This is a genomic window from Pararhodobacter sp. (assembly GCF_034676545.1).
Classification (GTDB): Bacteria; Pseudomonadota; Alphaproteobacteria; order Rhodobacterales; family Rhodobacteraceae; genus Pararhodobacter.
Genome location: NZ_JAUCBZ010000010.1, coordinates 1 through 55,304 on the forward strand (window position 1 = coordinate 1; position 55,304 = coordinate 55,304).

The 55,304-nt window shown below is 59.8% G+C and carries 59 protein-coding genes, 3 pseudogenes and 1 riboswitch (1 of these 63 running past the window's edge); of the genes and pseudogenes, 21 read left to right on the forward strand and 41 right to left on the reverse strand.

Annotated elements, in window-relative coordinates:
• Positions 1-978: 978 nt before the first annotated feature.
• Positions 979-1,899, reverse strand: coding sequence for an MBL fold metallo-hydrolase (locus VDQ28_RS01355; protein ID WP_323012449.1), 921 nt, complete (start codon positions 1,897-1,899; stop codon positions 979-981).
• Positions 1,900-1,962: 63 nt separating this feature from the next.
• Between VDQ28_RS01355 and VDQ28_RS01360 the strand changes: the two genes are divergently transcribed.
• The 9 genes from VDQ28_RS01360 to VDQ28_RS01400 all read left to right on the forward strand — a co-directional run bounded on the left by VDQ28_RS01360 (position 1,963) and on the right by VDQ28_RS01400 (position 8,580).
• A complete protein-coding gene (locus VDQ28_RS01360; protein ID WP_323012448.1) occupies positions 1,963-2,277 on the forward strand; it encodes a metalloregulator ArsR/SmtB family transcription factor in 315 nt (104 codons plus the stop codon).
• Between the two features lie 4 nt (positions 2,278-2,281).
• A complete protein-coding gene (locus VDQ28_RS01365) occupies positions 2,282-2,797 on the forward strand; it encodes a rhodanese family protein (RefSeq protein ID WP_323012447.1) in 516 nt (171 codons plus the stop codon).
• A 159-nt stretch (positions 2,798-2,956) separates the two neighbouring features.
• Positions 2,957-3,172 (forward strand): hypothetical protein, encoded by a 216-nt coding sequence (locus VDQ28_RS01370; protein ID WP_323012446.1) that lies wholly within the window; start codon positions 2,957-2,959, stop codon positions 3,170-3,172.
• Between the two features lie 142 nt (positions 3,173-3,314).
• The gene (locus VDQ28_RS01375) at positions 3,315-4,322 is read left to right on the forward strand and encodes a YncE family protein (RefSeq protein ID WP_323012445.1); all 1,008 of its coding nucleotides are present in this window, start codon (positions 3,315-3,317) and stop codon (positions 4,320-4,322) included.
• Between the two features lie 66 nt (positions 4,323-4,388).
• Positions 4,389-4,697, forward strand: coding sequence for a high-potential iron-sulfur protein (locus VDQ28_RS01380; RefSeq protein ID WP_323012444.1), 309 nt, complete (start codon positions 4,389-4,391; stop codon positions 4,695-4,697).
• Between the two features lie 52 nt (positions 4,698-4,749).
• The gene (locus VDQ28_RS01385) at positions 4,750-5,421 is read left to right on the forward strand and encodes a heavy metal response regulator transcription factor (RefSeq protein ID WP_323012443.1); all 672 of its coding nucleotides are present in this window, start codon (positions 4,750-4,752) and stop codon (positions 5,419-5,421) included.
• Complete coding sequence (locus VDQ28_RS01390) at positions 5,418-7,004, forward strand: heavy metal sensor histidine kinase (RefSeq protein ID WP_323012442.1); 1,587 nt, start codon at positions 5,418-5,420, stop codon at positions 7,002-7,004. Before VDQ28_RS01385 ends, VDQ28_RS01390 begins: the two co-directional genes overlap by 4 nt.
• On the forward strand, positions 6,923-7,885 hold the full coding sequence (gene msrP, locus VDQ28_RS01395; RefSeq protein WP_323012441.1) for a protein-methionine-sulfoxide reductase catalytic subunit MsrP: 963 nt from the start codon (positions 6,923-6,925) through the stop codon (positions 7,883-7,885). The genes VDQ28_RS01390 and msrP overlap by 82 nt, the downstream gene beginning before the upstream one ends.
• Positions 7,886-7,893: 8 nt before the next feature.
• Positions 7,894-8,580, forward strand: a complete 687-nt coding sequence (locus tag VDQ28_RS01400; protein WP_323012440.1) for a protein-methionine-sulfoxide reductase heme-binding subunit MsrQ — start codon at positions 7,894-7,896, stop codon at positions 8,578-8,580.
• Positions 8,581-8,871: 291 nt separating this feature from the next.
• Here VDQ28_RS01400 and VDQ28_RS01405 read toward each other — a convergent pair whose 3' ends face one another.
• The 22 genes from VDQ28_RS01405 to kdpF all read right to left on the reverse strand — a co-directional run bounded on the left by VDQ28_RS01405 (position 8,872) and on the right by kdpF (position 32,138).
• Positions 8,872-9,696 (reverse strand): Abi family protein, encoded by an 825-nt coding sequence (locus VDQ28_RS01405; RefSeq protein ID WP_323034342.1) that lies wholly within the window; start codon positions 9,694-9,696, stop codon positions 8,872-8,874.
• Between the two features lie 240 nt (positions 9,697-9,936).
• A complete protein-coding gene (locus VDQ28_RS01410; protein WP_323012438.1) occupies positions 9,937-10,197 on the reverse strand; it encodes a DUF2274 domain-containing protein in 261 nt (86 codons plus the stop codon).
• Complete coding sequence (locus VDQ28_RS01415; RefSeq protein ID WP_323012437.1) at positions 10,194-11,504, reverse strand: TrbI/VirB10 family protein; 1,311 nt, start codon at positions 11,502-11,504, stop codon at positions 10,194-10,196. The genes VDQ28_RS01410 and VDQ28_RS01415 overlap by 4 nt, the downstream gene beginning before the upstream one ends.
• A gap of 2 nt (positions 11,505-11,506) precedes the next feature.
• Positions 11,507-12,499, reverse strand: coding sequence for a P-type conjugative transfer protein TrbG (trbG, locus tag VDQ28_RS01420; RefSeq protein ID WP_323012436.1), 993 nt, complete (start codon positions 12,497-12,499; stop codon positions 11,507-11,509).
• Positions 12,496-13,200: a conjugal transfer protein TrbF gene (gene trbF / locus VDQ28_RS01425; protein WP_323012435.1), complete on the reverse strand. Its 705-nt coding sequence runs from the start codon at positions 13,198-13,200 to the stop codon at positions 12,496-12,498. Before trbF ends, trbG begins: the two co-directional genes overlap by 4 nt.
• An 11-nt stretch (positions 13,201-13,211) precedes the next feature.
• Entirely contained in the window at positions 13,212-14,462 is a 1,251-nt protein-coding gene (trbL, locus tag VDQ28_RS01430) for a P-type conjugative transfer protein TrbL (protein ID WP_323034310.1), read from the reverse strand.
• A 19-nt stretch (positions 14,463-14,481) separates the two neighbouring features.
• Positions 14,482-15,222 (reverse strand): P-type conjugative transfer protein TrbJ, encoded by a 741-nt coding sequence (gene trbJ, locus VDQ28_RS01435; RefSeq protein ID WP_323012433.1) that lies wholly within the window; start codon positions 15,220-15,222, stop codon positions 14,482-14,484.
• Positions 15,219-17,678 (reverse strand): conjugal transfer protein TrbE, encoded by a 2,460-nt coding sequence (gene trbE, locus VDQ28_RS01440; RefSeq protein ID WP_323034311.1) that lies wholly within the window; start codon positions 17,676-17,678, stop codon positions 15,219-15,221. Before trbE ends, trbJ begins: the two co-directional genes overlap by 4 nt.
• Before the next feature lie 13 nt (positions 17,679-17,691).
• Positions 17,692-17,976, reverse strand: coding sequence for a VirB3 family type IV secretion system protein (locus tag VDQ28_RS01445; RefSeq protein WP_323034312.1), 285 nt, complete (start codon positions 17,974-17,976; stop codon positions 17,692-17,694).
• Positions 17,973-18,350, reverse strand: coding sequence for a TrbC/VirB2 family protein (locus VDQ28_RS01450; protein WP_323034313.1), 378 nt, complete (start codon positions 18,348-18,350; stop codon positions 17,973-17,975). Before VDQ28_RS01450 ends, VDQ28_RS01445 begins: the two co-directional genes overlap by 4 nt.
• Positions 18,347-19,372, reverse strand: a complete 1,026-nt coding sequence (gene trbB, locus VDQ28_RS01455) for a P-type conjugative transfer ATPase TrbB (RefSeq protein WP_323034314.1) — start codon at positions 19,370-19,372, stop codon at positions 18,347-18,349. Before trbB ends, VDQ28_RS01450 begins: the two co-directional genes overlap by 4 nt.
• A complete protein-coding gene (locus VDQ28_RS01460; RefSeq protein WP_323034315.1) occupies positions 19,369-19,833 on the reverse strand; it encodes a CopG family transcriptional regulator in 465 nt (154 codons plus the stop codon). Before VDQ28_RS01460 ends, trbB begins: the two co-directional genes overlap by 4 nt.
• Positions 19,830-21,845 carry a conjugal transfer protein TraG gene (locus VDQ28_RS01465; protein WP_323034316.1) on the reverse strand — a complete coding sequence of 672 codons (2,016 nt, stop codon included), beginning with the start codon at positions 21,843-21,845 and terminating at the stop codon, positions 19,830-19,832. Before VDQ28_RS01465 ends, VDQ28_RS01460 begins: the two co-directional genes overlap by 4 nt.
• A gap of 235 nt (positions 21,846-22,080) precedes the next feature.
• Complete coding sequence (locus VDQ28_RS01470; RefSeq protein ID WP_323034317.1) at positions 22,081-22,344, reverse strand: entry exclusion lipoprotein TrbK; 264 nt, start codon at positions 22,342-22,344, stop codon at positions 22,081-22,083.
• Positions 22,341-23,285 carry a LysR family transcriptional regulator gene (locus VDQ28_RS01475; protein ID WP_323034318.1) on the reverse strand — a complete coding sequence of 315 codons (945 nt, stop codon included), beginning with the start codon at positions 23,283-23,285 and terminating at the stop codon, positions 22,341-22,343. Before VDQ28_RS01475 ends, VDQ28_RS01470 begins: the two co-directional genes overlap by 4 nt.
• Before the next feature lie 225 nt (positions 23,286-23,510).
• A complete protein-coding gene (locus tag VDQ28_RS01480; protein ID WP_323034319.1) occupies positions 23,511-24,203 on the reverse strand; it encodes a response regulator in 693 nt (230 codons plus the stop codon).
• On the reverse strand, positions 24,200-26,857 hold the full coding sequence (locus tag VDQ28_RS01485) for a sensor histidine kinase KdpD (RefSeq protein WP_323034320.1): 2,658 nt from the start codon (positions 26,855-26,857) through the stop codon (positions 24,200-24,202). Before VDQ28_RS01485 ends, VDQ28_RS01480 begins: the two co-directional genes overlap by 4 nt.
• Positions 26,854-27,474, reverse strand: coding sequence for a hypothetical protein (locus VDQ28_RS01490; protein ID WP_323034321.1), 621 nt, complete (start codon positions 27,472-27,474; stop codon positions 26,854-26,856). Before VDQ28_RS01490 ends, VDQ28_RS01485 begins: the two co-directional genes overlap by 4 nt.
• A gap of 11 nt (positions 27,475-27,485) precedes the next feature.
• A complete protein-coding gene (gene kdpB, locus VDQ28_RS01495; RefSeq protein WP_323034322.1) occupies positions 27,486-29,552 on the reverse strand; it encodes a potassium-transporting ATPase subunit KdpB in 2,067 nt (688 codons plus the stop codon).
• A gap of 30 nt (positions 29,553-29,582) precedes the next feature.
• Complete coding sequence (kdpC, locus tag VDQ28_RS01500) at positions 29,583-30,182, reverse strand: potassium-transporting ATPase subunit KdpC (RefSeq protein WP_323034323.1); 600 nt, start codon at positions 30,180-30,182, stop codon at positions 29,583-29,585.
• 9 nt (positions 30,183-30,191) lie between these two features.
• On the reverse strand, positions 30,192-31,892 hold the full coding sequence (kdpA, locus tag VDQ28_RS01505) for a potassium-transporting ATPase subunit KdpA (RefSeq protein ID WP_323034324.1): 1,701 nt from the start codon (positions 31,890-31,892) through the stop codon (positions 30,192-30,194).
• A gap of 150 nt (positions 31,893-32,042) precedes the next feature.
• Positions 32,043-32,138 (reverse strand): K(+)-transporting ATPase subunit F, encoded by a 96-nt coding sequence (kdpF, locus tag VDQ28_RS22535; protein ID WP_416349338.1) that lies wholly within the window; start codon positions 32,136-32,138, stop codon positions 32,043-32,045.
• A 573-nt stretch (positions 32,139-32,711) separates the two neighbouring features.
• Between kdpF and VDQ28_RS01510 the strand changes: the two are divergent.
• The 4 genes and pseudogenes from VDQ28_RS01510 to VDQ28_RS01525 form a co-directional block, all read left to right on the forward strand.
• Positions 32,712-32,915 (forward strand): annotated as a pseudogene (locus VDQ28_RS01510) (hypothetical protein); the annotation flags it as partial.
• A 177-nt stretch (positions 32,916-33,092) separates the two neighbouring features.
• Positions 33,093-33,512 carry a MarR family winged helix-turn-helix transcriptional regulator gene (locus VDQ28_RS01515; protein ID WP_323034325.1) on the forward strand — a complete coding sequence of 140 codons (420 nt, stop codon included), beginning with the start codon at positions 33,093-33,095 and terminating at the stop codon, positions 33,510-33,512.
• An 81-nt stretch (positions 33,513-33,593) separates the two neighbouring features.
• Positions 33,594-34,862, forward strand: a complete 1,269-nt coding sequence (fabF, locus tag VDQ28_RS01520) for a beta-ketoacyl-ACP synthase II (RefSeq protein ID WP_323034326.1) — start codon at positions 33,594-33,596, stop codon at positions 34,860-34,862.
• Positions 34,863-34,877: 15 nt separating this feature from the next.
• Positions 34,878-35,059: pseudogene (locus VDQ28_RS01525) on the forward strand (LysR family transcriptional regulator); the annotation flags it as partial.
• Here VDQ28_RS01525 and VDQ28_RS01530 read toward each other — a convergent pair.
• The gene (locus VDQ28_RS01530) at positions 35,012-35,203 is read right to left on the reverse strand and encodes a hypothetical protein (RefSeq protein ID WP_323034346.1); all 192 of its coding nucleotides are present in this window, start codon (positions 35,201-35,203) and stop codon (positions 35,012-35,014) included. The pseudogene VDQ28_RS01525 and the gene VDQ28_RS01530 overlap by 48 nt on opposite strands.
• A complete protein-coding gene (locus VDQ28_RS01535; protein WP_323034327.1) occupies positions 35,200-35,565 on the reverse strand; it encodes a GIY-YIG nuclease family protein in 366 nt (121 codons plus the stop codon). Before VDQ28_RS01535 ends, VDQ28_RS01530 begins: the two co-directional genes overlap by 4 nt.
• Before the next feature lie 322 nt (positions 35,566-35,887).
• Positions 35,888-36,004, forward strand: a riboswitch (TPP riboswitch).
• A gap of 46 nt (positions 36,005-36,050) precedes the next feature.
• Between VDQ28_RS01535 and VDQ28_RS01540 the strand changes: the two genes are divergently transcribed.
• From VDQ28_RS01540 to VDQ28_RS01550, 3 genes and pseudogenes are all read left to right on the forward strand, one after another.
• A complete protein-coding gene (locus tag VDQ28_RS01540; RefSeq protein WP_323034328.1) occupies positions 36,051-36,530 on the forward strand; it encodes an NUDIX hydrolase in 480 nt (159 codons plus the stop codon).
• A pseudogene (locus tag VDQ28_RS01545) lies at positions 36,527-36,781 on the forward strand (bifunctional hydroxymethylpyrimidine kinase/phosphomethylpyrimidine kinase); the annotation flags it as partial. The gene VDQ28_RS01540 and the pseudogene VDQ28_RS01545, both read left to right, overlap by 4 nt.
• A gap of 183 nt (positions 36,782-36,964) precedes the next feature.
• Entirely contained in the window at positions 36,965-37,138 is a 174-nt protein-coding gene (locus VDQ28_RS01550; RefSeq protein ID WP_323034329.1) for a hypothetical protein, read from the forward strand.
• 136 nt (positions 37,139-37,274) lie between these two features.
• Here the strand turns inward: VDQ28_RS01550 and VDQ28_RS01555 are convergent, their stop codons facing one another.
• The 5 genes from VDQ28_RS01555 to parA form a co-directional block, all read right to left on the reverse strand.
• Positions 37,275-39,272: a relaxase/mobilization nuclease and DUF3363 domain-containing protein gene (locus tag VDQ28_RS01555; protein ID WP_323034330.1), complete on the reverse strand. Its 1,998-nt coding sequence runs from the start codon at positions 39,270-39,272 to the stop codon at positions 37,275-37,277.
• Positions 39,273-39,756: 484 nt separating this feature from the next.
• Positions 39,757-40,356 carry a S26 family signal peptidase gene (locus tag VDQ28_RS01560; RefSeq protein WP_416349339.1) on the reverse strand — a complete coding sequence of 200 codons (600 nt, stop codon included), beginning with the start codon at positions 40,354-40,356 and terminating at the stop codon, positions 39,757-39,759.
• The gene (locus VDQ28_RS01565; protein WP_323034331.1) at positions 40,353-40,898 is read right to left on the reverse strand and encodes a DUF2840 domain-containing protein; all 546 of its coding nucleotides are present in this window, start codon (positions 40,896-40,898) and stop codon (positions 40,353-40,355) included. The genes VDQ28_RS01560 and VDQ28_RS01565 overlap by 4 nt, the downstream gene beginning before the upstream one ends.
• On the reverse strand, positions 40,895-41,179 hold the full coding sequence (locus VDQ28_RS01570; protein WP_323034332.1) for a chromosome partitioning protein ParB: 285 nt from the start codon (positions 41,177-41,179) through the stop codon (positions 40,895-40,897). The genes VDQ28_RS01565 and VDQ28_RS01570 overlap by 4 nt, the downstream gene beginning before the upstream one ends.
• The gene (gene parA / locus VDQ28_RS01575) at positions 41,176-41,814 is read right to left on the reverse strand and encodes a ParA family partition ATPase (RefSeq protein ID WP_323034333.1); all 639 of its coding nucleotides are present in this window, start codon (positions 41,812-41,814) and stop codon (positions 41,176-41,178) included. The genes VDQ28_RS01570 and parA overlap by 4 nt, the downstream gene beginning before the upstream one ends.
• Between parA and VDQ28_RS01580 the strand changes: the two genes are divergently transcribed.
• Positions 41,813-41,965: a hypothetical protein gene (locus tag VDQ28_RS01580; RefSeq protein WP_323034334.1), complete on the forward strand. Its 153-nt coding sequence runs from the start codon at positions 41,813-41,815 to the stop codon at positions 41,963-41,965. The genes parA and VDQ28_RS01580 overlap by 2 nt on opposite strands.
• A gap of 162 nt (positions 41,966-42,127) precedes the next feature.
• Here the strand turns inward: VDQ28_RS01580 and VDQ28_RS01585 are convergent, their stop codons facing one another.
• The 4 genes from VDQ28_RS01585 to VDQ28_RS01600 form a co-directional block, all read right to left on the reverse strand.
• On the reverse strand, positions 42,128-42,973 hold the full coding sequence (locus VDQ28_RS01585) for a replication initiator protein A (RefSeq protein ID WP_323034335.1): 846 nt from the start codon (positions 42,971-42,973) through the stop codon (positions 42,128-42,130).
• A 26-nt stretch (positions 42,974-42,999) separates the two neighbouring features.
• The gene (locus VDQ28_RS01590; protein ID WP_323034336.1) at positions 43,000-43,284 is read right to left on the reverse strand and encodes a helix-turn-helix domain-containing protein; all 285 of its coding nucleotides are present in this window, start codon (positions 43,282-43,284) and stop codon (positions 43,000-43,002) included.
• A gap of 83 nt (positions 43,285-43,367) precedes the next feature.
• On the reverse strand, positions 43,368-44,162 hold the full coding sequence (locus VDQ28_RS01595) for a DUF7011 domain-containing protein (protein WP_323034337.1): 795 nt from the start codon (positions 44,160-44,162) through the stop codon (positions 43,368-43,370).
• 372 nt (positions 44,163-44,534) lie between these two features.
• On the reverse strand, positions 44,535-44,885 hold the full coding sequence (locus tag VDQ28_RS01600) for a DUF2958 domain-containing protein (protein WP_323034344.1): 351 nt from the start codon (positions 44,883-44,885) through the stop codon (positions 44,535-44,537).
• Between the two features lie 262 nt (positions 44,886-45,147).
• On the opposite strand from VDQ28_RS01600, the gene VDQ28_RS01605 reads away from it, so the two are divergent.
• Positions 45,148-45,438, forward strand: a complete 291-nt coding sequence (locus VDQ28_RS01605) for a helix-turn-helix domain-containing protein (RefSeq protein WP_180066109.1) — start codon at positions 45,148-45,150, stop codon at positions 45,436-45,438.
• A 76-nt stretch (positions 45,439-45,514) separates the two neighbouring features.
• On the opposite strand, the gene VDQ28_RS01610 is transcribed toward VDQ28_RS01605, so the two are convergent.
• From VDQ28_RS01610 to VDQ28_RS01635, 6 genes are all read right to left on the reverse strand, one after another.
• Positions 45,515-45,829 (reverse strand): DUF736 domain-containing protein, encoded by a 315-nt coding sequence (locus VDQ28_RS01610; RefSeq protein WP_323034338.1) that lies wholly within the window; start codon positions 45,827-45,829, stop codon positions 45,515-45,517.
• A 636-nt stretch (positions 45,830-46,465) separates the two neighbouring features.
• A complete protein-coding gene (locus VDQ28_RS01615; protein ID WP_416349340.1) occupies positions 46,466-46,993 on the reverse strand; it encodes a JAB domain-containing protein in 528 nt (175 codons plus the stop codon).
• Between the two features lie 557 nt (positions 46,994-47,550).
• Positions 47,551-48,537: a CDF family Co(II)/Ni(II) efflux transporter DmeF gene (gene dmeF / locus VDQ28_RS01620; protein ID WP_323034339.1), complete on the reverse strand. Its 987-nt coding sequence runs from the start codon at positions 48,535-48,537 to the stop codon at positions 47,551-47,553.
• A gap of 40 nt (positions 48,538-48,577) precedes the next feature.
• Positions 48,578-48,850, reverse strand: coding sequence for a metal/formaldehyde-sensitive transcriptional repressor (locus tag VDQ28_RS01625; protein ID WP_113933797.1), 273 nt, complete (start codon positions 48,848-48,850; stop codon positions 48,578-48,580).
• A gap of 281 nt (positions 48,851-49,131) precedes the next feature.
• Positions 49,132-51,162 carry a ParB/RepB/Spo0J family partition protein gene (locus tag VDQ28_RS01630; protein ID WP_323034340.1) on the reverse strand — a complete coding sequence of 677 codons (2,031 nt, stop codon included), beginning with the start codon at positions 51,160-51,162 and terminating at the stop codon, positions 49,132-49,134.
• An 81-nt stretch (positions 51,163-51,243) separates the two neighbouring features.
• Positions 51,244-52,068 (reverse strand): DUF932 domain-containing protein, encoded by an 825-nt coding sequence (locus tag VDQ28_RS01635; RefSeq protein ID WP_323034341.1) that lies wholly within the window; start codon positions 52,066-52,068, stop codon positions 51,244-51,246.
• Positions 52,069-52,741: 673 nt separating this feature from the next.
• On the opposite strand from VDQ28_RS01635, the gene VDQ28_RS01640 reads away from it, so the two are divergent.
• A complete protein-coding gene (locus VDQ28_RS01640) occupies positions 52,742-53,593 on the forward strand; it encodes a hypothetical protein (protein WP_211317249.1) in 852 nt (283 codons plus the stop codon).
• Here VDQ28_RS01640 and VDQ28_RS01645 read toward each other — a convergent pair.
• Positions 53,590-54,429 carry a hypothetical protein gene (locus VDQ28_RS01645; protein WP_113933794.1) on the reverse strand — a complete coding sequence of 280 codons (840 nt, stop codon included), beginning with the start codon at positions 54,427-54,429 and terminating at the stop codon, positions 53,590-53,592. The genes VDQ28_RS01640 and VDQ28_RS01645 overlap by 4 nt on opposite strands.
• A 420-nt stretch (positions 54,430-54,849) precedes the next feature.
• On the opposite strand from VDQ28_RS01645, the gene VDQ28_RS01650 reads away from it, so the two are divergent.
• Both VDQ28_RS01650 and VDQ28_RS01655 read left to right on the forward strand, forming a co-directional pair.
• Positions 54,850-55,053, forward strand: coding sequence for an excisionase (locus tag VDQ28_RS01650; protein ID WP_118994195.1), 204 nt, complete (start codon positions 54,850-54,852; stop codon positions 55,051-55,053).
• Positions 55,054-55,176: 123 nt separating this feature from the next.
• Positions 55,177-55,304, forward strand: the 5' portion of a protein-coding gene (locus VDQ28_RS01655) for a helix-turn-helix domain-containing protein (RefSeq protein ID WP_113933792.1). Its footprint extends 97 nt past the window's final position; the window shows 128 of its 225 coding nt (coding positions 1-128); the start codon lies at positions 55,177-55,179; its stop codon lies beyond the right edge, outside the window.

Here is a 55,304-nt window from a genome sequence, read left to right on the forward strand (position 1 = left end):
AGGGTTTTGGTGGCGATTGGATTGCACGTGTAACAGCGAATGGCCCTACTAAAGGGGAAGACCAGATAGTCGCCGCACCACGCATCAATAGAACGTAGTTCCACTCCCACGGGCGTGGGGAAGACTGTCACTTTCCCCCAACTGGGCGGCGCAAATCGGAAACACCCCCACGGGCGTGGGGAAGACCGTAGACCCGTAGACCCGTAGCCATCGCAGCCGGAAACACCCCCACGGGCGTGGGGAAGACTTTCGCCGGGCAGACATGGAAGGGAATACTGGCAATTGCCGAAGAACTCTTCACCTGTCGTTGTCGCAACATTGCCTTACCCCAAGGTTCTATTACTATGATGTTATTGTATGTAACAATATAATATCAGAGCTACGAAAAAAACTATCAATTTAGTTTTCCTCTCGCCCACTAATACCCTACGCTCGAACACACTGATATAGGTTCCAAAGGCTGACGGGATTGGGCACAAACCTGTGCGCCAAGAATGTCCCCACACACCCACTCCCCCCATGAACGATAATACGGTCTGCCTCTCCCACCCTACATAGACAGCCCCTGCGCATGACCACCCAAGATCTCTCCGGCCACACCCCCATGGTGGATCAAGAGCAGCTATTCTCAGGGACAAAAATACAAAATATCACTTTAGAATCAAATAATTAAAGAAAGCTACGCCCCACCCCTCCCTGACTTGTTATGGGCATGAATTGGCGTGTTTTGGCGACTAAATTGTCCCAAATTTGTCCCAAGAATTTGACCGTCAACTTATGGCATATCCTGGCGTATGCAGGCATATTGTGCTGGACCATGCTCTCGTTCCTCGGAGTACGATATAGCTCTCACATGCAGTACGCTCAAACGCGCTACAACGTCTTGTCCGATACGAGTTAGCGCGGCACTGTCGCGGCACATGATGCGAAAGGATTTCGCTAGTGCCATTCACACCTTACAATTTTTACTCCGACAGACTATGTCTTCCCAAGTTCCGCAGGCGACAGTTGCCCCGTCGTTTTCTTGACCTTGAGTGGTATACGCAGAAATCGGGCGCCATTTTCGTCCGCGTCAGGCAAGCGCCCCGCGCAGATGTTTACCTGTATGGACGGCAACAACAGCTTCGGCACTAAAAGCGTCGCATCACGCGCCTGCCGCATTGCTACAAATTCCTCTTCGGTGATACGGTCGTTCACATGGATGTTGGCTTGACGCTGCTCGCGCACCGTCGTCTCCCAGCGATGCTCCTCTCGGTCCGGCCCCGTGTAATCATGACAAAGAAGCAGCCGCGTGCCGCCGGGCAGGTCAAGCAGACGACGAATCGATCGATAGAGCGCGCGCGCATCGCCTCCCGGAAAGTCTGTGCGCGCCGTCCCGTAATCTGGCATGAACAAAGTATCGCCGACAAACGCTGTGTTGCCGATTCGATAGGTCATATCGGCGGGGGTATGACCTGGCGTATGCAGCACCTGTATTTCCAGCGCCCCCAGTTCGATCCGATCACCCTCGGCAAGAAGCTGGTCGAAATCGGACCCGTCTGCCTCCAGATGATAAAGCGCAAAAACAGGACGAAAAATCTTCTGCACCTCTTGGATGTGCTCGCCAATGGCAACCCGTGCGCCTGTCTTCTCTTTGATGTAGGAAGCAGCCGACAAGTGGTCGGCATGGGCGTGCGTTTCGAGCACCATGGTGATGCGCCACCCCTTTGCCTTTGCCAGCGCGAGAATATGATCTGCGGACGTGGTGTCAACCTCGCCGCTGGGCATGTCAAAGCCTAAAACCGGGTCGATGACAGCGGCGACACATGCGACGGGCTCCACGACCAGATAGCTGATCGTATGGGTATGTTTGTCAAAGAACGCTTCGATGATGGGTTCGGCAACCACGGCAATCTCCATAAATGCTTGCTAATTATATTAGAACATGCTAAATTAGAATTGTCTAATTAAAAAGGTCTTTTAATGTTCGAAGTCACCATGGATCTCGCAACGTTCGAACAAAAGGCGGGTACTGTCGCACAAACCTTGAAAGCGCTCAGCAACACTCGCCGCTTGATGGTGCTGTGCAAACTGATCGAACACAAAGAACGAACAGTCGGGGATCTCGCCCTGGACGTGAACCTTTCGCAGTCGGCGCTCTCGCAGCATCTTGCCAAAATGCGTGAGCAAGGACTCGTGGACTTTCACCGTAAAAGCCAAACATTGTGGTATCGGGTGGCCGACCCCCAGATTGAGACACTGCTGGCAACACTCTATCAACTTTATTGTAAGGATTGACCCGATGACCATGATCCCCATCCCCCCGGCCGAGGCGCGGCGCCTGATCGACACAGGGGCCAAACTCATCGACATTCGCGACCGTGACGAATATATGCGCGAACACATAGCCGAAGCAGTCAATGTCCCCATGACCGAGATCGATGGCCTCGAAACCGACAATCGCCCGGTCATCTTCCACTGTCGTTCCGGCGCACGCACTCAGGCCAATTCGTCCCGTCTGGTCGGCGCGACCAGCGCACCGTGCTACATCATTGAAGGTGGGCTTGATGCGTGGCGCCGCGCCGGACTGAAAGTCGAGCGCGATCAAGGTCAACCGCTGGAACTGATGCGACAAGTACAGCTTTGCGCCGGAGGCTTGACGTTGCTGGGGGTAGTCTTCGGGTTCCTCGTCGATCCGCGCTTCTTCGTTCTACCCGCGATTGTCGGAACGGGAATGATGATTGCCGGAGCAACGGGCTGGTGCGGGATGGCGCGGTTGCTGCGGCGCATGCCGTGGAATCGCCGTATGGCGATCTGACCCGAAGCGCGGATAGCGGAGATACACCTCACGCTCGCCACAGACAGCCTGATCGGGATTGTACTGGGCTTTGCCGGCAATCCTCGCTGTGTCGCTACCCGTCAACGCGGTGGACCGACTCTATCCAGGTAGCGACCAGCTTCGCTGCAGTGGTGGTGTGTGGCAGCCTTTGCTGTGGCCGGCGTCATCGATGCGGCTTTGCGCGCACAACTTGGCAAGATCGTCGATGGTTCGCGTTTGCTGATGATCAACATAGGCCTGTCAATGCTGCGTCAGCGCGGCCACAGAGTAAACACCCGATGCGGCTTACGCGTGAAACTGTCGAGTGCGGAAATTTGGATGATCCTTGACATCTATTACTTGGACAATAAATAACTGGCTGCGATAACCACACCTTTATGACAATTTTGTCACCAGAATGCCATGTTGTCGACAGAACGTGAACCCTAAGATGCAAGGCACGACACGCATTTGACTCAGATCAACGCGTCGCGCGCAATCATTTTCAGGAGCCACGATGATAGTAAACAATCACCAGCAAGCCACAGCTACTCGCTTTCGCCGGTCCGCGTATCGCCTCGCCCTGGCCTTCGCGCTCTCTACAGGCATTTCGGGTGTACAAGCCGCAACATCCGCCGACCCGTTTCCGCAGCCCGTTTACATCACTCTAACCAAAGCCAACGCTGTGCAAGAGATGGCAACATCCAACAGCCTGGATGGGTTGCCTACGGCCCATTACGATGCCATTTCAGCCGACGGCAAACTACTGATGGTGAGCAGCAAGGATCAGCCAGAGGCCTATCTGCTGGACGCACAGACCGGCCAAAAGCTGGCAACCTACAAAATCGGCAAAGTGCCCCAAGGCGTCGCCATCAGCCCTGATGAACGCTGGGGCATGGCTGTGGCGGCCGGTGAAGATACCGTATCGGTCATTGACCTGAAGACCAGAAAATTAGTCAAGACGATTACCGTTGGTAAAACGCCCCACAACATTCGATTCACGCGCGACAGCAAAATGGCGTACGTCACCCTGCAAGGGGGCACGGGCGTAGCGGTGCTGGACATGTCGTTGCTCAAGAAGGTGGACGAAATCCCCGTTCCTGGCATAAAGGGCCCGCACAATCTTGACCTCTCGCCTGATGAGAAGACGCTCTGGGTGCGAGACTTTGTCGGTAAAGTCGCCGCAGTGGACATTGCATCGCACAAGGTGAAAGCGGTCATCCCGGTCGGCCTGGGCCACGGCGGCATTGATGTCACACCGGGCGGCAAGTACGTGGTCACCGGCGCGATCGCGGATCATCTCGTCGATGTCATCGATCCAAAAACCATGCAGGTCGTCAAACGTGTGGATGTCGGCCAGGGGCCGCACGGCGTGCGGGCCAGCGCCGATGGGCACTGGATATACGCATCCATCACTGGAACCAATCAGATCGCCGTCATAGACGCCAACACACTGGACGTCGTCAAGCAAGTCCCCACCAAGGGCGACGTGCCTTTCTGGATCTCCGTCGTGGGAAACGACTAATCATCCCGGATCGGCAAGGTGGTGCCGCGCACCGCCACCTGACTGTTGAAACACAGGAAACCCTTCATGAAAAATACGCATCCGCGCGTCATTCCACGACGCCAGGCCTTACGCAAGCTCGCCCTGACCGCCGGCACGGTAGCAGCGCTCCCGCTTGCGGGGCTGCTGGGCGTCTCCCCTTCCTTTGCGGCGCAGCCTCCGGGCAAAGCCAGCAAAGCCGCAGTGAAATACCAGGATCACCCTGACGGCACATCCTTCTGCGCCAACTGCGCCAACTTCACGCCGGGATCAATTTCCGGCGCACCCGGCGCCTGTCTTGTCGTGGCGGGCGAAATCAGTCCCATGGGATGGTGCCTCGCCTACGCCGCCGACTGAGGGCCAGATTCAGAGTTGATAAGATAATCCCTTTTACGATAGAGGCTTGCACATGGCCATCCTCGTCATTGAAGACGACATAAAAACGGGAAACTATCTTCAGAAAGGTCTGTCCGAGGCGGGCCACCACGTGGATCTAGCACGCAACGGCATCGACGGCCTGCATCTTGCCCGGGAACAGCGCTATGAGCTACTGATCCTGGATGTGATGCTACCTGGAAAGAATGGCTGGCAGGTCATGGCGGAAATACGGCGGCTCTCGGACGTGCCGGTTATTTTTCTCACTGCGCGGGACCAGGTCGAAGACCGCATCCATGGCCTACGACTCGGTGCGGACGACTATCTGGTCAAGCCATTTTCCTTTACCGAGCTGGTTCTACGGGTGCAGACGCTGCTGCGGCGGGGCGTCACGCATGAGCCTACGACGCTACGGCTTGCAGACTTGGCGCTGGACCCCATTCGGCGCAAAGTCTCACGGGGCAGCGTCACGGTCACGCTGACAAACAAGGAATTCATGCTTTTGCACTTGCTCTTGCAGCGGCAGGGGGAAGCATTGCCGCGCTCCGTCATCGCCTCGCAGGTCTGGGACATGAACTTTGACAGCGACACCAACGTGGTGGATGTCGCGATCAAGCGCCTGCGTGCAAAGGTCGATACCCCTTTCGATCAAAAGCTGATTCACACAGTACGCAGTATCGGCTACATGCTGGCGGAGCAGCCGTGAAGCATCCATTGCTGCAGTCACTCACGGCACGCACCGCCATTCTTTTCGCCATCGTCTCCTGCATGGTGGTCTCCGGCTTGGGACTTTATCTGTACGCCGAGGCAAAGCAGGCACTCGAAACCCGTGCAGACTACACACTCGTGGGCCGTGTGGAGCGCTTTCGCACCTTGCTCCAGGATCTCTACAACATCCGACAGATGGAAAAACGCCCCGACCTGTTCGAAAGCATGCTGGGCAACGAGCAGGACGTACGCATCTTCCAGCGCGTGGGGGAAAAGCCATTCATCGATGTGAACCCGGGACACATGACGATCCCTTCTTTGACGGCCGTTCCAGTGGATCAGGACGTCGGCATCGACGCGCTGCGCGCCGGAACTCGCGCCGACGGCGTCGGTGTGCGCTGGGTTTCGGCACTGGCCAAAGTAGGAGGTCAAGACGGTACGGTCAAGATCACGGCCGCCTACGTCATGACGCAAGAGTCGCAAATGCTCAAGGCCTATTGGCTACGCGTCATGGGCGCGATCGCACTAGCCGCGCTACTGAGCTCGATACTGGGCTTTTTATTCCTGAAGCGCGGCCTGGGTCCGTTGGAAGTGATGGGAAAACGCGCCCGGCAGGTGTCATCCACCAACCTCGCGGTGCGCTTGCCGGAAGAAGACATGCCCTCTGAACTGCGCCAGCTCGCCCGTTCGTGCAACGCCATGCTGGACCGCATTCAATCGGGCTATGAACACCTGTCCCAATTCTCGTCTGATCTCGCCCACGAGATACGCACCCCGGTCAATGTCCTGATGGGGCAAACCCAGGTGGCGCTGGCGCAGCCACGAAGCGCCGCCGACTACGAAGCGCTGCTCGCCTCCAATCTTGAAGAGTTGACGCGCATCACACACATTGTGGAAAACATCCTCTTCCTGTCGCGTGCCGACCACAATGCAATCGCGCTGGAACGCCAGCCCATCGCGCTTGCGCAGGAATTGGAAAAAATAGCGGAATATTTTGAAGGCCTGGCCGACGAACGCGGCATGTCGTTCGCCGTCGAAGCAGATGGCACCGGTTACGCAAACATTGTCATGTGCCGGCGTGCTGTCAACAACCTGGTCATCAACGCGATCCGCTACGGAGACGCAGACACTCGGATACGCCTGGCGGCATACGCCGATCGGCAGGGATTTACAGTCGCCGTCGAAAACCACTGCCCTCCCGTGACACAGGAGGAAGCCGGACGCATGTTCAGACGCTTCTATCGCGGAGACGCCTCGCGCAGCCTCCCCACCGAATCCAATGGCCTGGGCCTCGCCATCGTTGCCGCTATCATGGACATCCACGGCGGCGGTGCTCGGGTTGAAACTTGCAATGACGGGCGGATTCTGTTCTGCCTGGATTTTCCGGTCGAACGAATGGAATCAACCCTAAGCGGCCTGGGACACGCGGACCACCACGCTTCCCGCCGCCGAATTCGCACAGGTCCGATGTCACGTTCCCAACACACAGGAGAACCATCATGCGCCATCCCTGGAAAACGGACATCGTGCCGTCCGAAATCACCCCCGAAGCCGTCTGGCAAGGACGGCGGCGGCTCCTGAAGAGCGCCGCGCTTGCACCACTCGCTTTGGGAACATCTCAGGCAGCGTCGGCAGTATCAGACACTGGCCCCACAGGCCCGGTGCTCCCCGCCTCGCGCAACGCCGAATGGTCCACCGACGAACTTGCCAACAGCTGGCAGGACATCACGACCTACAACAATTTCTATGAATTCGGCACCGGAAAGGGCGACCCCGCGAAATATGCCGGCAAAATGCAGTTGACCCCGTGGGCGGTGCAGATTGACGGCGCAGTGCGCCGGCCGATGACCCTGGACATTGATGACTTGCGTAAACTCGCGCCGCTCGAAGAGCGCATCTACCGGTTGCGCTGTGTCGAAGCGTGGTCTCTGGTGATCCCCTGGATCGGCTATTCGCTTTCGCATCTGCTCAAGCACATCGAACCGACGGAGGCGGCGAAATATGTAGTCTTCACCACGGTCGTACAGCCCAAAGCCATGCCGGGCGTGCGACAAGGCATCCTCGACTGGCCCTACGTCGAAGGGCTGCGAATGGACGAAGCCATGCATCCGCTCACATTGCTCACATTCGGGCTTTACGGCCACGAACTGCCCGCGCAGAATGGTGCGCCAATGCGCATTGTCGTCCCCTGGAAGTACGGGTTCAAATCAGGTAAATCACTCGTACGGATTCACCTGCAATCCACGCAACCAACCACGAGCTGGATGCGGGCGGCCCCGCGGGAATACGGCTTTTATGCCAACGTGAACCCCAGTGTCCCCCACCCGCGCTGGGGCCAGGCCACCGAGCGGCGCATCGGCTCGGGCTTGTTCGCTGCCCGCATTCCGACGCAGCCCTTCAATGGGTACGGGAAAGACGTGGCCGCGCTGTACCAGGGCATGGACCTGCGGCAGAATTTCTAAGGTACCTTATGTCACATCACGACATACGATCCGAACGAGCCCGGTCAAATGTCCACAGGCCCGCCGCAGCCCAAACAACACCGCCCAGGCGAAAAGGCGGCAGCTTCACGCTCGGCCTGAGCATTCACCTATTCGGACTATTCCCTATTCTGCGCTGGGTGGTGCTCGGGTACCTGGGCAGCCTGAGCGCGAACCCGCAGGAATTCCTGACGCGATCCAGTGGCATCTGGGCCTTGGCACTGCTCTGGGCGACCCTCTGTGTAACCCCTATCCGGTGGATCACGAAATGGAATGGTCTGGCGCGCCACCGCCGAAAGCTTGGCCTATACGCATTCTTCTACACTATCCTGCACGTCATCGCCTGGGCACTCTGGGACCGGGGAGCAGCACCGCTGGCCATGTGGGTCGACCTGTGGCAACGCAGCGTCATCGGCATAGGCGCCCTTGCCGTCCTCTGCCTGATACCCCTTGCCGTCACCTCGACCCACGGCTGGATTCGCCGACTGGGCGGGTGGTGGATGCGCCTGCATTGGCTGGTCTATCCTGCCGCCATCCTGTCTGTTTGGCATTTTATCTGGATGCGGGCCGGAAAAAACGACTTCTTTGAGCCACAACTGTACGCCTGGACGCTGTTCGCACTACTGTCCGTGCGTATAGCACGGTGGGTCAGACCTAAAACCACGCATGCGAGTTGAAACCATCTCAATTTCGTAGATGGCTCCATGACCACCACCATACCCATTCACACACACGGTTAGCATTGAGTTTTTATCGATATTTCGTTGAAAGTACTGACCAATCAGCTCGCCTCCTCAACTCCGATACCACCCGACACCAGCCTCTCGGGTGTAGTTGCCCGGCGCGCGGCGGGATCTCCTTAATCAACACCGTATCTCGGACCGGGCGTGCCTCGCGGGGCCATCGCAGCAGGTATGCGGTCGGATCAGCCGCGCTGCCATGACCGAGAGCGCTGTGTCGAGAAGCGATTACAGCCAACCCGGCTGGTTGCTCCAATCTGCCGGGAAACCAATCTCAGCCAAGTTCACCTCCGGATACCTGGTAAATAACTCTTTCAACTGATCCGGCCACGCCTGCGGCAGACCTGTCTGGCGCCATAGATAATTGATGACCGTCGCCACGGCATAGAACGATTTTGAATCGGAAAAGCGAATGCCTGCCTTGCGATAATCCTTGGGTGCAACTCCGAGTGTCACGCGAAGAAGTTGCCCACTGTGGGCCACCATATTACGTACAACCGTCAAGGTGTGAATCCACGATTCAAATACCTCGGTCGCGTCAATATTGAAGCGTCGGCTAATTGCTTTGCGATCATTCGGATTCTTCAGCAACTGGTAGGTTCTAGACCAAAGCCCAAATGTCACGCACTCACACACCGACCAACTGGGCGGAAGACGTGGCGTACTGTACCGTAGGAAATAATGCTTCACGAACGTCTTGTCGCGGGCCCGCTCCACCTCGGCCTCGATCTTCACTACAAGTTCGGCCGCGCCTTGGCGGCGTCCTTGTCTGAACAAACTGGCATCCAGGAACCAATGTGGCGAGTGCTTGAGGCTCAGGTAGTTTGCCATCACAACCCGCACCGCAATTTCCAAGCGCTCGATGGCTGCCATGGTGAGGGCTCGCAACTCTCTATCGAACTCGCAGCGACTGACGATTTGTTCAAACCGATGGCCAGCCGGAAAGGCCTTGGTGACCGGATCGACCAGATGATACCAGTATCCTTTGAGACGATATCCGCCCACGAAACGCATATAACTGAGCGCCCACTCACGCCTAGCGTCATCCACCACCAATCCTTGCCGCTCCAACTTCTGGAGAAGCTGCTCCGGCGAAGATGCTGGTTTATTGAATGGAACGCAATTTATTGCCATGGTATAGATGCAAAAAACCCGCCTTTTGCACGTCTGCATAGAGCAGAACCCTACCCGAAGATAGGACGTGTGGCGGGTGTGTTAAGTCAATTCTAACCCAACTACCTCGTCACACACAAGCCGAAAGACCAACAGCCGAAAGACCAAGAAAAGCTGGTGTCAAGCCGTTCGTGACAACATCTCCGTTGATGGCGCTGCCTTGCGCACGCCGCCCTTTTTGAACCCGCGATCTCCCGCCATGAATGCTTCCAGCATGTGTGGAATCAACGTCGCGGCATCAACGGTTTCTCCATACGTCTGCGCATGCAGCGATGCATAACGCTCCAGCTCGGCTTTCAGGCTGGCCGGGCATGCAAAGGTCAGTTTGATGGTTTCGATCTTGGGCAACGGCCCGAGCCGCAGTTTTCGGGTGGTGGTCATTGTGATGCTCCCTTGTTGAAGAAGAATGGCTGGTATGGCCGCAGCACCAGATCGCGGTTGACGATGATGCGCACCGGCAGGCCGGGTCGGCTGGTCAAGGTGGGCTGGATGTTCATGTTGCGCCGGGCCATTTCCTGGCCGACTTGGTTGATGCTGTCCTGGGCGCTGTCGCGTCCGGCGATAATAATGCGCTCGCCGTCCTGGCGATTTTCCGGCGCGGCCAGTTCGGCGCCGACGCCTAAAAGCGTTGTCAGCACGGCACCGCCTATGATGCGATCCCAGTGCCAGTCCACATCATCTTCCAGGCCGGCGTAGCCCGCCGGGTCGGTGCCAACCAGGTTATCCAGGGTGAGCGAAGACGTATCGGGCAGGATGATCCGGTGCCACACGACCTGAACCCGGCTTTGGCCGTAGCTGACCTGGCTGTTGTAGCGGCCCAGGATACGCGATCCTTGCGGAATCAACAGGTACTTGCCGGTCGCAGAGTCATAAACAGGTTCGGTGACGGTGCCGATCACGTCACCCGGAAGATCGGACTTGATGCCTGTTACCAGCGCGGCGGCGATGACCGTACCGGCCATGACCTGATACGGCGAGGCGGGCAATTGCAGATTGCCAGAGTTACGGGTTTGCGTAGAGCTGGATTGCAGGAACGCCTCTTTCTCGTCTTGCCGGCTCTGTGCGGCAGTGGGATCGGTGGATTGCGCCGCTGTCGAGGCTGGCCCCGCGGCCAACGGGTCGAAGGCGGCCAAGGTACTATCCGTCCCCGACGCCACCGGCATGGCCTGCGCAGCCGCCGCCGAAGGTTGGCCAGACTGCCCCTGACCGGTACGGAAAAAGACCGGCGAGGCGGCGGCCGCTTCGGCCTCCTTGCGCCGCGCTTCGCGTTCGGCGGCTTGAGCGTCAACGCCCGGTGGCGCATAGGTGGCAACCGCTGGCTGCTGGCTGTTCACGATGGCTGGTCCCAGGTCGCCCGGCAGCGGCGGCCCGAGTTCCGGCACATCGGGCGGCAATTCTTGTGTAGGTAGCATGGAATAATCCGCAGGCAAGGCATCAAGCTCTTCCGATTTTGACACCCTGTCTACGTTGTAAAGCTCGGTCTGTGCGCCTGCGCCGCGCCGCTGGGGTTGCAGCGACCAGATAGTGGCACCCAGCACCACCACCGATAGCCCGCCTACCAGCAAAGCCAGTGTGCGGCGGTTCAGCCGCGTGACGGGTCGTGGCTGGGCGCGCAGCGCCACGGTTTCAGGGGCCACCTTATCCGCCGCCTGGGGTGAGGCTTTATCGGGTGTATGTTCCTCGCTCATGCTCAGTTCCTCCGAGCCACGCCATCGGTGCGCTCAATGCGCACCACGTCGCCCCGATCACCGCCCAGGCGCAGCTCGGCCGCACCAAACAGCCGATCCACGATATAGTACGGCGAACGGAAACGGTAGTTGACTAGTTGGCCGTCGCCTGCAGCGTCGATCACAAAGAGCGGCGGCAGCTCCCCATGAGCGATGCCAACCGGAAACTGGATATAGACCTTCTGCCCATCATCAAAGGCGCGCAGCGGCTTCCAGGGCGGATTGCTGCCACTGACCGTGTAGCGGAAATGCAGCTTTTCCAGCGCCAGCCCGGTATCCACCGGCGCAGTAGCTTGTGCGGCCTGATTCTGACGCTGCAGGGCCAGCATCCGATCCTTCGGATACTCCCAGGACACCGACGCCATCCACGTCTTTTCGGTGGAAGTTAGCTCAAGCAGATAAGTGCGGCGGTTGGTGGTGATGACCAAATTCGTCTTCAAGCCTGAGCGGATAGGTTTGACCAGGACGTTCACGCGCAGGTCTGCGCCGCTGCCGCTGGACGTATCGCCTACAATCCAGCGCACCGTGTCGCCGGCAGCCACCGTCACCAGCTCCTCGCCGGGCTGCAGCGCAATCACCGTCACGCGGCCCACGCCGGTATAGAGCTGATAAAGCGCCCCGTCGCTGTAGGGCCAGACCTGAATGGCATTAACGTAACCCTCGCGGGTGGGCGCGACACGGGCTTCGGCATTGGCGCGGGACACCCGTACAGTTTCATCGGCTGGTTCCGGCGTAGGCTGGCCCGCATCCGTTCCCGGCAAGGGTTTCAGTTGCGCTGGCAGCGCCAGAGGCTCAGGCACGGCAATCACTTCGACCGGGCTAGGCGGTTCCGGCAATAGTTCGGCCTGCACTGGTTCATCAAGCGAGATGGCAGGCGGTGGCTTACCCTGGGTCGCGCAGCCCGCCAGGGCAATCAAGGTCAACGGAAAAACGTAAAAGCGTAAAGACGGCATCATCGCTGGGCTCCTTCAGACGAATCGAGTTCACGGCTCCACGACAGGCCATTGACGTAAAGCCCCAGGGGGTTTTTGCGCAAACGCGCTTCGGTGCGCGGCGGCTGATGCACGATAGACACCACCGCCGTCCAACGCTCCAGACCGGCGGACGTACCATTGACGAAACGGCGCTGCGTCCAGCGCACGTTGAAGGACGTGTCGCTGGCGCGCACGACGCTGCTAATCTGCACCGTCACCGATTCTTTGCCGATACGGGTAAAGGGGTCGTTCACCCGTGCGTAGTCATTCAGCACAGCGGCCCCCTTGTCCGTGGTGTAGTCATAGGCATCCAGCCAGTTCTGGCGCACCACGATGGGGTCGATGGATAGCGAGCGCACCAGTGTGATGAAACGCGCAATATGGTGAGCGATCTGTGCATCGTTGGGCCGGTACGGCGTGGCGGCTTCCCCCACGGCGCGCACCTGGCCCGCGTTATCCACCTCCACGACATAAGGCGTGACGATGGACTGCATCGAGCGCCACACGAGGCCACCGGCCATGAGCAGCGCCAACAGCAGGCAACCGAAGGCCATCAGCCGCCAGTTCCTGGCTTGCACCCGCGCCGAACCGATACGGTCATCCCAGACCTGGGCGGCAGATTGGTAAGGTGTGGCCGGTTGCGGTGATTCGGCATAACGCACCAGCGGTCGTTTGAAACGCATGAGGGTTCCCCTTATGAATCGGAATCACGCAGACTCGGGCCTTGGCCTGCGCCGCCGCTGTCGCCACCGCGCAGCGCGTGGGCGGCGGTCGTAGCGGCTTGCGTCAGTTGTTGTCTGCGATGCAGACGTTTGGCCCAGGCCGGTTGTGCGGCAGGGCTAGCTGTCTCGGATGACCTCGCAGCGGACGCGCCAGGCCCGGCGCCGGACGCAAAAGCCGACCCCGCTGCCCCTTTGAGACCACCCCCCGCCCCAGCACTCGTCTGGAAGGCCGATTGGATGCCGCCCGCGCTTGCACCGATGGAGCGGGCCGCGCCCGAAGCCATGCGAGCGGCGCCCGGAACCATGCGCGCGCCTGCCGCCACCGCACCGCCGACGCCCGTGGCGGCCGCACCGATGGCGACGGCCGTCCCCACCGCGCCCACGGCGGCACCGGCCATGGAACCCGCACCCAACTGTGGCCCGCCCGAGACCAGCCCCGTAGCGATGCCCGGCCCGAAGATGCCGAGTGCCAGCAAGGAGAGCGACGCCAGCATGATGACCAGCGCATAATCAATGGACGGTTCATCGGGATGCACCTGGAACTCGGCGAACAAGCCACTGCCAATCCCAACGATCACGGCCAGCACCAGCACCTTCACACCCGACGACACCACATTGCCCAGCACCTTTTCGGCAAGAAATGAGGTCTTATTCCAAAGCGCAAACGGCACCAACACGAAGCCGGCAAGCGTGGTCAGCTTGAACTCGATCAGCGTCACAAAAAGCTGAATCGCCAGCACGAAGAAACTGAGCACCACCACCATCCAGGCCAGGAACAGCACCACGATGGGGTCGATGTTGGCGAACACCTCGGGAAAGCCCGCCATGTCGCCGATCTGCTCCAGAATGGGCGCTGCGGCATCAATGCCGGTCTTGGCCAGTCGCCCGGGCTGCAGAAAGTTACCCATGCTCAACGACGAGCCCGAGGCCATCAGCCCCAGCCCCGCGAACGAGCGGAACAGGATGCTGGCCAGCGCGTTGAAATTGCCGATGATGTAAGCGAAGGCGCCGACATAAAGCACCTTGCGTAGCAGCTTGGCGATTACGTCGTCGCCCTGGCCGCTGGCATGCCCCAGCGACCAATACAGTCCGGCGAGCGTCATGTCGATGACAATGAGCGTCGCGGTCAGAAACGCCACTTCGCCTTGCAGCAGGCCGAATCCCGAGTCGATGTAGCGCGCGAAGGTATCGAGAAATCGATCAATGACGGCAACGTCGTTCATGGCGCAAATGCTCCGTTCTTCAGTGACCGTAGAAGTTCACGGCTTGCGGCGTGTACGGCGTACCAGTGCCCTGGAAGCGCCGCCGCACTTCGCGGGCGCGCTCGGCCACGACGGCTTGCTGGACTAGCTCCAAAGAAGCGGCGCGGTCTTGGGTGATCTGAAGCTGTTGCGCCTGGATGGTCTGCTTAGCCTGCAAGGCCAGAAGCTGATTGGTCGCCTGCATGGCCTGCAATGCGCCTTGCGCGGACTGGCTTTGGCTCACCAGATCAATCAGTGCGCTTTCATCGTCGCGCAGATTCTGCGAGGCTTGCGCCTGCACACGCATGGCGGTGTGCAGACCATTAAGCGTGTTCTGCCAGCGCGCACGCGCATCCTGGGCCATGCTGTCGCCGCTTACAGTCGCGGCATACTGGTCGGGATACAGGCGGGCAAACTCCTGGTCCATGTTTGTCACCTCGTAACTGAGCCCTTGCGCCTCGTCGATCAGACGCTCGGTAGCGGTCAGCGTGGTGCGCAAGCGGTTCACGACGTCGAAATCCAGGCTCGCCAGATTGCGAGCCTGATTCATCAGCATCTGCGTCTCGTTCTGAAGCTGGTTGATCTGGTTGTTGATTTGCTGCAGCGTGCGAACGGCGGTCAGCGTGTTCTGCGTATAGTTGGATGGGTCAAAAACCGTTTTCCACGCCCAGGCGGGCGACGTCGCGAGTAACGACACCGAAAGCACAGCGGCGATTGATACAGATAGCGTGCGGGTTTTCATGGCAGGGTCTCCTGTAGATGAGAAGAAACGGCAGTGACTGAGGGCACAAAGCCGGAGAAATTAGGCAACAGGTCAGCGGCCCAATCCAGGCCACGATGGCGCAGCCAGGCACCCGTGAAGCCGGATACGCCGGCTTCCAGCAGAATGCGGTCGATGTCGCGCTGATCTTGCGGGGTCGAAGCCCCTGCAAAGGCAAGCGTCGCGGGCCCGAGATCAAGGTCGAACAGGCGATTCCCCAGGCGGGATTGGTAGTAGTAATCGCGCTTGGGCTGGGCAGTCGCGACAATCTCGATCTGTCGGCTGTTCAGCCCGAAACCTTCGTAGATCGTGCGAATCTGCGGTTCAGTCGCCTGCGGGTTGGGCAGGAAAATGCGGCTCGCGCAGCTTTCGATGATGGCCGAAGCAATGCTCGAATCCTTGATGTCAGCCAGCGATTGCGTGGCAAAAATCACCGACACATTCTTCTTTCGCAGGGTCTTCAACCACTGCCGGATGCGAGCGGCAAAGGACGGTTCATCCAGAAACAACCATGCCTCATCCAGAATCAAGAGCGTGGGCGCGCCATCGAAACGCTCATCGAAGCGGGCGAAGAGATAGCGCAGCACCGCCTGCACGGCGGCGGGACTGTGCATCAGCTCTTCCATTTCGAAGCCCTGCACATCGGCCATGCCCAGACGGTCATGGTCGGCGTCTAGCAGCTTGCCATGCGCACCGCCCAGTACATAGGGCGCAAGCGCTTGACGCAACGTGTTCGATTGCAGCAGCACGGAAAAGCCCGTCAGTGTGCGCTGTTCCACCGGCGCACCCGCGAGACTTCCCAGCGCCGACCAGATGGCAGCCTTGTCGTCAGGGCTGACGGCCATGCCTTCATGCTGCAAGCGACCTTCGATCCACTCCGCTGCCCAGGTGCGGTAGCCTTCGCGGTTAATGCGGGCCAACGGCTGGAAAGCGATGCCGCCATCGGCACCCAGGTCGTAGTGCTCCCCGCCCAAGCCCAGGATGGTAGCGCGCATTGAGCGGCCCATATCGAAGGCAAAGATGCGTGAGCCGTGATAGCGGCGAAACTGCTGAACCAAGACGGCCAGCAACACTGACTTGCCCATACCGGTCGGTCCCGCGACCAGGGTGTGGCCTACGTCACCGATATGCGTCACCAGCCGAAATGGCGTCGCGCCCTCGGTACGCGTGACAATCAGTGGCGGGCCATCCAGGTGATCATTCTTCTGCGGCCCGGCCCACACCGCCGACACCGGCATCATGTGCGCCAGGTTCAATGTAGACACAATAGGCTGCCGTACATTGGCATAGGCGTTGCCGGGGATGGACGACAGCCAGGCATCCACCGCGTTCAGTGTCTCGGGGATGGTCACAAAGCCCCGGCCCTGGATGACGCGCTCAACCATACGCAGTTTTTCATCGGCCACGGCGGGATCGGCATCCAACACTGTTACGGTAGTGGTCACATAGCCGAAGGCGACCTGATCGCTTCCCAACTCCTGCAAGGCGGCATCCGCATCGGCGGCCTTGTTGCTGGCATCGGTATCGACCAGCGGCGACTCCTGCTGGAAAATCGTTTCCCGCAGCAGCGCCACGACATTCTTGCGTTTGGCGAACCATTGACGACGCAGGCGGCGCAGTTCCTTTTCCGCCTCAGCTTTGTCCATGCACAGAAAGCGCGTGCTCCAACGATAAGCAAAGCCAAGTCGGTTCAGGTCATCCAAAATTCCCGGCCAGGTGGAGGTCGGAAAACCGCGCACCGACACCACACGCAAATGGGTATCGCCCAACGTCGGCGTCAGCCCTCCGACCAATGCGGAATCGGTCAGCAGCGCATCCAGATGGAACGGCACCTCCGGCACGCCAATGCGGTAACGCCGTGTCGAGATGGTGGAATGCAGGTATGTGAGCGTCTGGGCGTCGTCCAGCCACGAAATTTCCGGCATGACGCCATCGAGCAAATCAAAGACACGATCCGTTTCCGCTATGAACGCGGCCAGGCGCTCGCGCCAGTTCACGCCGTCGGAAGGACGGTTTTCGTAGAGCATCCCCGCCGCACGGGTGCGGGATTCTTCGGGTGGCAGGAACGCAAGCGTCAGGTGGTAGCTGCTCTCGAAGTGATTGCTCGTCTCTTCAAACGCGGCACGGCGCTCTTGATCGATCAGCCAGGACAAGGCTTCAGGAAAGTCTGAATGGGGATAGTCTGCCGCCGGGCGGCGCTCAGCTTCGATGAACAGCGCCCAGCCGGATCCAAGGCGGCGTAGCGCATTATTCAAGCGTGCCGACGTGGCGATCAGCTCGCCTTGGGTGGCGCTATCCAGATCCGGCCCGCGAAAGCGCGCCGTGCGCTGAAACGATCCATCCTTGTTCAGCACCACGCCGGGCGCAATCAACCCGGCCCAAGGCAGCCAGTCGGCCAACAAGGCGGGACGCTGGCGATATTCCGCAAGGTTCAGCATAGTGTCATCCCCCTCACACGTCCAGCAGCGTCTTGTGCTTGATATGGCGTGCGAAAACCTGCATGAATTGCGGATCAACACGCGCGCCCCATACGGCAAGCGAATGGCCGACGATCCACAGCACCACGCCCGGAATCCACAGTTGCAGGCCCAGCCCCACGGCAGCAGCCAGCGTGCCGTTGGCAATCGCTACAGTGCGCGGTGCGCCGCCCATCAGAATCGGCTCGGTAAGCGAACGATGCAGAGGAATCTCAAAGCCTGGGGCGAAGCTGGGCGCGCCTTCGTTGTTCGCGTTCATACGACGGCCCCACCGGAGAAACTGAAGAACGACAGGAAGAAGGAGGACGCAGCGAACGCGATGGACAGGCCAAAAACAATCTGAATCAACTTGCGAAAGCCGCCGCTGGTGTCGCCAAAGGCGAGCGCCAGGCCGGTGGCAATAATGATGATGACCGCGACGATGCGCGCCACCGGCCCCTGAATAGATTCGAGAATGGATTGCAGCGGCCCCTCCCAGGGCATGGAGGAACCGGCGGCCTGCGCCGCGCTCGCCACCAGCATCAACAGCACGGTCAGCAGCAGCCCTAGCAGCGCTGGGTGGGCAAGACGGCGTAGGCACTTCACAATGGAAAGCGGAACGACGGAAATACGGAAGGCATCAACAAGCGTCATGACAAGTCTCCATGCAGAGCAGAGGCTGGGAAGGAAGGCGATGGCTCAGCAAATTCCGACTCCAACGCATCGGCCAGTTGGTAACCCACGCCATCAAAGCCGACGACACGGGCAATGTTTTCGATGCGGCGCTTGCGGCCGCGACCGGCGATGTAGATCACAACATTGACCGCCTCGGCAATCAATGCACGCGGCGGGTTCACCGCCACTTCCTGAATCAGTTGTTCCAGACGCAGCAGCGCACCCACCGCGGAGCCGGCGTGGATGGTGGCAATACCGCCCGGGTGGCCCGTGCCCCAGACCTTGATGAGATCCAGCGCTTCGCCGCCGCGCACTTCACCGACCACCACACGGTCAGGGCGCAGGCGCATCGTGGCGCGCACCAGCTCCTGCATTGTCACGACCCCCATACGGGTGCGCAGCGGTACATGGTCGTTCGCGGCACATTGCAGCTCCACCGTGTCTTCGAGCACCAGCACGCGGTCGCCCGTGGCGGCGATTTCAGCCAGCAAAGCATTAGCGAGCGTGGTCTTGCCCGTGCTAGTGCCCCCAGCAATGAGGATGTTCTGCCGCGCGTGTACCGCTCGCACCAAAAAGCCTGACTGGACGGCGCTCATCATGCCGTCTGCTACGTAGCGTGTCAGCGGAATCACGCCCACCGCCCGCTTGCGCAGCGCAAAGGCCGGGCCGGGCGCGGCGGGCGACAAGATGCCTTCGAAGCGTTCGCCGGTTTCGGGCAGTTCCGCGCTCAGTAGCGGCTGGCCGCGATGCACTTCCGCGCCGACGTGTGCCGCCACCAGGCGGATGATGCGCTCCCCATCCGCTTCGGACAGCTCCAGGCCCAGCGGCGCCCGCCCGCTGGAGAGACGATCCACCCATAGCGAGCGGTCTGGGTTCAACATGATCTCCACCACGTCGGGGTCGTCCAGTGCGGCGGCGATCACTGGCCCCATGGCGGTACGCAGCATCTGGATGCGGCGATCCAGGGCGACGGCGGCAGAAGACTTGTGCACGGCGCTCATGAGACACGCTCCCTCGCCTCAGCCCGAGGCGCCATTTCATCCATGTTCACGGACTCGGGGTGCAGCTCCTCCACCACGTCACGCACCAGGCTGCGACCGCGCAGCAGGTGGCGGCCAAGCTGTTCGACGAATTGCTCGAAACGTGCCTTACCCTGCGCGCGGGCGACGTCCTGATGAACTTCGGGAATCGGCGTGTTGACCATCAGGTAGTAGCGCACGAAGAGCGCCAGCGTCTCGATCTGAATGTTCTGGTCGCGCTCCAGGCGCTCGAACTGGCGCGAGAGCCGGTCCAACCGCCTGGCCATCGCCGCTTCGCGCTGGTCGCCGGCATCGGGCGATAGCCAGGACGCCAGCGCCGCCGCCACGATGGACGACTTGGATACACCTTTCTTGGCGGCCAGTTCATCCAAGCGCTTGGCGTGCTCAGGATGAATAAAAAGATTCAGGCGATAGCGACTCATAGCTGGATTCCGTCATCAAGGTCGAGAGAGGCCATGCGCGCCACGCGCTGCAAGGCGGGGTCAAGCTGGCTGGGCAGCATGGGCTGCGGATCGTCGTCATCCAGCAGTGACAGATCACTGGCCGGGTAGACGGGTTCGGGGACATAGGAGACGCTTTCCGCAAGTTCGGGCTGGCGACGCGGGCCGCCATCATCAGCCGTGCCACCTGTGCCATGGTTTTCCATCGCGTCGGCAGCAGCTGGAACAGCCGGAATCGCCAGCGCGCTCCAGTCGTCAGGACGGGCTGGCGGCGCATCCGCATAGCGCTCGGCGGCAAGCGCGAGCGGCGGCAACACCCGCTGCGAAAAATTGGCATCCGCGTAATAGCGCAGTTTCTTGGCCTTGATCGGCGGACTACTTCCCACCATCACCACGGCCTCATCCGGCGGAAGTTGCATGACCTCGCCGGGGGTCAGAAGCGGCCGCGCCGTTTCCTGGCGCGACACCATGAGGTGCCCCAGCCAGGGCGCGAGTCGGTGGCCGGCATAATTGCGCTGCGCCCGCAGTTCGGTGGCCGTACCCAGGGTTTCGGAAATCCGCTTGGCCGTGCGTTCGTCGTTGGTGGCAAACGTCACGCGAACATGGCAGTTATCCAGAATCGAATGGTTCTGGCCATAGGCTTTGTCGATTTGGTTGAGCGACTGCGAGATCAGAAAGCTGCGGATACCGTAGCCAGCCATGAAGGCCAACGTCGTCTCAAAGAAGTCGAGGCGGCCCAGCGCCGGGAACTCATCGAGCATTAGCAGCAGCTTGTGGCGGCGCTCGATACCGTCGGAACCGTCCAGCGATTCGGTGAGCCGCCTGCCGATCTGGTTGAGAATCAAGCGGATCAGCGGTTTCGTCCGTGAAATGTCCGAGGGCGGTACGACCAGGTACAGCGATACCGGATGGTCGGATGCGATCAGGTCGGCGATACGCCAATCGCAGCGCGACGTGACTTCGGCCACCGTGGGGTCGCGGTACAGACCCAGGAACGACATGGCGGTGGACAGCACGCCCGAGCGCTCATTGTCCGACTTGTTCAGTACTTCACGGGCGGCAGAGGCCACTACGGGATGCGGCCTGCCACTTTCCCCGCCTGTGCCCAGATGTGTGGTCGTCATCATCCGATGCAGTGTTAATTCAAACGGACACGCCGGGTCGGACAAAAAGTTCGCCACACCGCGCAGCGTCTTGTCTTTACCCGCATAGAGCACATGCAAGATGGCCCCGACCAGCAGCGCGTGACTGGTCTTTTCCCAGTGATTACGCTTCTCCAGCGCACCCTCTGGGTCAACTAGGATATCGGCGATGTTCTGCACATCGCGCACTTCATGCTCGCCCCGGCGCACCTCCAGCAACGGGTTGTAGCCCGCCGAGCGGCTATCGGTGGGGTTGAACAGCAGGCAGTGCGAGAAGCGTGCACGCCAGCCCGCAGTGATCTGCCAGTTCTCGCCCTTGATGTCGTGGATAACGGCAGATGCCGGCCAGGACAGCAAGGTGGGCACCACCAGGCCCACGCCCTTGCCCGAGCGCGTGGGTGCGAAGGCCAGGACGTGTTCCGGCCCTTCGTGACGCAGGTACTGTTTCTCGTATAGACCAAGGAAGACGCCCGTGGGCTCAGTCAGCCCCGCCTTGCGGATATCGCTACTGTCGGCCCAGCGTGCCGAGCCGTAGGTGGTGACCAGCCGCGCCTGGCGCGAACGCCAGATTGACATGCCAATGGCGACCACCACGGCGATCAGGGCACTGCCTCCAGCCATCATGCCCCCGGCGTTGAACACCTCTGGGGCATAGGCATCGAAAAAGAACCACCACTCGAACAGTCGCCAGGGGTGGTAAATCGGTGTGTCGAGAAAACCAAACCAGGGCGCCCCCAGGCGTGGCTGATAGCCCAAGGCGGCGGCCGTCCATTGTGTGGCGCCCCACACTCCCGCTATTACGATGCCGAATACGACGGCGATCTGCCCGAACAGCACGTTCGTCCCTTGCATGGTCTGGCCTCCGATGATTCCTGCGCTGATTCCCCGTGGAAAGACGGCACGTAGGTGTGCCCGCTATACGAGGATCGGTGCCGGGTCTGTGCCGGTCAAAGACTGTTATCGGGACAATGCTGACGAAAAAAGCATCAGTGCATGTGGAGACGAGCACGACGAAAGCGCCGCAGGCGCGAGCGTGCTGCGACGTATCAAGCGAAAAAATGAAAGATTTGTGGCGGACTTGCTACAATTAAAATGCCGGGGGCGTCTCCGACGGCGTGTAGGGCACTTTACCGTCGCCATAGAACCGCTTTCGTGTGGCGTCGGCAACCCGCTTGCACAACACGTCGTCAAGCGTGTCCCGATCCGTTTGACATTGTTGACGTAGCTCCTTCAAGCGACCGGGATTGGAGGCCAGTTCCTTAACGGTGAGAATGTCTGTCTGTTCGGGTGTTTCAGGCTGTCCGCAGGCCGTCAACGCCAGAACCAGCACGAATGGCAGGGTAGGTTTCACGGCTCGATGACCTCCATGCTGTCGATAGGAGTCAGTTGCGCAAGTTTGCCATTTCCCGAGTCATCGATGGCCCGTACCCGGCTGATGAATCGAGACAGGGTTTCAGATGGTTCATTACCCGGATACAGCAGGTAGGTCGTAATCGGCGGCGAACGTCCGGCGAGCGGGCGTGCTACCACGCCCACCTCGCGGCTAGCACTAATATGCTCGGCATCGGCCAGCCCCAAGGCGAAGCCCGCTGATACCAAGGTCATCATCAAGTCGCATGATGCCACTCGCTCCGCGACCATGGGCTCCATGTCCACCTTGCGTAACACGCGCTCAACCTGCCTAGCAAAGCCTTCGCATGCCCGAGGATCACAGAGTACCAAGGGATAACGCAGCACATCTTTCAAAGGGATGCGTTTGTGGGTCAGCAGAGGATGTCGCGCAGGTACTGCCACCATGAGCGCGTCGCTCCAAGCCGGCGTGACGACAATACCGTCTCCGACTTCGTCGGACTGGGCAAAGCCAATATCATACAGATCATCATGCAGCCCCTTGATCTGTTGTAGCAGCGGCACCTCAAACAGCCGGATATCGACTTCTGGTTCGTCCTGGCGGCACATAGCCAGCAGGGAAGACAGGCGTGACGGCGTGATGCCGTCCGACAGGGCAATGCGTAGTTGGCCGCGAAAACCATTCGCCGCCGCTGAGACGCTGCCCCGGGCTTGTTGCAAGGCGGTGAAAACACGCGGCACGTGTTCCAGGAACAGCTTGCCCGCCCGGGTCAATCGTGTGTTTCGTGTGGTGCGTGCAAATAGCATCACGCCCAACTCTTGTTCCAGTTCCTTGATGGCTCGCGACAGCGGCGACTGTTCAATATGCAGTCGTTCGGCCGCACGAGCGAAGTGAAGTTCTTCAGCGACAGCCAAGAAACACCGCAGATGACGAAGTTCCACTGAGTACTATCTCCTCACGTAATAGCGCTCTCAAGGCAGAAGCTGCAAGAGCAGGTCACATTGTGCTGAATACGCTGGTATTCGTTGCTCAGCACTCCTAAATACTGACCTTCCCGCTGAAAGCGCCTGACCGCGACGTTGATGCTTATCACAACTAGAAATTGGCGTCGGCGACACTTTCTTGACGGTCTATAGCGATCTTTACATGCCGAAAAATCAATACACTCACAACCCGGCCAGTCGGTAACCCACCTGTAACTCAGTGATCAGGTGCTCAGGTTGCGTTGGATCATCCTCGAGCTTGTGGCGCAGGTTGGCCATGTGTACGCGCAAGTAATGAGCTCGATCGACGTATGCCGGTCCCCACACTTCGTGTAGTAACTGGCGATGCGTAAGAACACGACCCTGGCCGCGGATCAGCGCTGACAGCAAGCGGAATTCAATGGGCGTCAGGTGGACGACGTCGCCGCGCTTTTGGACTTCGTAGCTGGCAAGATCCACGCTGATTTCACCGAACATCACCGTGCTTGCGCCCGACGCGGCGTCGGCTTGTGCGCGTCGCCGCAGTTGCGCGCGTACCCGTGCGAGGAGTTCGGGTACTCCGAACGGTTTGACCAGATAATCGTCGGCGCCAGCATCCAGGGCAGCGACCTTTTCCTCTTCGCGCTCACGCGCGGACAGCACCATGACAGGTAATGCAGACCAGCTACGCACTTGTGCGATAAAAACCTTGCCGTCCTCGTCGGGCAGGCCAAGGTCGACGATGACCAGGTCGGGCTGCCGGGTGGATACCTCGATGAGTGCACGTTTGCTGGTTTCGGCCTCGAACACCTCGAAGCCTTCGTCCTGCAGTGCCGCTCGCACAAAGCGCCGGATATTGGCGTCGTCTTCGACTAGAAGAATGCGTGCTGTGCTCATGCTGAATCCATCTCCGGCTGTGGTGACGCTGGCAACGTAATAACAAAAACCGCGCCCTTCGGAGATCGTTGCCGTGCTTCGATCGTTGCGCCGTGTGCTTCCACGATATGACGCACAAGCGCCAATCCCAAGCCCGCGCCGCCCGTCGCGGACTCCGGACGCCCTTGCTCGAATGGATTGAATAGCTTGTCCGCTCCTGCTTGCGGCAACCCCGGTCCGTCATCGCTGACTTCGACAAGCACGTTATCCCCCACGTGGCGTGCACGAATATCGATAGGCGTGCCTGCGGGCGTGTGTTTAGCCGCATTGTCCAGCAGGTTCACCAGAACACGCTGCATCAGCAGCGCGTCCACATGGAGCAATGGCAAATCCGCAGGAACTTCGACGCTCACTGGATGCTCGCGCAGCGGCTCACACAAGTCATGCAGCGCAACACCAAGAATTTCCTCCAGGGACTGCCACTGCCGGTTGAGTTCGACGCCTTGTGACTGTAGGCGTGCCATATCCAGTAGGTTCTCGATCAGGCGTAACATCTGCTTGGCCTGATCAGCAATGGAGGTGACAAGCGTTTCGGTGCTCTCACCATGCAACTGCATCGCGGCAGTTTGCGCAGCACCGAGAATGGTAGTAAGCGGCGTGCGCAGGTCATGCGACATGGCCGAAAGCAACGTATTGCGCATGCGCTCGCCTTCGATGGCCACCAGCGTGTTCTGGGCCACCTCGACGAAATGCACCCGTTCCAGGGCCAATGCCAGCTGATTGCAGCAGCCTTCCAGAAGGCGCTGTTCCTCCGGTTGATCCAGAGCCGCGGTATCCTCGAATTCAAGTGCCAGCACGCCGCGCACGCGCATGGGCGCCTTCAGCGGCACATAGCGTGCACCTGCCGCCGACAGTGTTGCCGTGCCGGCACCGGCAGGCTGGGCATGGTCATAAACCCATTGCGCGATACTCTCATCGATCAGAATTTCGTTGCGCTTGACGGCCCGCATACGATCGGCGGCATCCGGCAGGGCCAACCCGATACCGGCCCGGAAATCACCCTTGAAGCTCTTCAGGGCGATCTCCTCAATCCGTTCGGCGGTTAGCGCACCGGAAAGATCGTGCGACAATTTCGCCAGCGTAATGGCGCGACGTTCACGCTGGCGCGCCATACGGGCCTCGTGACGGAAGCGTGCGGTAAGCTGCCCAATCACCAAGGCCACACCAAGCATCAATGCGAAGGTAAAAATGAACTGCACGTCGCTCACGGCCATCGATACCAGCGGCGGCACGAAGAAAAAATCGAAGCAGGCCACGGCCAGGAATGCGGCCCACGCCCCCGGGCCGCGCCCCCAGCGCAGTGCCACGATCACCACGGTGAGCAGGAACAGCATCACGACGTTCGAGGGATCGAATACGCGCAACAACAACCAGGCCACCGCACTCGCCACCAGGCATGCAAGAGTCGCCCACAAATACGGCACCCAGCGAATACGTCTCGGGGCAGCCTTGGGTTTCGCGGTCTCCGAGTTCGGCTGGGGCCCGCGGGCGATCACGATCAGATCCAACTCCGGATGCTGGTGAGCGATGCGATTGGCGGTGGCGTGACGCCAGAATCGCCATAACGGCCGCAGACGATGACCGAGGATCACTCGGTTGATGTTGCGCTGTTTCGCAAACGAGACCAGCTCATCGGCCACGTCCGTGCCCGGTAGGGTGGTCGTCTCGGCCCCCAGGCTGGCAGCGAGTGTCAATGCTTTGGCCACTCGGTGAGCGGCGCGTTCGTCACGCTGCTGTTTGGGAACATCCACGTACGCGACGATCCAGTCTGCCTCGAGCTTGCGTGCTAGTTGCGCGGCATGCTGCACGAGGTGCTCATCTTCCGCAGTACCGGAAAGCCCGACTAGAAGACGCTCGCGTGTGGGCCACACCGCTTCAATAGCGCGCGTACGCCGGTAATCGCTCATTTGCGCGTCGACGCGATCAGCAGCGCGGCGCAACGCGAGCTCACGCAAGGCGATCAGGTTACCCTTGCGAAAGAAATGTGCCCGCGCCCGTTGTGCAGCGTCAGGCATGTAGACCTTGCCTTCGGCGAGGCGTTTCAGCAGCTCGTCGGCGGGCAAGTCGATCACCACCACGTCATCGGCCTGATTGAACACGTGATCGGGAACGGTCTCGCGCACCCGGATACCAGTAATGCGACCAACCGTGTCATTGAGGCTGGCCAGATGCTGCACATTGAGCGTGCTCAGCACGTTGATGCCAGCCGCCAGCAATTCCTCCACATCCTGCCAACGCTTGCTGTGGCGGCTGCCCTCGAGGTTGCTGTGGGCCAGTTCGTCTACGGCGATCAGGTCTGGGTGTGCGGCCAGCGCGGCATCCAGATCGAATTCGCGCAGCGTTCGGCCTCGATACTCGACCTCTCGCATGGGCAATCGGGGAAGACCATCCACCAATTGCATGGTCGCGGTACGCCCATGCGTTTCGGCCACGCCCACAAGGATGTGTTCACCGTCATCATGCAGCTGATGCAGCGACTGCAACATCGCGTAGGTCTTGCCTACCCCCGGGCAGGCGCCGAAGAAAATTTTCAGTTTTCCACGTGCGGCCTGCTGTTCGGCATCCGTGATGCCCGCCAGCAGTTGGTCGGGGTTCGGGCGCGTCTCGCTCATCATGGCCAATTATGTCCCTCACCGTATTGCATGTCCTCCGGCGTCAAACCTGGCATGGTTGCATCGCCAGTATCCTTGCCTGCCCCATTTGCATCCAGATCCACGCTATGGATCCTGCCGGGCGTAACATGGCCAACCGACATGATCACATGAATATTGGGCAAGCAGCCACTTCCCTTGGAAACAGGCTTGTTGTAGAGTGCGAGCGTGATCGCTGAAGGCCACCTTCGAGAGCGACACGATGCATCGACATTCTGGTCAATCAATACATTGTAATTCAGTTTTTTTCCCTGGCCCGAACTGCGCACTGATCGCGATTTCCATCGGTTTCTATCTATTGTGGCGAGCGGTGAAGATGACGCACCTTCGCATTCAGTAGGATGCTCGCCATGCCACGCCCCTCGGGCTTTTGGGCAGATTCGGCGACCGGGGATGCCGCCCATACCACCCTGCAACACTGAGTGTCCATAAGTCTGGCTGAGGCCTCGAAACAGATAATCGTTGCCCGCAGCTACGTTGCCGATTATCTGCGCGTCGTCATCTGTCCTATCTTGCGCCAGCACAGGTTCTGTGACCAGAACTAAAGGCAATGCCATGAGACGTTTGCGCAAACAGTTCATGATGACTTTCCTCAAACGAGATGTAGCGCGGTGAGTGCCATGTCAATGAGTTTGATGCCGATGAACGGCGTGATCAGCCCACCCAGCCCGTAAATGAGCAAATTGCGACGTAACAACGCCGCGGCACCTACCGGCCGATACTTCACGCCCTTGAGCGCCAGCGGTATCAACACCAGGATGATCAATGCATTGAAGATCACCGCCGACAGGATCGCCGACGAGGGACTGGTAAGCCCCATGATGTTGAGCGCGGCCAACGCAGGGTAGGTGGCCATGAACATCGCCGGCAGGATCGCGAAATACTTGGCTACGTCATTGGCGATGCTGAACGTCGTCAACGAGCCGCGTGTCATCAGCAACTGCTTGCCGGTCTCGACCACCTCGACCAGCTTAGTCGGGTTGGAGTCCAGATCGACCATGTTGCCGGCCTCCTTGGCCGCCTGGGTGCCGGAGTTCATGGCAACCGCCACGTCCGCCTGGGCCAATGCCGGCGCATCGTTGGTGCCGTCGCCGGTCATCGCCACCAGATGCCCTTGCGCCTGATAGTCGCGAATCAACTTCAGCTTTGCTTCGGGAGTCGCTTCGGCCACAAAGTCATCGACGCCGGCTTCCGCAGCGATGGCAGCGGCGGTGAGCCGGTTGTCGCCGGTGACCATCACGGTCTTGATGCCCATGCGACGCAGTTGCGCAAAGCGCTCGCGGATGCCGCCTTTGACGATGTCCTTCAGTTCGACCACACCCAGCACATGGGTGCCATCGGCGACCACCAACGGCGTGCCGCCCTTGCTGGCGATCTGCTCGACAATCTTCTGCGCCGCACCGGGCATCGTGCCACCTGCGCCTTGGACGAATTCCTGGATCGCACCGGCGGCACCCTTGCGAATGCGCCGCTCTCCAATATCCACACCGCTCATCCGTGTTTGCGCGGAAAATGCGATGAATTGCATGTCGCGTAATTCGTGCTCACGCAGACCCTGCTGCTTCTTGGCCAGCACCACGATGGAGCGGCCTTCCGGTGTCTCGTCGGCCAATGAAGCGAGTTGCGCGGCTTCGGCCAACGCTCGTTCATCCACGCCCGGCGCCGGATGGAACGCGGTCGCTTCCCGGTTGCCCAGCGTGATGGTACCGGTCTTGTCCAGCAGCAGTACGTCGGCGTCGCCAGCAGCCTCGATCGCGCGGCCCGAGGTGGCGATGATATTGGCCTGCATCATGCGGCTCATCCCCGCCACACCGATGGCAGACAGGAGGGCCGCGATCGTGGTCGGCATCAGGCACACCAGCAATGCAGCCAAAACCGTGACGCCGACCACTCCGCCCTCAGCGCTGGCGGTCGCGGCGTAGTGCGAAAACGGCCACAGAGTGACCACCACCACCAGAAACACGATGGTCAAGCCCACCAGCAGGATGGTCAACGCGATCTCGTTGGGCGTTTTGTGCCGCTTGGCGCCTTCGACCAGGGAGATCATGCGATCCAGGAACGACTCGCCGGGATTGGCCGTGATGCGCACGATCAGCCAGTCCGACAGTACTCGCGTGCCACCGGTCACCGACGAGGTGTCCCCGCCGGATGCGCGAATGACCGGGGCCGACTCGCCCGTGATGGCGCTTTCGTCGACCGACGCCGCGCCTTCGATTACTTCGCCATCGGCCGGGATGGTGTCGCCGGCTTCTACCAGCACCACCTTGCCGCAGCTCAGTTCATTGCTGGGCACCGAGATGCACGGCGCATCGAAGCGCGGCTCGGATAGCACCTTGGCGTAAATCTGCTGACGAGTGCTACGCAAGGCAGCGGCCTGCGCCTTGCCGCGGCCTTCCGCGAGGGCCTCGGCAAAGTTGGCAAACAGCACGGTGAACCAAAGCCCGAGGGCGATGGCCAACACGAACCAGGTGGATGCACTGCCGTATCCAAGCAGCGTCCGAACCCACATGGCCGTGATCAGAATGCTGCCGATGTAGACGACAAACATCACCGGGTTCTTCCACTGTATCCGCGGCGACAACTTGCGTATCGATTCACGGAGCGCGGGCTTCACCAGCACCGGATCGAATAGGGGTAAGGCGTTGCGATGAGTCGACATGATGGTTCCTCGAAATATGGACGCGAGCGACTACTTGCGCGACAGGGCGTCCAACGCCTGGTTGATCTTGAGTACGTTGACGCGCGGCTCACCGAACAGGCCCAATGGCCGAGGCGTCGTATCCGCGCTGACCAGTTCAAGCACACGCTTTGTCGTCAGGCCCCGGGTCTTCGCCACGCGAGCAGCCTGTAGACGGGCATTGGCCACGGAAATGTCGGGATCAAGGCCGGACGCCGAAGCGGTGACCGCGTCCACGGGCACCATGGTGTCGGCGGAAAGATCGTTGATCTTGCGGTAGCGCTTCACGCGTTCGGCGATGCGCTTAATCAACTCCGGGTTGGTGGGTCCGAGATTACTAGCGCCACTGGCCATCGCGTTATACGGGTAACCAGCCGTCGCGCTTGGCCGCGAGTGGAAATAACCGAGGCCGGTGAACTGCTGGCCTATCGGCCTGGCGCCGACGATTTTGCCGTTCTCTCGAATCAGGCTGCCGTGCGCCTGCCATGGGAACAGCACGTTGGCGACCCCCGTGGTGATCAGCGGGTAGACCAGACCCGTCAGCAGCATGAAGAACACGGCGGACACCAGCACAGGACGAAGTTGGCCCTTGAATGAAAATTGTTCGCTCATATCATTGCCTCAATAAGTGGATCCAGCCAGCATCTGGAAGTGCTCGACGATCGGGCCGAGTGCCAGCGCAGGGAAGAACGTCAAGCCACCGACGATCAGGACCACAACAACCAGCACGAGTGCGAAGGTTGGAGTGGCGGTATCGAGCGTCCCAGCACCGGCCGATGCCGTGCGTTTGGCTGCCAGCGAGCCGGCAACGGCCAACATCGGCAAGAGCGTCAGGTAGCGACCAAACAGCATGGCCAGCCCGATCGTGGTATTGAAGAACGGGTTGTCCGTGCCCAATCCGCAGAAGCAGGAGCCGTTATTGGCCGTACCGGACGCGTAGGCGTAGAGATACTCGGCGAAACCATGCGCCCCGGGATTGGTCAGATGGCTGGCCGTGCCGGGCCAGAGCACCGCGATGGCGGTAAAGCCGAGAATCGTGATCGGGTGCGCCAGCACCGCCAGCATGGTCAGCTTGACCTCACGCGCCTCGATCTTCTTGCCGAGAAGCTCCGGACTTCGGCCGATCATCATGCCGACCAGGAACACGGCAAGGATGGCGTACATCAGCAGGTTGATGAAGCCGACGCCATCGCCGCCCCACACCGTGTTCAGCATCATGCCCCAGAGCGTCACGCCACCCCCCACCGGGGTCAGCGAGTCGTGCATCGCGTTGACGGCGCCCGTAGTCGCAGATGTCGTGGTCACGGCGAACAGGCTGGTGCCGGCAATGCCGAAGCGCATCTCCTTGCCCACCATGTTGCCGCCCGGTTGCGTGGGCTCGATGGTCTGCTCGACACCCACTGCGGTCAGCAGCGGGTTGCCGTGCTGCTCTGCCGAAAAGAGGATCGTCAGGGAGCCGACGAACATCACCATGAACGCTGCGAAGAACACCCAGCCCTGACGTCGGCGCACCAACATCGAGCCGAAGGCATAAGTCAGCGCGGAGGGGATCAGCAACATGCTCAGGATATCCAGCACATTGGTCAAGGGGGTTGGATTCTCGAACGGATGCGCCGAGTTCATGGCGAAGAAGCCCCCGCCGTTGGTACCGATGTGCTTGATCGTCTCCAGGCTGGCCACCGGTCCGACGCGGATCGCTTGGTGAGCACCTTCAAGGGTGCTCGCCACTACTTTTGAATCCAGTATTTGCGGCACCCCCTGCCAGACATAGACCAGGGCGAGAAGAAAGCAGATCGGCAGCAACACCCGATAGATAACGCGGGTGAGATCGACCCAGAAGTTGCCGATGGTGCTGGTCGACTTCCGGCTCAGACCCCGGATGAAGGCCGCGCAAGCGGCAATACCGGTGGCCGCGCTGACCGTCATCAGGAACGTGATCACGGCCATCTGGCTGAAATTGGACAACGTTTCGCCGGAATAGCTCTGCCAGTTGGTGTTGGTGATGAACGACGCCGCCGTGTTGAACGCAAGGTCCGGCGACTGTGGCGCGAGGTCCAGGGGATTGAATGGCAGCAAGCCCTGGAAGCGCAGCAGCGCATAGCCGACCAGCATCATGGCGGCGTTCGACAGCACCAATGCCAGCGCATAGCCCTTCCAGCCGGATTCTTTATCTGGATCAATCCCAAACAGGCGGTAGGTCCACCGTTCGGGCAGAGCATGCCGTGTGCCGGTAAACGTTTTTGCCAGCCACATACCCATCGGGACCGCAAGAGTGGTCATGACGGCAAGGACGACAACGAACTTCAATATATCAATAGTCATGCCCGTACTCCGATTAGATCCGGTCCAGCGCGATCACGAAACACGTGAACGCCACGAAGCACACGAGAGCCAGTACCACGTAGGCCAAATCAAGCATTGAGAAACCCCTTTCATCGTGATCAGAACAAGCATTGGTGATCCGGTTGGCACCTAGAACTTTTCCGGACGAATCAATGCGTAAAACAGATATACGGCCAGCAAGACCGCGACAGCCAAGACAATCACTTCGACCAAAATCATTACCATCTCCTACGCATATATTGCGGGCGTTCGATCCCCGGCTGCTGTATATGAATCGGGACGCCACCAAGCCAAAGATCGTCTATAGCACCCCGTATCGGCCAAATAGACACACCCCGCACCGACCTCAACAGCCAACTCATGGTCATCTGAGCGATCTGCGCTCTGTTGAAACAGAACAGCAATACAGTAACGGTCTCGCCCATCGGACTTTTCGTCGAAATTAATAGTTGGTATCGTACGGAAGCGCGTGTAAGAACGGCGCAACGATTCCTCCGTTGCGTATCAAGACGGCATCAAGATCCGTATCAGGCTGCTCCTACGTGTACGGCAAAGGGACATACCGAGGCGTACACGTAATAGTTCATTAATACCGTTGACACCACTATCAAAGGCGATGGCCTAAAGAAACCAGGGTGCTAAGCAGCATTGCCAAATAAAACCCAGCGGGCCAATTTCTCCACTGCCCAGGTCGGAACCTGAACCTGCCTTAGGTCTTTCAATGGATTGTCTTTTTCCATCAGCCCAGACGTATCAACTCATTGAACAAGGCTTGAAGATACGGTCAAATCGAATGTAGAGATTTACCTTGCACTGTGCTGGAAAATCGATTGCGAACCTTCGGAAGTGCCGATGGTCGGCGATACCTTGCCATGCGACTATGCTGGCGCAATGGCGGTGAGCATGCAGATCATGCACCTGGACCGACATGGCACCGCTAATCCGGAACAAAAAGCGGTCACCATCAGTGACTTACGAAGAGTACTCATCAATGTCGCTTAAGCGCCCATACGCGTCGGCCACCTGCAGGCTATCAACATATTTTGCTCATCGTTGGCTGCGTTGACGCTCTTTGGAATGACTTTTTCATGATGTATGATCAAACTGACACTACAAAATCCTGATTATCGGGAAAGCCGATAAGCCTGAAGAACATATGAAGGATGTGCTTGATTTTCCATGCAGAAAACCAGTGACCTTTCCGAATGTCTTGTTCTAAACACAATCGCGGCAGCACGGGTATTGCTGCGGCACTATGACGCCAAATTGAAAGAGTTCGACGTCACAGCACAGCAATTTGCGCTCCTTGCTGCGGTTCGTCTTTACGAAGGGGAACCCGTCGCAACACTGGCTCAACGTGTCTTCCTGGATCGAACAAGCCTGACGAGGAACCTTGATCTTTTAGAACGTAAGGGCCTCGTCCGTCGTGCTTCCGGAACCGTTGGTAACGTACGTCTCTGTGAGCTTACTGAGAAGGGAAGTGCCTTGTTGGATCAGCTTTTACCGGAGTGGCAGTTATCCAAGTCTGGACTCATGGAAGGCATTTCTGAGCAGGACGCCGCAACATACCTGAGAGTTGCTAAGCACTTAGCACGATGAGAAGCCGTGAGAGGGGATTGTTCATTTTGCCTTTATCCAGTATAGTGTATATGCACAGTAGATGTGCGAACAGGAGTATTTATGCACGAACCTATTGTCGTAACGGGACTTGGCGCGGTATCCCCGCTTGGGGTGGGCATAACGACCAATTGGGAAAGATTGCTTGCGGGAAAAAGCGGCATTCGAACAAATAAACGCTTTGACACCGAAGGATGGAAATGCCAGATCGCGGGTTTGGTTCCCGATCACGTGGATGATCCAAAGGGCTTTGATCCCGAGTCAGCTATGGATCCCCCAGAACTTCGCAAGACCGATCTTTTCATTCACTACGCGATGGCGGCTGCACGAGAGGCGCTGAATCAAGCCGCCTGGCATCCAGAGCGTTCAGCGGATAGGGCTCGCACTGCCACGGTGATTGGGACAGGTGTTGGTGGTATTCCTGCAGTCACCGCCGCGAACGAAGTGATTGCTACCTCCGGCGTGCGTCGCCTGTCGCCGTTCCTCGTGCCCTCGTTCTTGCCCAACCTTGCAGCCGGACAAATATCCATTCATTTCGGCTTTCATGGGCCATCCGGTGCACCGGCCACGGCATGTGCGGCTTCAGCTCAGGCAATCGGCGATGCTATGCGTATGATCCGTGCCGGCGAGGCCGACATTGCCTTATGCGGCGGGACGGATGCATGCGTTGATCCCGTGGCGATTGGTGGATTTACGGCGGCCAGGGCTCTTTCTTTCAACTTCAACGATGCACCTGAAAGAGCTTCGCGCCCATTCGATTTGAATCACGATGGCTTTGTGCTCTCCGAGGGAGCAGCCATGCTGGTGATCGAGAAATTGAGCCACGCGCAGAAGCGCGGCGCACGTCCGCTGGCTGTGCTGTCCGGCTATGGGACTACAACCGATGCCCACCACGTCACAGCTGGATGGCCCGACGGACGTGAGGCAGCGCGTGCGATAAAAATCGCATTGGCAATGGCAGGCATCGACCCAGGCCTTATTGGCTACGTCAACGCCCATGCCACTTCGACCCCTGTTGGGGATGCTGCTGAACTGGCTGCGTTGGAAAGCGTTTTCGGCCCAGGTGCAGGCGCCATACCAGTTGGATCCACCAAGTCAGCGACAGGACACATGCTAGGCGCGGCTGGTGCCATCGAAGCTGCTTTTTCGGTGCTCGCGATCCAGCACGGCGTACTCCCTCCCAGCCTCAACATTGACGATCCGATGCCAGAAGCGAAAAATTTCAATTTGCTTTCCGGTGGCCCCCACTCAACCGCAGTTGATTATGCGCTGTCAAATGCATTCGGCTTTGGCGGTATCAACGCAGCGCTGGTGATCAGTCGATACAAATAAGATTTGTGACTGAACATGGACCTTCGCCATCTCCGCTGTTTTTAGCTATAGCCGAAGAACTTCACTTCGCACGCGCCGCTGAGCGGCCGCACATAGAGCAGTCGCCGCTGTCGCGAGCTATCAAGAAACCGGAGGAAGAGTTGGGTGTGTCACTGTTTGCGCGCACCACTCGCAGCACCCGGCTGACTCGCGCGGGCACCGTCCCCTTGCGCGAGAAAATTCAGCAGCGCCAAGTCGCTGAAACTGATGGCATGGTGTATGCCCAATTCGTCGTCAAGCTTGAGTTGCAGGCTGGCGTGGGCATGATGTAGCACCAAACAGAAGCCGAGATTCGTGTTCATCGAGGTTCGCTTCTGAGTTCGTCGTAACCGAGTTCGCCAACACAAAGGATTTCCTGGCGCCACAAGCTAACTAGCATTTCCAATTCTCGTGTGGCATTGAACGCTGGATCTTCGCTGGGTTTGACCATGTCGAGTACGTCGAAGAGAAAGTTGGCCTCACCGTGCTCAACCCAGTCCTGCGCAAGCCTCGCATTGCGATGCTGTCCATGCTGCAGTTCAAAAAGATGCCGGTTGAGTGTGCCCTGAACGTTAGTACTACCTGCAACCAACGCCCGGCCCGTGATCTGGTTACGAATCGCATACACGCCTGCTCGGGTTTTCGTCTCCAGATACTGTCGGTTCAGCGTCTTTTTGTTTGTCATCATCAGTCCTTTTTGTTACAAATGAGTTACGGCGTAAGCAATGACACTTCTCTCAGCGGCAGCGCGTAGCAGTAGTGTTCGTCCGTTAGTATTTAAGGAGCTGTAGGATACGCTACCGGTTGTTTTGTTTAAAGCTGTGACGGAAGCGGAATAATTTTCCATCACTCTCAGCATTAGGTATGACCGGGAGCCGATGCTCTTCCCCAAGCATCTTGCTGGCAGTGCCGCCTCCTCCATTGGTACGGCGGGATAACCTGCATTAGCAGCAGACGCGCTGACTGGCATGTGCTAAAGTAACAAGACTCGTTCCTCCCGAACGAGCAAATGAACCGAGGGGGCCCGGCTAGCGGGCTGAGATACTGCCAGGCGTTTTGCAACGCAGTGACCCTTTGAACCTGATCCGGGTCATACCGGCGAAGGGACGGGTATCCTTCTGCTCGCCGCTTGCTGCCGGATGGTTCTCCTTTGATGAAGGAACCGCCGTCGTGTCTTCCTCGACCAACGATCCTCCTGCCGTGGCTCGGCCAGTGGTGGCGACGCTTGCGGCCGTGGTTCGCGAGAACCGCATTCTCTTGATACGTCGCGCGCATCGGCCGGACGCGGGGCGATGGGCGTTTCCGGGCGGGAAGATCCGTTTCGGCGAGTCTGCCGCCGACGCAGCGCAACGCGAACTGCTCGAAGAAACCGGCGTTCAGGGCAAACCTGTACAGGTGTTCGATGCCGTCGATGTGTTCGACCGGCGGGCGGACGAAGGCGACGTGCTGCACCAGCACTACATCCTCATTGCCACGCTGTTCGACTGGTACGTCGGCGAGCCGTGTGGCGGCGATGACGCGCTGGACGCACGCTGGTTCGCCGATGCGGATCTCGATTCGACCGAATTGGCGCAGAGCTTCGACGTCGCCGCAGTGGCTCGCCACGCCTTTCGGCTCGCGCTATCGCTTCGCACGGGAGTCGACTCGTGATCGCTAACGTGCTGAGCATTGCTGGCACCGATCCCACAGGGGGCGCCGGCATCCAGGCAGACCTGAAGGCATTTCCCGCATTAGGTGCCTATGGCATGAGCGTCATCACGGCCGTGGTGGCGCAGAACACCCAGGGCGTGCGCAGTTTCGTAGCACTGGAGCCCAATTTCGTCGCCGACCAGATCGACGCGGTGTTCGATGATGTTCGGGTAGATGCAGTCAAGATCGGCATGGTGGCCAACGCGGGAATACGGCCGAGTTGGTCTTGATCACATGCATGAGTACTTCAACCACGTTCTCGCGTAAGGTGAAACCTTGACGAGTGTCTTGGCGAACAGTGCCGTATCGCGAATAATGTCCAGGCCTTCACTCGCCTCACGCCAGGTGCGGATACGGGCGAATTCGAGCATATCGAGCACGTCGAAGTAGCGGTAATGCTCAACAATGCGCTAGCGCTGGAAAAAGGTGGTGAAACTGTATTTGGCAAGCGCAGGCCCACCGAACAGGAGTTTTTCGCCAGTACCGAGCTCTCGCAGCCGCGCATCAATCCAACGCCAGGCATCGAGTGCCTGGGCCGTGAACTATCTTCATTCCGCGCCTCGCCCTGATTGCGCAGCAGTTTGTAAAGCAAAGGCACGAGTTTTCGCTGCCATAAGCGATAAGCAGACGCACAATGGCCCATTGATACGGGTGCGCGCTGCCAAGGGGCAATGCTCAGTATCCTTTCCGCTTGGAGAGCCAGCGTCATCCGACTGAGAGGCTACGCTGCCGCCCAATTTCCCAAGAAACACCTCCACCGCTACGTATCGTCGCGGCGATCTGCTGCCCCAGGCGCTGTTCAATCACCGGCTTCCATGGCGCCAAAGAGAAGCCCATGCCGTCATCAAGCATCGCATATCGCCCGCTGGCGAGCATGACGGAGCGCCGGTAGATTCCCGCCACGCGCTGGCCGTCTGTCATGGGCCGATGCTCCAGGCCGGTTTCGGCGACGATGTCCTGGGCGGTCTGCACTAGTTCACGATTACATAGCGTTGCCAATAGATTGCGGGCAAGAATCACGCGCTGCCCACGCCGCTCGGCCAGCCCCTGTTCCACCAGGAAATCGGCACGCTGCCGCAAGGCTTGCTTGGCGTCACCCCCGAAACCCACGTCCCTCAGTCCCTTGCCGCCGCCGATCAACTGCCGATCCAGCCAGGTCGCACCGATCACGCGGGCCTGCCGCTCAATAGGCAGGTGCGACTTCAACTCCACAGATACACCGCCCAAGCGCTGAGCGTCGTACTGGCGACCTCGTTTGGGCAAGTCACCTGGCACTTTCCATAGCCCTTCGGCCACACGCTCCACAATGCCGGCGCGGCGCAGTGCTTCCAGCCGACGAACATGAGTGGCCACAACCTCCTGTGGGTCACGGCCAGCCTTGGCTCGGCCTTGCTCAATCGCGAGGTGATGATCGGTGCGATATAGACCGTTGCTTGCTAGCTCCACGATGTTGCGGTCAGCAGCTCGAACGTCGGCAGAACCTTTCACTTCCACCACCGCGCCGATGGGATAGTTGGCAGGTTCGTCGCGGACATTGAGCGCAACGTAGTGGGCCTTACCGTCTACACCGTCGATCACCAGATAGCCCCGGTCGTGCAGTTCATCATCCAGCCCCTTGGCCGCTATGCGACCAACGATGGTGCGACCATCATCGGCCGGCTCGAACACAGCAAGTTCACGCTGTTGTCCGCTCATGGCCCGCTGCATGGTGCGGATAATGTCGCCACGCTCGCCCAAGGCGCGCAAGGTCTTCTCGGCGTCGGTGTGAACGGCCCAGATGCCGGGCTGCATTTCTTCGGCCAGTCCCAGACGCTGCAAGCATTGCAGGCGACCGATCAGCAGCGGACGCCGGCGTTGTAGTTTCGGCTCGTTGAAGCGTTTGATATGTACCCGGCCATCGCCGCTGATCTCCCGTTGCAGGGTGCGATCCAGGCTTGTCCATCGTTCCTGCTCTACCTCACGCTGCATAATTTGCTGAATCTCCAGCTCGGTGCGTAGCCCTAGCCATTCCGTCGCCAGTTCGGCGGCACGATGGCGGAAACCCTGCTCGATATAGTCGCCCGCGATGATAAGATCTTTTCCGGTATCGTCGCGTCCGCGCACGATCAGGTGGGTGTGGGGGTTGTCGGTATTCCAGTGATCCACCGCCACCCAATCCAAGCGCGTACCCAGGTCAGCCTCCAGGCGGTTCACCAGATGCCGGGTATAAGTGCGCAGGTCATCCAACTCAGCACCATCTTCGGGCGAGACGATGAAGCGGAAATGGTGCCGGTCATCAGCGCAGCGTTCCTTGAAGGCATCCAGATCGGTAACGTCCGCCTGCGGCCCATAGGCCCGACCCGGTTTGCCATCACGGCCCGCACCGTCGCGTTCGATGTAGCGCAGGTGTTTAGCAAGCGACTGCGGGCTGGCTTGGCGCTGATTGACCAGCAAGGTCTTGATGGTCACGCGCCGCGAGAATGGCGTCAGATTCGCGCCCGCGAAGCGCGCCGCCGTATGGCCGCGCCCAAGCCGTGAACCGGGTCGCTGGCCTGCTCGTGTGCCGTTGCCCCTGGCTGCGGAATGGCGCATGGAGGACTTGCCACCGCTAGCCTTGCCCGTCTGCTTGAGAACCCTCGAAACAAAACCCTGGCCTTGACCCTTACCCCGGTTTTTTGGCGCGCTGGGGCGCACCCGGAAATTGTCATCACGGTGGTCGGTCATGGCTGCGCTCCCTGCAATCTCTGACTGAAGTTGTGGCGTAGTCGGTCGTGCGAAGCACACGGACCACCCCATCTTAGTGCGGGCCGCGCGCCCCCAGCGGCACGGCGGCGAAGCCGCCTCGTGCCGTGCTACCCCCATGTGCAGACTGGCTTTGTGGGCGGCTCGGTGTCGCCCCCTTTTGTCTTGCCTTCCGCCTTTGCCTGTCGCTTTCGCTCCCGGCGTCGGCGGCCCGGTGACGCTGTGCTGCGAGCAGCCCGCGCACCGGCGAACGCGCCGATGGATGCGCCAGAGGCCGCAGGCCATGCGCGTTCGAGGCACGACGCCTGCACGTGGAACGGCTGCGCCGGAGGTTGCGCGGCGTGCAGTGTCCAATACACAGGATTGACATCCGCACGGCAGATGCGGCGACATGACGGCAACCCTAAGCAGGACACGCCTGATAGCACGATGACATGCAGCGCGACGTGCATTGAATCGGCGGCTTTCATGGCTGCACCTCATGCCAGACCGGGTGCGCGATGCCGATCACGGCGGCTGCGCTGACCGGGCCAAAATAACGGCTGTCGAATGAGGCGGGATTCGTGGCGCTCAACAAGAACAGTTCGCCCGCCATCAATGGCCGGCACTGCGGCCAGGATGGCAACGGACGGCCCAGCCGATCGGCAGGCAGCGCGGCGGCCACCGGCATGCCGTCGATGCGCACCTGACCGGCCACGATGCAGACGTGTTGCGGCGCGACCGCGCCCACACGCTTGAGCAGCGGAATGTGTGCAGGCAGATAGCCGCGCTGCGCGGCCAGTGCAGCGGCGTCGGCAGCCAATCGGGTCAGGACGATGCTGCCCACGGACAAGGAACGTGGCAATGAGGTGGCCCCTTGTTCAAGCGGCTGCACGCGATACCAGCCGACCGCCACACTGTCGGACGGGTTGTAGATCAGGCGCGGCAGCGGCGACACAAAAGCCTTCCAGGCCAGCGCCGCGAGGCCAACAGCGGCGAAACCCGCCAGCACGATGCGAGTGCGCAGTCGCAAACGAGGATGCGGCCCGGTTTCAGCGGCCTTATTGAACGTACCAACTGGCATCATGACAAGGCCCGCCCGGCCAGCCAGGCGGCGTGCCGCTCGGCGGTGTAGTCGGGCAAAGACTGACGCGCCGCCAGCCGATTGGCGAGCGTGCGCCAGTACGCGGGCGAGACGGCGGCGGGAGCGATGCTCAGTGACTCAATGGCATCCATGCGTTGCAGCACGGCGCGTACATTGGCATCGCCTTCAACGTGCAGCAACAGGCGTGCGCCCGGCTGCACGCCGGGGATGCGCTGCGCCGCGTCCAGCGGTGTGCAAGCCTGCATCACCATAAGCTGCCAGCGCACCGTGCCGTAATCGTTGGCCTGCCAGCGGATGCGGCATAGCACCGCGCCCGGCAGAAACACCGCCCAGCGCCGCCAGCGGTCCAGCCGCAGCGTGTGTGCCGGTTCACCAAAACGCAGGTAAAGATTGAAATGCGGCTCGATTGTGGCCAACGCCACCCGCGTCAGCGGTGCGCGGTTGGCGTGAAGGGCAAGCGCGGCGGAAGGAGGCAGTGACGCCGCCGTACCTGCGCAAGCGGTAGGCGAAACCAAGCTATTCATGGCGTGTCCTCTTTGCGACGTTCTGGGAATTCACGCTCCAGCAGACCGCGCAGCAGCTCGGCCATAGTCACGCCTTGCGTGAAGGCCGAGACCTTGATGCGCGCCCGCAGGGCAGAGGTAATGTCCAGCGTCAGGCGAGCGGTGTAGAGATCGCCTTTATTCAGCGCGTCGGCGTCGCCCTGGCGAATCCACGCTTCAGCGTGCGGATTCGCGGGCGGACGCGCACCAATGCCCACGCGCCTGGCCGTGCGTTTGCTGTTCGGTGGTGGCTTGGCTGTCATGTCGGCCACCGCAGCAGTTCATCGACCAGCGCGGTGATCTCACGCGCCGCCGCGCTATCAGGCGCCGTTTCGCGTGCCAACCGCCCGGCGGCCACGCTGTCGGCAAAGACGATCCGCTGGCGAACCTCGGCGCGCAGCGCCGGCAATGGCTGCTCGGCCAGCGCCCGACGGGCTTCGCGTCCGATCACCGTGGTACTGACCCGTCGGTTGATGACAAAGGCCGCTTGCAAAGCAGGTCGGAACACCTGGGCCTCGCGGATCAGCGCCACCATTTCAGCGCTGGCCCACAGGTCGTAAGGGCTGGGTTGCACAGGAACCAGCACGTAATCGGCTGCCAGCAGCGCGGAGCGCGCCAAGGCGGCGATTCTGGGTGGGCCATCAATGACCACGTGATCGGCCCGCCTGGCGAGTTCCGGCGCTTCCTGATGCAGTGTTTCGCGTGCCAGGCCCACGGCGCTGAACAACTTTGGCAAGCCTTGCTGGCTTCTGCGCTGTGTCCAGTCCAGGGATGAACCCTGCGGGTCGGCATCCAGCAGAATGACTTGCTGACGGCGCAGCGCGAGTTCTCCGGCGATGTGCGTGGCCAGCGTGGTCTTGCCCACCCCGCCTTTCTGATTGAGCAAGGCAACGATCATGGCGCAGCCCTCCGATCTGGAAAACCGGGCTGTTTTTGCCTTGCCAAACGGGTTTGGTTTTTCGGCTGATTACGTCCTCCAAGCTGCCGGGGATTTCCCTTTTCAGGGTCTATCCATCGTGGTGGCAGGCCTTTATCAATCGTTAGAGTAGTTAAGTTAGATAAGTTAAGGGGCGCGCAAACCCAGTGCAGGCACGGCTTTGCAGCCGATTGGCACGCCTGATAGCACGATAGTCCCACGCCCGATAGCACGATACCGGAGACGCCTGATAGCACGACACTATTCACAGGATACTCACAGCTTCTCCACAAACTTATCCCCGTGCCGTGGGCGGCACTGGTCGGAAGCTCAGCCGTTCGCGGCCTTCGGCCGGCAGCAGCTCGATCCCCAACACGTAGCCAGGCAGTGACTGCTTGGCCACCAGGGCGCGCAGGTCGCAGGCAAAGTCGGCGGGCTTGGCGGTACTGCCGGACTTCTGATGTAGGTAACGAAAATCGAAGCGCCAGCCCTCCGGCTGCTTGCCGCCGTGCTTGCGCACCAGCCGGTACAGCCAGCGTTCGATACCGCCAGTCAGCCGGAAGTACGCCGGGTCGATGGTCAGCACCAGGGCGGCATCGAGCACGCCCGCATAGAACCAGTCTGGCAAGATGAGTTCGATGCCCAGCGGCTTGCCGTCGGCGTCGGCCAACTCCTTCCATTCGTTGATCCACGAAAACCGATGCAGCCGCCGCCCCGTGGTTTCGCGGATGGACGTTGCCACGCTGGTCGATTGCAAGCGGTCGAGCGCCGCTTTCAGGCGCTGGTAGTCGCGCAAGGACGTACCGCGCCCGATAAAGCGCAGGATTTCGTAGGGTGTGGCGCGTATCCAGCGCGAAGGCGTGATGCCAGCATCGCGTGCCTGCACAATCTGCGACGCAGCCCAGATCAGGATGTCGGCATCCCAGATCGTGGCAATACCGTGCTCCTGAGTGCCTTCCACGCGGATGGTGACGTTCCCATTGCGAAAGTCGATGGGCGCAACGCGCCGCGACTTCGCCAGCGAAAAAAAGGGATAGGCCATCAGATCCTGAGCATCGCGCGGCGCCATGTCGCCGGGCAAGGCACGGAACAGGGCAAGCTGTTCCTGCTGCGGTCGCTGCGCGGCGGGCGATCGGGGCATGGTGATGGCCGACAGCGGGCAGACGATCAGCGACCGTCACGATAATCACCCGCATGGCGTTCGGCGTATTCCGGGTCGGACGTGGCCTCATAACTGCGCGCATCAGCCCAGGCATTCAGATCAGCCACGGCGTACATAACGCGCCGCCCGAATTTGCGAAACTTCGGGCCACCGCCGATCACGCGCTGCTTTTCCAGCGTGCGCGGCGACAACCGCAGGTAGTCGGCGGCTTCGTCATTGGTGAGGTAGCGTTGGGGCTGCGCGGGCGCAGTGGCGGGAACGGCGGCAGGCCGTAAGGGTGCTGGTCGCATGGGGTGAGCCTCCATCGGTTGAGAGCGCCCGGCCACATAGCAGGGCCGGATGCAGACAGTCTCAACCAAGTCGGGCGACCTGCTCAGGGACGTTTTGCAGGGGGTGAAGAACGTCCCTGTACCGGCGCGGGAAGCTGTGCCAGGCGGCGGTAGCCGCCGCGCATCAGCGTGTCGCCCCGGCGCACCAGGCGCCGCATGCGGGCGCGCAAAGCACCGTCGGCATGCCAATCTCGGGCCACTGTCTTGGAACCAAACAGCCCTTCGGCGATGTCGCGCAAAGATGCCCCCGCCAGGGTGGCATCGAGCGCCTGCAAGGTGTGCAGCTCCTGCAGGGCCGACAAGGCGGGCCGGGGCCGCACGACGGCAATGGGAATGGCGTTGCTGGCCAGGGCCAGCTTGCTCATTTCCAGCGTGAGCGCTTGTGCGTGCGCCAGAAGGTCGGCGCCGGCGCGCACGGCATAGACATAGGCCATGCCGTCGGCCAGACCAGGGGCGAGCGCAAGCCGCAGGCAGCCACCCGGCCAGCGCACCCGCAGCACCAGGCGCACGCCGTCGTGCATCAGGAATTTGTCTCCGGGGATGGGCCAGAGCGCGAACCGCTCAGCATCCGGCATGGGGTCGGCGTCCGGGTAAAGATGAACGCCATAAGAGTCGGGGAACCAAATAGGATGCGCGTCACGCGCATCCAGGGTGGGGTCTTCCAGCAGACGCAAGCCCCAATTTTGCGCCGCGTCTGGCCGCTGAAGACGATGCAACCAGTCGTGCCTGTACTCGGGATGACGGCGCAGGTATTCCCAGGCCAGTGCCGGGCCATCCAGATGCAGAACGTAGAGATACGCAGCAACCGGATGCCAGTGCTTGAGGCGCAAATCGACCATAAGGCAAACCCCCTTTCATCCAGCGGGGCCACCTCATCGCAAAATGCACACAACGCAGTTTCAATACGTTAATATCTGAATACCAATCGCATCAAATGAAACTGAAAATATCAAGCCCGATTGCGTCTTAACCGTTGCGCTGACAATCAGAATGCGACGATGGCTCCGCTGAAAAATCAGCAATCAGCGTCTATCACCCTGCCGCATATCCCGCAAAAGATCATGACTCTTTAAGTCTGGGCCGTCGCGTATTTGTGCAAGGCCCATGATTCAGACTCTGCTGGTCTTGACTATGACTGAAATAGTCTCAATGCGCCTTGATTAGATGGACTGCGTTGGATGGACTGCGCGTTTTGATCGCAGCCGTCGGCTTCAATCCGTGATGGAACCGTTTTCTTGCGCCAGGCGTACATATTCCGAGAGCGGACGCACAGCCTGGAAATAGCGGTCACGCATTACGGGCTGCTTGCGCGGGCCGACGATAGCCGCCAAGGCGGAAAGCTGCACCGTTCCCAGCTCCGGCATGCCTATCCCCAAGTCGATCAAGCCATAAGCCGTATCGCCATCCCTCGGGTCAAGGCTGACCAGTAGCCAGGTGGCATGGGCGTCCGGCGTGAAGATCCGCACCACGGGCAGCGGGTCGATGCGCTGGCCTGCGGCGCGTGCCTGACCGTGGGCGAGCAGTTGTGCGCGTTCGTCGTCGGTAATGAGTGGATGATTCACGTGTGTTCTGCCAAAGCGTAAAGCCGCCGATCTGTCTTTGTGCGTTCGCGTAAAGCCCCGAAAGCGGTTTTTCTCGAATCCGTAAAAGCGGGCAATCGTAATGCCGTTTATGTGCAAGCCATGAAAAGCACGATTGTGATTCTCCGCTTTTAAGGAATCCACACTTACGGATTTCATTAATTACACAAGAAAAGACGAAATCCCGATGAATGAGTTAAAGATAACGTGGTTTTAATTGTGCCGCCAAACGACGCTTCTGTCTATGCAGAAGCGACCCGTACAGCGCGGCCGGCCACCCGGCGCCACCACCTTTGATGCCGAACTGGCCCAGGCCTTCGGCAGTGCGGTGCGTGCGCTGCGCACGGAACGCGGCATTGCCCAGGAAATGCTGGCGAACCTCGCGGGCATCGAACGCTCGCACCTGGGCAAGATTGAGCGCGGCGAGCACATGCCCACGCTGGCGATTATCTTCAAGATCGCCGAAGCGCTGGAATGTAGCACGGCAGTGCTCATGACCCAGACAGAAACCCAGCTTACCGAAGGTAAGGTTTAACCATAAGGCCTGTGGGGGCTGTGCCGCCATAGGCCTTTGAGTGGATACGCCCCGCCAAAAGGCGGGGCGTAGGGCTTTAAGCCGTTTGCGGCTTGCTGCGCGTCCACAGCAGGTCATGCGTGCCGTCCTCGCCTTCGATCAGGCGAGCATAGACGGTGGCCGCGAATGAGGGGTCATCCAGCGTCACCGACAGGTATTCCCGCCCGGCCTCGCTGGTTTTCTTCCACGCCGCGCCGATGTCATAGCCGGCGGCCTGCAGGCGGAAGTCGGGGGCTTTGCCGTTTTCGCCCTTGTCGTTGGCGACCAGCTTGACCTTGACGTTAAGCGTCAGGGTGCGCAAGGTGCCGGTGTAGCCGTTGGTATCTGCGGTGAAGGTGCCGATGGTAGCCATGGTGATACTCCTTTCAGGAATTCAAGGTCGCGCCAGTGCGTCCTTGTTGTGATCCGGTCGGCGGGGGTGGGCGGGCTGCACCGCGCCAGCGGCCGTAACAGCGTGGAGGGCCGGAAAGCACACAGAATTTGCCTCGCGAGGAATGCGCGTAGCGCAGGGGAAATTGTTTGTGCTGGACGGTTGCGGCCCATAGCCCAAGGCGCAGCCGTCCCCCGCCAGGATTCACGACAAGACAAGGACGTACAGGCCGACCCTCCTGCAAGGAGAGATGGCGAACTCGGTTTCACCGCATATACGCTCGACCGGCCAGCGCCCTGATGCGGGCAAGAACCAGGCTGCCGATGTGGGGCGAAAACCTCCCCGCCGCACGCTGCGGCGCTGCCTTTGAAAATGTGGTGTGGAAGCTTCATAAGCCAGGCTGGGCGGCATGTTGGTAAACCGCCCCTCGAGATGTCCAGACAAACAACCGCCAGCATCGAGGACTGCACGCTTGCGTGCAACCTGCGCCAGCAAGCCAAGGCGTAGCTTTGCCCGCACCGCCTGTGGCGGGGCGCCATATAGAAGAAGCCGCAAGCACTTGAGCCTGCTTATCCGACAACCGCACAGGACATTGCGCCCTGTGCGGTTGTCGGGGCTTTACATCTGCCCCTGCTCTGCCAGTGAAACCGTGCTGGCCGCCGTCACGATGACATGATCAAGCAGCCGTACGTCTATCAGCGCCAGCGCGTTTTTCAGATGCTTGGTCAGGTTCAGGTCCGCGATGCTTGGCTCGGTTGAACCCGACGGATGGTTATGCGCCATGATGAGCGCGGCAGCGTTCAAGCGCAGCGCCGTTTTGACGATCTCGCGGGGATAGACGCTGGCCTGGCTCAACGTCCCCGGACCCTGCTCGATATAGCGAATCGGCTTGAAACGTGAGTCAAGATACAAGAAGGCAGCACATTCGTGTCCCAGCCCGGCCAATTTGGCCTGAAAAAACTGCTTCACCTTGGTCGGCTGATCGACCGGCGAAGATTGGGAAACCAGACTTTCCGCAGCGGTACGGCCCGCCGCCAGAATCTGCTCGTCGCTGGCCAACTTGTAGCGGCCACTGGGACTGCGTACATACAGGGTGCATGCCTCGTCCATGTTGTCATAGCTCAGTGCGGCGATGGTGTTGTTCATGATACTCTCCAGTGTTCAGGGCGGGATTGCCCGGAACCCGAAGGCATGGCGCAGCGCAGGTTTCAAGGGTCGAAGACGGCCAGCGGCCGCAAGCGGCGCCCACGGCGACGCGCCGCCCTTGAAAATAAGAACGGCATGACACAATGACCGGAAGCAAAACAGCCCCCACCGTGTCACTGGGTGTTGCGTTGTCACCCTCTGCGTGAAACGCAGCCAGACAGTAATCGTTGCGGATCGCGCAACGTGCAAGCGAGAGTGCACAGCGCCACCGATGCGAAGGCGTGAGGGATTGAAGCCGAATGGCCGTGACGGCAAGGTCGGCACGGGGCGCAGCCCGAAAGCCCGGCGGCGCGTGCGCCGACACGCACGGATTTATCCACAGATTCTGTGCGCAAGCCTGTGCATAAACGATGAAGACTTTATGACAGCCCTTGTCATTCCGTGCCTTGCGCCTGGATGGGCTGCTATTTGTCCATTGAGGTCAAAGCCGCCTGAAACTTGGTCGAGCACGCAGCGATGCTTTTGCCGACACGTTCCAGTCTCGACCGCTCAAAGAGTTACGCGGAAAAATTTGCTACGCGCTGCACTTCAACCGTGACATGCGACAGCTCGTGGATCGGTGCCAGCAGCGTCTTGTAGTCCTCGGATTCCTGGGGATTGCGGGCGATCAACGAGACGATGGCCGCAAAATGGCCGGGGCCAACCTGCCAGACATGCAGATCCGTTATCTGGTCGCCTGTTGGCTCCAACACTTCCCGGATTTCCTGCTGCACTTGCCCACTTTCAGTTGTGGCGTCAAGCAACACACTGCCGGAGTCGCGAATCAGCCCCCATGACCAACGGACGATCACCAGCGCGCCGACAACCCCCATGGCCGGATCGGCCCATGTCCAACCGTAGCCGCTCCCCACGAGCAGCGCGGCAATAGCCAACACTGAAGTCAGCGCATCGGCCAGCACATGCAAGTAGGCAGCACGCAGGTTGTTGTCGCGGCCTTTGCCCGGCGTGTGATGGTCATCGTGACTATGATGATGAACATGGCTGTGACCATGATGGTGGCCGTGGTGCTGATGTCCATGATGCGCGTGATCATCTTTCAGCAGCCAGGCGCACACCAGATTGACAACCAGCCCCACGACGGCCACCGCAATCGCCTGATTGAAATCGATATGAATCGGTTGGGTGAGCCGTATAAGGCTTTCCCAGCCAATCAGCAAAGCGATCAGGGCCAGCAGCACTGCACTGGCAAAACCAGCCAAATCACCCAGCTTGCCGGTGCCGAAGGAGAAACGCGGATTGCCCGCATGCCTGCGCGCGAAACGATAAGCCAGCACGGCAATCAACATGGCTCCGGCATGCGTGGACATATGCCAGCCATCAGCCACGAGCGCCATTGAGCCGTATAAGGTACCGGCAATGATCTCCACCAGCATCATGCCGGCCGTGAGGGCAATGACCAGCCACACCCTGCGTTCATTGCGCTGGTGGTCGCTACCGAGAAAAAAGTGATCGTGGCCCGGGGCCGGTATAGTATTCGTCGTCATCAGGATTCCTGTATATCGCAAGCGGCGTGCGGGCAAGGCGTCATTTCATGTAGGCCCGGATGACCGCAATCATTTCCTCGCCACCCTGGTGGCGTTCCTTGTCGGTTTCGGCCATCAGGACATGTTCGCGCAAGTGATCTTCCATCACCTCTGTCGTCAACCCGTTGACGGCACCGCGAACCGATGCGATCTGACGCAGCACTTCCGCACATGCCGCTTCCGAATCCAGGGCGCGTTCAATGCCTTCCAATTGCCCTTTGATTCGACGGACGCGGGAGATCAGCTTGTCTTTCTGGCGGGACGTATGGGACATGAAAATCAGCCATTCAATATAGTATAGGGGGTTATATTATAATGAATTGCGAATTAAGCAAGAACCCAGCGTTGGCGCACGGCTGTTTCAACGCCACAGATCACCGCGAAGACGGTGATCTGCTGATTTGGTTTGGTTGTTGGCTCCGGGCGCGGCGATGCAGCGCCCGGATTTTTGACCACCGGCCCCAATGACGGAACGGAGTTGGGGCCGGTGGGATCTGAACCGATGAAGACAGCCAGCGCCCCGGCTGGAACCGGGGCGCTGGCCTATCGTCAAAGTTATGCGGCGACTACATCAGCGGGCTCAATGGCAGTGGGCGTTCCGCCATCCTCGGCGGTTGCGCCGTCTTCGTCTGTCGCCATATCCTGCGGGCCTTCAACCCGGAAAATAGCGGGCATCCATCCCGACCCGGCCACCAGCCGTTCCGCTTCGCTGGCAATATCGGCTTTTTTCAGCTTCGCCAGCCGGGAAACCTCATCGGGCGCGAACTCGCCCGCGGCATCAAGAATCACGGCCTTGGATACATGCTTGAAATAACCCTCGGCAGTCGGCTGCCACCATGCCGCCATGTCCAGTCCCACGGCCTGCGCCAGTGCCACACCCGGTTGCTGCGCGGTAGCGCGAGGCGTGACAACATCCACGCTTGCCGCCGCGCACACCGCCAGCAGCCGCACCAGTGCATCTTGCGGTTTTGCCAGCAAGACAGCGAACAATTCGGCGCTATCCTGCGGCAAGTCCTCGCCTATGGCTTTTTGCAGTTCGGCCAGCGCCACGGCGGAGGGAGATTCCGGCCAGTCCGGGGCCATGCTTTCCAGCCGGTCTTGCACGATCAGGCGTATTTCCAGCGGCAAACTATCACGATAGTAATACCCCTTTTGCAAGACCGTCTGCACCATGCCATGCACCACAGCGGCCAGGGCGGCTTGTGGATTCCGGGCCAGCTCGATTTGCAGCGCGGCGGTACGGTGGGCGCTCAAACGCTGCACCAGCCGGTCGGACAGGGAAGCGGCCTTGGGCTGCTCGTCGTCCTCGCCATCGCTGTCTGCATCATCCTCGCCACTGAAACCCTGCCGCAGCCGTTCCAAGGTGCGCAGTGCCTTCGCTTCGGCTTCGCGCATCAGGCCACGATGCACCACCATTTCACCTTGTCGGTCCAGCGTCACAATGGCACCGGCGGCGGCTTTGACGTTCGGGGCGTAATCCAGCAGGCGATCTTCCAGCGCCTGCAATTGCTCGCCCAGGCTGTCGCCTTCCTCCTGCAAGGTGTCGGCCTTTTCCTCGTCGTCATCTTCCAATGCGGCATCAATCGCTTCACCAATGGCCTGCATCTTGGTTTCCAGCTTGTCCATGCGGTCGCTTTCCCGCTTGGTAGGGTTGCGCCGCTCACGCGGGGCGCGTTGGAAGGCTTGCAGGTCTGCATAGGTCGCGGCAGCCGTGGCATCCACCCATGCCCAGCCCTCGGCCTTCACGGTGGCCGCGTGTTCGTCCAGCTTTTGGCGCACCAGCGTGTCCAACAGCGCCGCATCGGTGACATACACGCCGCGATCATCCTGCGCGAACAGATCACGGCGAATACCACCGCCTGCGGCTTCGTAGGCATCCAGCCCGGCGAAACGCACCAGCGCATGGCCTGCGTCAATCTCCCGCTCGGTCAGCCGGTCACGCAAAGCGTGCGGCTGGCGTTGCCATTCGGGCGCTTCATAGAACGCGGCTTCCTGCGCCGCATGGTCATCCGTGATGGCAAGCGCCATCAACTGTTCAAGGGTGACGGCATCGGCACGATAATCGGCCAGCAGACGCCGCGATACATTCGCCAGCTTCAAACGGCGCTGCACCACCAGCGGGGTCACGCTGAAATCAGCCGCGATGTCTTCGATGGGTCGGCCTTCGGCCACCAGCGCGGCGAACGCTTCAAACTGGTCTGCGGGGTGCATGGCTTCACGCTGCACGTTTTCCGTCAGGCTGACGGTGCGGGCGCTGGCGTCGGCCACCAGCAGGCACGGCACCGCCCAATCCTTCGGAATGCGGCGGGTCTTTGCCAGCAGCTTGAGCGCATCCAGTCTGCGGCCACCGGCCACGACTTCGTAATGTTCGCCGTCGCGGGCCAGAATGACGGTCAGGTTTTGCAGCAGCCCCACGCGGGCGATGCTCTCGGCCAGGGCATCAACAGACTGCCTGATCTTGCGTACATTGCGCTTGGAAGCGCGAAGCTGCGATAGTGGCACGACAATCCGGTTTTGCGCCGGGGCGGCGACTTCCTGCGTAGCGGTGTCGATGACTTGGGTTTCGGTTTGATTGATCGCGTTCATGGTGAAAACTCCTTGAGGTTTTGCAGTGCAGCCATGAAAAGCGCGGCAAGGGTGGCTGCCTGCCCCTGCCGCGTAGGGGAATCAGGCTTTCAACTGGCGCATACCCTCGGCCAGCAGCCACAGGGAACGGTTCAGGCGAATATCGGAATCAATGCCTTGCACGGCTCGGGTACTCTGGCGGCGACCGTTGGCGCTGCGGCCACGCAAACCGCCTTTAATCAGGTTTTCTTGCAAGCGATTAAAGGTCATCCACAGATCGGGGCGACGGTCATCAAACCGGCGCGGCATCAGAATCTGGCTTTCCGTGATGGGCGCGGGCTTATCCGGGTCGTCGTATTTCAGGGCCAGCGCTGCGCGGGCGAATACTTCGGCTTCGCCATCATCCAGTGTGATGGCCTGCATGGCTTCGCGGGATTCCTGCACCCGCTCGAAACCGTCCAACACTTCATAAGCGCCTTCGATGACTTGGCCGGTAATGTCGCCCTTATGGGGAATGCGAACATCGGCCACGGCATCGCCGCATACAAGGCCATTGCTGCACACGAAACGAAACGCCCCGGCCAACATCTGGTAGCTGCTTGTGCCATCGTGCGAGTTCAAAAGAATGATTTCATTGGCGATGCTGTCATTCACTTGATTGGCGTGGCGCAGGCGAATCATGTGCTTGGTATGTTCGCGTCGGTCTTCGTTGCGTACTCGGGTCTGCGTCACCATGAAGGGTTCAAAACCCTCTTTCCGTAGCTCCGTCAGTACCGCCGCCGTAGGGATGTAGCGGTAGCGTTCTGAACGGCTTTCGTGTGGGGCATCGGCATAGATGGACGGAACCACGGCCCTGATCTGATCGTCCGACAGCGGTCGGTCGCTGCGAAGCACCGGGGAATGGGAACCGAAGCGGGATGCAAGCATGGGATTTCTCCTGACAAAGAAGGGGTTTGCTGTTCACCGCACACCGGATTCCAAGATTCGGAAGCCCAAGCTTTTGAGCTGTTGATGTGCGGTCGGCACGAAGAACCCGGTTGGCCTCGTTGCCACCGTCTTTCCAGAGTTCGTCGCCCGCGACGGTCAGGAGCCCACGAACGTGGGCCGTCAAGGAAACAAGCGTCAGGTTGGTGCGGCCCACAGGCGCAGCCGAGGACACGGCCTGGCGCGCCTTGACGGCACGCGGCCACGGGCTACAGTCGCGGACAAGGTGATGAAGACAGGAAAGATGGCTGGGCAGGCAACGGCCAGGTCTTTGGTGTCGCCCGCAGGCAAGCGCCAGCGCGCAGGCCCGAAGCAGGGAAGCCGGGCCGTAGGCGTCAGGGATGTGGAAGGCTGGCCAAGGCCAGTCCCGTCAGGGATGAGTGATAGCGAACGTGGAGCAGCGCGGTGCGCGGAGCGCAGACGCTATGAGTTGATTGCGTGATGCATTGAGGACATGGAGCACCATCCCGTTTTTTTTTGATACATTTGATAGCCTGATTACTGGAATCGGCCATAAGTGCCCATCCAGGCGCAACAAAATTTGGACGTCCAGATATCCGTTGTATCTTGGAAGCGATCATTGGTAGAGACTCCTAGATTCAAGAGGACAAGTAAATTGCTCAACTTCGATAAAGCGTGGCGTTTCAAAAGCCCAGGGCCTATTCCGAAAAACGTTGTCCGCAATTTTTACGACTTGATCGAAAAAATCGCAGCGCAGGATGATATATGGCAAACGGTTGAGCGTTGCAAAAGCCGGTTCGGCGGAAATGGCCGAAGCAGCAGCTTGGATTGGGCGTGGAGCGATCTCTCTCGGTTGATGGATAACTCGGCTGAGAATGCGCCTGTGTTTATCGAGGCTTTTTGGAATTGCTGCGACGATCTCGAACAATCCGGCATGGGCGTACCAGACGTCCAAATCATCAATGCTATCTTGGCGGAACATGATGCGGGCTATGAAATACAACCGCCGGATTTAATCGCAACACGCACCTATACGCCGATCACGGTTCCGCGTCAGGCTCCATCGCTGGATGAGCAAGCCCGCGCGCTTATTAACGAGTGCTTGGCGGAATCCGAACGGCAGCTCGATATTGGTCAGGGCCGACGTGCGGTTCAAGAAATCCTCTTCCTTCTGGAATCAATCACTACAGCATTTCGAGGCTTAGGTGAGGACACAGTGACGATTCAGGGGAAGTATTTCGGACCGATCATTAACGAGATGAAAAAACGGGAGCGAGGCAAGGCACAGGAAAATATTATGACCTGGATGACGACCTTGCACGGCTACCTTTCATCGCCGACCGGAGGCGGTGTCCGTCACGGGACCGATCTCAAAGAAGGCATCGCAATCCAGCCGCACGAGGCGCGCCTGTACTGCAACCTCGCACGCAGCTATCTCACCTTTTTGCTGGAGGAACACGACCAACAGAGCAAGGGCGCGTCTTCGAAGCCTTGGTGCACCTACTAGCCCTCCACGATAGCTTCCAAGCGTCGCTGGAGCGTTTGACCTAAGACCTGGCGGCCCTCTGCGTTATTCAGGTACGCCACATAGCGAAGGTGGCGGAGATCAAACGGTATGTCGCTGGCGTTCTGGGTGATGAGAATAACTTCACGACCCAAGGTATGGGCTATACCAATTTCATAGAAGACGTTTGGGTTGCGATTTGTACAATCGCAGATAACAACGCGCGAACGATCGATCAAGGAGACGATATCTTGAATGATCGCGGGATTTTCCCAGATATCATCAGCGCGACGGCAGCGAAGTCCGACGACTTCTGCGGTCTGTCGAAGCGTTTCATAAACAGGCGTGAAGGGAGCGTCAAACGGCATCATGGCCGAAAGCAGCATTGGTTCGATCCGCTCATGCTCCGTGATATTGAATACGGAAGGACGCTGTCGACGCGACTGCGTATTTCGGATAAGAACCCTGTAAAGGTCCACGTCCTTTACTGCCCAATGGCTTCGAGAGAACTCGAAGTCACGAGGCATATCGAAATCGATCCTGTTCGCGAAAATTGCGCTGTTCAAGAGGGGCGGGATATCCATATCAAAGGTATATTCAATGGCAATTTCCCGCCCGACATGCCGAGCGCGCGTGATTGTCCCCACCCTGGCCAGCTGATCGCCAGTGCCCTCTTCCATGAAAACGCACGGCAGGCGGATAAGGCGGTCGAGGGCGATCTGATCACCATCACGAAAGGATGCAGCAATGTCACCGTCGGTGTATTCAAACAACCGATCAACCGGAACTGTGTCGCGCCCCGCGCCCCAGGGACTGTATTGCACCAACAGATTAAACAAATCGATTTCCTCACTGCCGTCGTTTTTTTGTTGATGTATACGGCCTATAAAAAACGAAAGCCGGCCCATCGTTCTAAGTGGGCAATTTTAATATGATAGCGAATGTTTTTTGTGGTCGCCCACTCCCCGCCCATTGCACTACCTGCTTTTGGCAAGCGCAGCGCGCAGGCCCACAAGGGCCGAAGGCATCAGGGGTCAATGCCGGATGGCCGGGATTCGGCACAAAGCGCGGGGCGCAGCCCGCGAACCCGACGGCGGCACGCCGGGATGCCAAGCTCAATCAACTTATCAGCGACACTATCTCCAGGCTCTCCTACGCCTATCTACGCCCACACAAGTTTCCTTAACGACGGGCTCCGGCAACAATGCTTCTATGTCATTTCAATCACCGGTATGGTGCCGGCACACAGGGAGAACGCCGTGAGCAATCCAAGCCGATGGGTACTCGTCAAGCGGTTTGCCGAAGTCACTGGCTACAGCGAGAACGCGGTGCGCCACAAGGTCAAAGGTGGAATTTGGCTGGAAGGTCGCATCTGGCGCAAAGCGCCGGATGGCCGCATCTTTTTGAACCTTGCCGAGTTCGAGCGATGGGTGGAAAGCACGGCGCACGCCAGATCCTTCTGAGTGACGATTGCAAGACATAAGCACCCGTCACCAATACGGAATGGCAGCTTTTGCAATACGACCAATGGTCGTATATAATTCGCGGACTGGGTGCATACGCGCAGGTTTCCACCATTCTTGTCTATGTCTGAATCGACGAAGCAGCAAAGCCCGCCGGTCGCCACCATTCGTGATGCCCGCATCGTGGCTGGCCTTACTCAAACGGAAGCAGCGCAAATTGTGCGGGTATCGCTGCGCACATGGCAGCGTTG

What these genes read in the sequence shown, in the direction of transcription:
- VDQ28_RS01355 (WP_323012449.1), bottom strand. Translation starts at nt 1,899, where the DNA reads ATGGAGATTGCCGTGGTTGCCGAACCCATCATCGAAGCGTTCTTTGAC.
- VDQ28_RS01360 (WP_323012448.1), top strand. Translation starts at nt 1,963, where the DNA reads ATGTTCGAAGTCACCATGGATCTCGCAACGTTCGAACAAAAGGCGGGT.
- VDQ28_RS01365 (WP_323012447.1), top strand. Translation starts at nt 2,282, where the DNA reads ATGACCATGATCCCCATCCCCCCGGCCGAGGCGCGGCGCCTGATCGAC.
- VDQ28_RS01375 (WP_323012445.1), top strand. Translation starts at nt 3,315, where the DNA reads ATGATAGTAAACAATCACCAGCAAGCCACAGCTACTCGCTTTCGCCGG.
- VDQ28_RS01380 (WP_323012444.1), top strand. Translation starts at nt 4,389, where the DNA reads ATGAAAAATACGCATCCGCGCGTCATTCCACGACGCCAGGCCTTACGC.
- VDQ28_RS01385 (WP_323012443.1), top strand. Translation starts at nt 4,750, where the DNA reads ATGGCCATCCTCGTCATTGAAGACGACATAAAAACGGGAAACTATCTT.
- msrP (WP_323012441.1), top strand. Translation starts at nt 6,923, where the DNA reads ATGCGCCATCCCTGGAAAACGGACATCGTGCCGTCCGAAATCACCCCC.
- VDQ28_RS01400 (WP_323012440.1), top strand. Translation starts at nt 7,894, where the DNA reads ATGTCACATCACGACATACGATCCGAACGAGCCCGGTCAAATGTCCAC.
- VDQ28_RS01410 (WP_323012438.1), bottom strand. Translation starts at nt 10,197, where the DNA reads ATGACCACCACCCGAAAACTGCGGCTCGGGCCGTTGCCCAAGATCGAA.
- VDQ28_RS01415 (WP_323012437.1), bottom strand. Translation starts at nt 11,504, where the DNA reads ATGAGCGAGGAACATACACCCGATAAAGCCTCACCCCAGGCGGCGGAT.
- trbG (WP_323012436.1), bottom strand. Translation starts at nt 12,499, where the DNA reads ATGATGCCGTCTTTACGCTTTTACGTTTTTCCGTTGACCTTGATTGCC.
- trbF (WP_323012435.1), bottom strand. Translation starts at nt 13,200, where the DNA reads ATGCGTTTCAAACGACCGCTGGTGCGTTATGCCGAATCACCGCAACCG.
- trbL (WP_323034310.1), bottom strand. Translation starts at nt 14,462, where the DNA reads ATGAACGACGTTGCCGTCATTGATCGATTTCTCGATACCTTCGCGCGC.
- trbJ (WP_323012433.1), bottom strand. Translation starts at nt 15,222, where the DNA reads ATGAAAACCCGCACGCTATCTGTATCAATCGCCGCTGTGCTTTCGGTG.
- trbE (WP_323034311.1), bottom strand. Translation starts at nt 17,678, where the DNA reads ATGCTGAACCTTGCGGAATATCGCCAGCGTCCCGCCTTGTTGGCCGAC.
- VDQ28_RS01445 (WP_323034312.1), bottom strand. Translation starts at nt 17,976, where the DNA reads ATGAACGCGAACAACGAAGGCGCGCCCAGCTTCGCCCCAGGCTTTGAG.
- VDQ28_RS01450 (WP_323034313.1), bottom strand. Translation starts at nt 18,350, where the DNA reads ATGACGCTTGTTGATGCCTTCCGTATTTCCGTCGTTCCGCTTTCCATT.
- trbB (WP_323034314.1), bottom strand. Translation starts at nt 19,372, where the DNA reads ATGAGCGCCGTGCACAAGTCTTCTGCCGCCGTCGCCCTGGATCGCCGC.
- VDQ28_RS01460 (WP_323034315.1), bottom strand. Translation starts at nt 19,833, where the DNA reads ATGAGTCGCTATCGCCTGAATCTTTTTATTCATCCTGAGCACGCCAAG.
- VDQ28_RS01465 (WP_323034316.1), bottom strand. Translation starts at nt 21,845, where the DNA reads ATGCAAGGGACGAACGTGCTGTTCGGGCAGATCGCCGTCGTATTCGGC.
- VDQ28_RS01480 (WP_323034319.1), bottom strand. Translation starts at nt 24,203, where the DNA reads ATGAGCACAGCACGCATTCTTCTAGTCGAAGACGACGCCAATATCCGG.
- VDQ28_RS01485 (WP_323034320.1), bottom strand. Translation starts at nt 26,857, where the DNA reads ATGATGAGCGAGACGCGCCCGAACCCCGACCAACTGCTGGCGGGCATC.
- VDQ28_RS01490 (WP_323034321.1), bottom strand. Translation starts at nt 27,474, where the DNA reads ATGAACTGTTTGCGCAAACGTCTCATGGCATTGCCTTTAGTTCTGGTC.
- kdpB (WP_323034322.1), bottom strand. Translation starts at nt 29,552, where the DNA reads ATGTCGACTCATCGCAACGCCTTACCCCTATTCGATCCGGTGCTGGTG.
- kdpC (WP_323034323.1), bottom strand. Translation starts at nt 30,182, where the DNA reads ATGAGCGAACAATTTTCATTCAAGGGCCAACTTCGTCCTGTGCTGGTG.
- kdpA (WP_323034324.1), bottom strand. Translation starts at nt 31,892, where the DNA reads ATGACTATTGATATATTGAAGTTCGTTGTCGTCCTTGCCGTCATGACC.
- kdpF (WP_416349338.1), bottom strand. Translation starts at nt 32,138, where the DNA reads ATGGTAATGATTTTGGTCGAAGTGATTGTCTTGGCTGTCGCGGTCTTG.
- VDQ28_RS01515 (WP_323034325.1), top strand. Translation starts at nt 33,093, where the DNA reads ATGCAGAAAACCAGTGACCTTTCCGAATGTCTTGTTCTAAACACAATC.
- fabF (WP_323034326.1), top strand. Translation starts at nt 33,594, where the DNA reads ATGCACGAACCTATTGTCGTAACGGGACTTGGCGCGGTATCCCCGCTT.
- VDQ28_RS01530 (WP_323034346.1), bottom strand. Translation starts at nt 35,203, where the DNA reads ATGAACACGAATCTCGGCTTCTGTTTGGTGCTACATCATGCCCACGCC.
- VDQ28_RS01535 (WP_323034327.1), bottom strand. Translation starts at nt 35,565, where the DNA reads ATGACAAACAAAAAGACGCTGAACCGACAGTATCTGGAGACGAAAACC.
- VDQ28_RS01550 (WP_323034329.1), top strand. Translation starts at nt 36,965, where the DNA reads ATGCTCAACAATGCGCTAGCGCTGGAAAAAGGTGGTGAAACTGTATTT.
- VDQ28_RS01555 (WP_323034330.1), bottom strand. Translation starts at nt 39,272, where the DNA reads ATGACCGACCACCGTGATGACAATTTCCGGGTGCGCCCCAGCGCGCCA.
- VDQ28_RS01560 (WP_416349339.1), bottom strand. Translation starts at nt 40,356, where the DNA reads ATGATGCCAGTTGGTACGTTCAATAAGGCCGCTGAAACCGGGCCGCAT.
- VDQ28_RS01565 (WP_323034331.1), bottom strand. Translation starts at nt 40,898, where the DNA reads ATGAATAGCTTGGTTTCGCCTACCGCTTGCGCAGGTACGGCGGCGTCA.
- VDQ28_RS01570 (WP_323034332.1), bottom strand. Translation starts at nt 41,179, where the DNA reads ATGACAGCCAAGCCACCACCGAACAGCAAACGCACGGCCAGGCGCGTG.
- VDQ28_RS01580 (WP_323034334.1), top strand. Translation starts at nt 41,813, where the DNA reads ATGGCGCAGCCCTCCGATCTGGAAAACCGGGCTGTTTTTGCCTTGCCA.
- parA (WP_323034333.1), bottom strand. Translation starts at nt 41,814, where the DNA reads ATGATCGTTGCCTTGCTCAATCAGAAAGGCGGGGTGGGCAAGACCACG.
- VDQ28_RS01585 (WP_323034335.1), bottom strand. Translation starts at nt 42,973, where the DNA reads ATGCCCCGATCGCCCGCCGCGCAGCGACCGCAGCAGGAACAGCTTGCC.
- VDQ28_RS01590 (WP_323034336.1), bottom strand. Translation starts at nt 43,284, where the DNA reads ATGCGACCAGCACCCTTACGGCCTGCCGCCGTTCCCGCCACTGCGCCC.
- VDQ28_RS01595 (WP_323034337.1), bottom strand. Translation starts at nt 44,162, where the DNA reads ATGGTCGATTTGCGCCTCAAGCACTGGCATCCGGTTGCTGCGTATCTC.
- VDQ28_RS01605 (WP_180066109.1), top strand. Translation starts at nt 45,148, where the DNA reads ATGCAGAAGCGACCCGTACAGCGCGGCCGGCCACCCGGCGCCACCACC.
- VDQ28_RS01610 (WP_323034338.1), bottom strand. Translation starts at nt 45,829, where the DNA reads ATGGCTACCATCGGCACCTTCACCGCAGATACCAACGGCTACACCGGC.
- VDQ28_RS01615 (WP_416349340.1), bottom strand. Translation starts at nt 46,993, where the DNA reads ATGAACAACACCATCGCCGCACTGAGCTATGACAACATGGACGAGGCA.
- dmeF (WP_323034339.1), bottom strand. Translation starts at nt 48,537, where the DNA reads ATGACGACGAATACTATACCGGCCCCGGGCCACGATCACTTTTTTCTC.
- VDQ28_RS01625 (WP_113933797.1), bottom strand. Translation starts at nt 48,850, where the DNA reads ATGTCCCATACGTCCCGCCAGAAAGACAAGCTGATCTCCCGCGTCCGT.
- VDQ28_RS01630 (WP_323034340.1), bottom strand. Translation starts at nt 51,162, where the DNA reads ATGAACGCGATCAATCAAACCGAAACCCAAGTCATCGACACCGCTACG.
- VDQ28_RS01635 (WP_323034341.1), bottom strand. Translation starts at nt 52,068, where the DNA reads ATGCTTGCATCCCGCTTCGGTTCCCATTCCCCGGTGCTTCGCAGCGAC.